62 protein-coding genes, 1 tRNA gene and 1 other RNA gene are annotated in these 57671 nt (G+C 31.5%); 23 read left to right on the forward strand and 41 right to left on the reverse strand.

What is annotated here, in order from left to right:
* Positions 1-54: 54 nt before the first annotated feature.
* A complete protein-coding gene (locus Q0C16_RS06035; protein ID WP_292320444.1) occupies positions 55-2202 on the reverse strand; it encodes a CDC48 family AAA ATPase in 2148 nt (715 codons plus the stop codon).
* A 296-nt stretch (positions 2203-2498) separates the two neighbouring features.
* Between Q0C16_RS06035 and Q0C16_RS06040 the strand changes: the two genes are divergently transcribed.
* The 4 genes from Q0C16_RS06040 to Q0C16_RS06055 all read left to right on the forward strand — a co-directional run bounded on the left by Q0C16_RS06040 (position 2499) and on the right by Q0C16_RS06055 (position 6108).
* Positions 2499-2753, forward strand: a complete 255-nt coding sequence (locus Q0C16_RS06040; protein ID WP_292320446.1) for a hypothetical protein — start codon at positions 2499-2501, stop codon at positions 2751-2753.
* Positions 2754-2758: 5 nt separating this feature from the next.
* Complete coding sequence (locus Q0C16_RS06045; protein WP_292320448.1) at positions 2759-4318, forward strand: radical SAM protein; 1560 nt, start codon at positions 2759-2761, stop codon at positions 4316-4318.
* Positions 4319-4390: 72 nt separating this feature from the next.
* The gene (locus Q0C16_RS06050; RefSeq protein WP_292320450.1) at positions 4391-5299 is read left to right on the forward strand and encodes a lysylphosphatidylglycerol synthase transmembrane domain-containing protein; all 909 of its coding nucleotides are present in this window, start codon (positions 4391-4393) and stop codon (positions 5297-5299) included.
* 113 nt (positions 5300-5412) lie between these two features.
* Complete coding sequence (locus Q0C16_RS06055) at positions 5413-6108, forward strand: DUF1614 domain-containing protein (protein WP_292320452.1); 696 nt, start codon at positions 5413-5415, stop codon at positions 6106-6108.
* Here the strand turns inward: Q0C16_RS06055 and Q0C16_RS06060 are convergent, their stop codons facing one another.
* Complete coding sequence (locus Q0C16_RS06060; RefSeq protein WP_292320454.1) at positions 6109-7089, reverse strand: class I SAM-dependent methyltransferase family protein; 981 nt, start codon at positions 7087-7089, stop codon at positions 6109-6111. It lies immediately after the preceding gene.
* Between the two features lie 89 nt (positions 7090-7178).
* On the opposite strand from Q0C16_RS06060, the gene rnpB reads away from it, so the two are divergent.
* From rnpB to Q0C16_RS06075, 3 genes are all read left to right on the forward strand, one after another.
* An RNA gene (gene rnpB / locus Q0C16_RS06065) (RNase P RNA component) lies at positions 7179-7486 on the forward strand.
* A gap of 130 nt (positions 7487-7616) precedes the next feature.
* On the forward strand, positions 7617-8474 hold the full coding sequence (locus Q0C16_RS06070; protein WP_292320719.1) for an NAD(+)/NADH kinase: 858 nt from the start codon (positions 7617-7619) through the stop codon (positions 8472-8474).
* Positions 8437-8868 (forward strand): hypothetical protein, encoded by a 432-nt coding sequence (locus tag Q0C16_RS06075; RefSeq protein ID WP_292320456.1) that lies wholly within the window; start codon positions 8437-8439, stop codon positions 8866-8868. The genes Q0C16_RS06070 and Q0C16_RS06075 overlap by 38 nt, the downstream gene beginning before the upstream one ends.
* A gap of 27 nt (positions 8869-8895) precedes the next feature.
* Here Q0C16_RS06075 and Q0C16_RS06080 read toward each other — a convergent pair whose 3' ends face one another.
* The 3 genes from Q0C16_RS06080 to Q0C16_RS06090 all read right to left on the reverse strand — a co-directional run bounded on the left by Q0C16_RS06080 (position 8896) and on the right by Q0C16_RS06090 (position 12800).
* The gene (locus tag Q0C16_RS06080) at positions 8896-10233 is read right to left on the reverse strand and encodes a tRNA (N(6)-L-threonylcarbamoyladenosine(37)-C(2))-methylthiotransferase (RefSeq protein WP_292320457.1); all 1338 of its coding nucleotides are present in this window, start codon (positions 10231-10233) and stop codon (positions 8896-8898) included.
* A gap of 355 nt (positions 10234-10588) precedes the next feature.
* A complete protein-coding gene (gene dcd / locus Q0C16_RS06085; RefSeq protein ID WP_292320458.1) occupies positions 10589-11119 on the reverse strand; it encodes a dCTP deaminase in 531 nt (176 codons plus the stop codon).
* A 79-nt stretch (positions 11120-11198) separates the two neighbouring features.
* Positions 11199-12800, reverse strand: a complete 1602-nt coding sequence (locus Q0C16_RS06090; protein WP_292320460.1) for a CTP synthase — start codon at positions 12798-12800, stop codon at positions 11199-11201.
* Between the two features lie 83 nt (positions 12801-12883).
* Between Q0C16_RS06090 and Q0C16_RS06095 the strand changes: the two genes are divergently transcribed.
* Both Q0C16_RS06095 and Q0C16_RS06100 read left to right on the forward strand, forming a co-directional pair.
* Positions 12884-13339, forward strand: a complete 456-nt coding sequence (locus Q0C16_RS06095) for a Holliday junction resolvase-like protein (RefSeq protein WP_292320721.1) — start codon at positions 12884-12886, stop codon at positions 13337-13339.
* Positions 13340-13430: 91 nt separating this feature from the next.
* Positions 13431-14168 (forward strand): TatD family hydrolase, encoded by a 738-nt coding sequence (locus tag Q0C16_RS06100; RefSeq protein WP_292320462.1) that lies wholly within the window; start codon positions 13431-13433, stop codon positions 14166-14168.
* A gap of 10 nt (positions 14169-14178) precedes the next feature.
* Here Q0C16_RS06100 and Q0C16_RS06105 read toward each other — a convergent pair whose 3' ends face one another.
* Both Q0C16_RS06105 and asnS read right to left on the reverse strand, forming a co-directional pair.
* Complete coding sequence (locus tag Q0C16_RS06105; protein ID WP_292320464.1) at positions 14179-14898, reverse strand: diphthine--ammonia ligase; 720 nt, start codon at positions 14896-14898, stop codon at positions 14179-14181.
* Positions 14899-14928: 30 nt separating this feature from the next.
* Positions 14929-16239, reverse strand: a complete 1311-nt coding sequence (asnS, locus tag Q0C16_RS06110; RefSeq protein ID WP_292320466.1) for an asparagine--tRNA ligase — start codon at positions 16237-16239, stop codon at positions 14929-14931.
* Positions 16240-16403: 164 nt separating this feature from the next.
* On the opposite strand from asnS, the gene Q0C16_RS06115 reads away from it, so the two are divergent.
* Positions 16404-16477: transfer RNA gene (locus Q0C16_RS06115), tRNA-Val, on the forward strand.
* A gap of 47 nt (positions 16478-16524) precedes the next feature.
* Positions 16525-17571, forward strand: a complete 1047-nt coding sequence (locus tag Q0C16_RS06120) for a hypothetical protein (RefSeq protein WP_292320468.1) — start codon at positions 16525-16527, stop codon at positions 17569-17571.
* Here Q0C16_RS06120 and Q0C16_RS06125 read toward each other — a convergent pair.
* The 4 genes from Q0C16_RS06125 to Q0C16_RS06140 form a co-directional block, all read right to left on the reverse strand.
* The gene (locus Q0C16_RS06125) at positions 17561-18322 is read right to left on the reverse strand and encodes a DNA polymerase sliding clamp (protein WP_292320470.1); all 762 of its coding nucleotides are present in this window, start codon (positions 18320-18322) and stop codon (positions 17561-17563) included. The two genes, Q0C16_RS06120 and Q0C16_RS06125, sit on opposite strands and share 11 nt — an antisense overlap.
* An 89-nt stretch (positions 18323-18411) precedes the next feature.
* Entirely contained in the window at positions 18412-19569 is a 1158-nt protein-coding gene (locus tag Q0C16_RS06130; protein ID WP_292320472.1) for a DNA topoisomerase IV subunit A, read from the reverse strand.
* 13 nt (positions 19570-19582) lie between these two features.
* Complete coding sequence (locus tag Q0C16_RS06135; RefSeq protein ID WP_367117923.1) at positions 19583-21229, reverse strand: DNA topoisomerase VI subunit B; 1647 nt, start codon at positions 21227-21229, stop codon at positions 19583-19585.
* A 132-nt stretch (positions 21230-21361) separates the two neighbouring features.
* Entirely contained in the window at positions 21362-22294 is a 933-nt protein-coding gene (locus Q0C16_RS06140; RefSeq protein WP_292320476.1) for a deoxyhypusine synthase, read from the reverse strand.
* A gap of 141 nt (positions 22295-22435) precedes the next feature.
* Here Q0C16_RS06140 and Q0C16_RS06145 point away from each other — a divergent pair, with 141 nt between their 5' ends.
* The 3 genes from Q0C16_RS06145 to Q0C16_RS06155 are packed head-to-tail and all read left to right on the forward strand — an operon-like array spanning position 22436 to position 25673.
* Positions 22436-22873 carry a hypothetical protein gene (locus Q0C16_RS06145; RefSeq protein WP_292320478.1) on the forward strand — a complete coding sequence of 146 codons (438 nt, stop codon included), beginning with the start codon at positions 22436-22438 and terminating at the stop codon, positions 22871-22873.
* Positions 22870-24294 carry a type II/IV secretion system ATPase subunit gene (locus tag Q0C16_RS06150; protein WP_292320481.1) on the forward strand — a complete coding sequence of 475 codons (1425 nt, stop codon included), beginning with the start codon at positions 22870-22872 and terminating at the stop codon, positions 24292-24294. Before Q0C16_RS06145 ends, Q0C16_RS06150 begins: the two co-directional genes overlap by 4 nt.
* A complete protein-coding gene (locus Q0C16_RS06155) occupies positions 24291-25673 on the forward strand; it encodes a hypothetical protein (RefSeq protein WP_292320483.1) in 1383 nt (460 codons plus the stop codon). Before Q0C16_RS06150 ends, Q0C16_RS06155 begins: the two co-directional genes overlap by 4 nt.
* Here the strand turns inward: Q0C16_RS06155 and Q0C16_RS06160 are convergent.
* Both Q0C16_RS06160 and Q0C16_RS06165 read right to left on the reverse strand, forming a co-directional pair.
* The gene (locus Q0C16_RS06160; protein ID WP_292320485.1) at positions 25662-26168 is read right to left on the reverse strand and encodes a hypothetical protein; all 507 of its coding nucleotides are present in this window, start codon (positions 26166-26168) and stop codon (positions 25662-25664) included. The genes Q0C16_RS06155 and Q0C16_RS06160 overlap by 12 nt on opposite strands.
* Before the next feature lies 1 nt (position 26169).
* Positions 26170-27303 carry a DUF373 family protein gene (locus Q0C16_RS06165; protein WP_292320488.1) on the reverse strand — a complete coding sequence of 378 codons (1134 nt, stop codon included), beginning with the start codon at positions 27301-27303 and terminating at the stop codon, positions 26170-26172.
* 146 nt (positions 27304-27449) lie between these two features.
* Here Q0C16_RS06165 and Q0C16_RS06170 point away from each other — a divergent pair, with 146 nt between their 5' ends.
* Positions 27450-28187 carry a thioredoxin family protein gene (locus tag Q0C16_RS06170; protein ID WP_292320490.1) on the forward strand — a complete coding sequence of 246 codons (738 nt, stop codon included), beginning with the start codon at positions 27450-27452 and terminating at the stop codon, positions 28185-28187.
* Here the strand turns inward: Q0C16_RS06170 and Q0C16_RS06175 are convergent.
* The 21 genes from Q0C16_RS06175 to map form a co-directional block, all read right to left on the reverse strand.
* Positions 28184-29353, reverse strand: coding sequence for a hypothetical protein (locus tag Q0C16_RS06175; RefSeq protein ID WP_292320492.1), 1170 nt, complete (start codon positions 29351-29353; stop codon positions 28184-28186). The two genes, Q0C16_RS06170 and Q0C16_RS06175, sit on opposite strands and share 4 nt — an antisense overlap.
* A gap of 71 nt (positions 29354-29424) precedes the next feature.
* Positions 29425-29820, reverse strand: a complete 396-nt coding sequence (locus tag Q0C16_RS06180) for a 30S ribosomal protein S8 (protein WP_292320494.1) — start codon at positions 29818-29820, stop codon at positions 29425-29427.
* A gap of 11 nt (positions 29821-29831) precedes the next feature.
* A complete protein-coding gene (locus Q0C16_RS06185; RefSeq protein WP_292320496.1) occupies positions 29832-29996 on the reverse strand; it encodes a 30S ribosomal protein S14 in 165 nt (54 codons plus the stop codon).
* A 10-nt stretch (positions 29997-30006) separates the two neighbouring features.
* Positions 30007-30567: a 50S ribosomal protein L5 gene (locus Q0C16_RS06190; RefSeq protein WP_292320497.1), complete on the reverse strand. Its 561-nt coding sequence runs from the start codon at positions 30565-30567 to the stop codon at positions 30007-30009.
* On the reverse strand, positions 30564-31322 hold the full coding sequence (locus tag Q0C16_RS06195; RefSeq protein WP_292320499.1) for a 30S ribosomal protein S4e: 759 nt from the start codon (positions 31320-31322) through the stop codon (positions 30564-30566). Before Q0C16_RS06195 ends, Q0C16_RS06190 begins: the two co-directional genes overlap by 4 nt.
* Positions 31322-31765, reverse strand: a complete 444-nt coding sequence (gene rplX / locus Q0C16_RS06200) for a 50S ribosomal protein L24 (RefSeq protein WP_292320501.1) — start codon at positions 31763-31765, stop codon at positions 31322-31324. The genes Q0C16_RS06195 and rplX overlap by 1 nt, the downstream gene beginning before the upstream one ends.
* A 10-nt stretch (positions 31766-31775) precedes the next feature.
* Positions 31776-32198, reverse strand: coding sequence for a 50S ribosomal protein L14 (locus Q0C16_RS06205; RefSeq protein WP_292320503.1), 423 nt, complete (start codon positions 32196-32198; stop codon positions 31776-31778).
* A gap of 14 nt (positions 32199-32212) precedes the next feature.
* Positions 32213-32554: a 30S ribosomal protein S17 gene (locus Q0C16_RS06210; protein WP_292320505.1), complete on the reverse strand. Its 342-nt coding sequence runs from the start codon at positions 32552-32554 to the stop codon at positions 32213-32215.
* 214 nt (positions 32555-32768) lie between these two features.
* Positions 32769-33365 carry a GNAT family protein gene (locus Q0C16_RS06215; RefSeq protein WP_292320507.1) on the reverse strand — a complete coding sequence of 199 codons (597 nt, stop codon included), beginning with the start codon at positions 33363-33365 and terminating at the stop codon, positions 32769-32771.
* A gap of 224 nt (positions 33366-33589) precedes the next feature.
* Entirely contained in the window at positions 33590-33862 is a 273-nt protein-coding gene (locus Q0C16_RS06220; protein ID WP_292320509.1) for a ribonuclease P protein subunit, read from the reverse strand.
* Between the two features lie 12 nt (positions 33863-33874).
* A complete protein-coding gene (gene rpmC / locus Q0C16_RS06225) occupies positions 33875-34069 on the reverse strand; it encodes a 50S ribosomal protein L29 (RefSeq protein WP_292320511.1) in 195 nt (64 codons plus the stop codon).
* Positions 34062-34808 carry a 30S ribosomal protein S3 gene (locus Q0C16_RS06230; protein WP_292320513.1) on the reverse strand — a complete coding sequence of 249 codons (747 nt, stop codon included), beginning with the start codon at positions 34806-34808 and terminating at the stop codon, positions 34062-34064. Before Q0C16_RS06230 ends, rpmC begins: the two co-directional genes overlap by 8 nt.
* A gap of 4 nt (positions 34809-34812) precedes the next feature.
* Complete coding sequence (gene rplV, locus Q0C16_RS06235) at positions 34813-35286, reverse strand: 50S ribosomal protein L22 (protein WP_292320515.1); 474 nt, start codon at positions 35284-35286, stop codon at positions 34813-34815.
* 10 nt (positions 35287-35296) lie between these two features.
* The gene (locus Q0C16_RS06240) at positions 35297-35734 is read right to left on the reverse strand and encodes a 30S ribosomal protein S19 (RefSeq protein ID WP_292320517.1); all 438 of its coding nucleotides are present in this window, start codon (positions 35732-35734) and stop codon (positions 35297-35299) included.
* Between the two features lie 128 nt (positions 35735-35862).
* A complete protein-coding gene (locus Q0C16_RS06245) occupies positions 35863-36291 on the reverse strand; it encodes an AbrB/MazE/SpoVT family DNA-binding domain-containing protein (protein WP_292320518.1) in 429 nt (142 codons plus the stop codon).
* A 251-nt stretch (positions 36292-36542) separates the two neighbouring features.
* Entirely contained in the window at positions 36543-38276 is a 1734-nt protein-coding gene (gene metG / locus Q0C16_RS06250) for a methionine--tRNA ligase (protein WP_292320520.1), read from the reverse strand.
* A gap of 94 nt (positions 38277-38370) precedes the next feature.
* Positions 38371-38721 carry a transcription factor S gene (locus tag Q0C16_RS06255; RefSeq protein ID WP_367117924.1) on the reverse strand — a complete coding sequence of 117 codons (351 nt, stop codon included), beginning with the start codon at positions 38719-38721 and terminating at the stop codon, positions 38371-38373.
* Positions 38722-38771: 50 nt separating this feature from the next.
* Entirely contained in the window at positions 38772-39038 is a 267-nt protein-coding gene (locus tag Q0C16_RS06260) for a hypothetical protein (RefSeq protein ID WP_292320524.1), read from the reverse strand.
* Between the two features lie 279 nt (positions 39039-39317).
* Complete coding sequence (locus tag Q0C16_RS06265; RefSeq protein ID WP_292320526.1) at positions 39318-39623, reverse strand: hypothetical protein; 306 nt, start codon at positions 39621-39623, stop codon at positions 39318-39320.
* Complete coding sequence (locus tag Q0C16_RS06270; protein WP_292320528.1) at positions 39620-40735, reverse strand: DUF1512 domain-containing protein; 1116 nt, start codon at positions 40733-40735, stop codon at positions 39620-39622. The genes Q0C16_RS06265 and Q0C16_RS06270 overlap by 4 nt, the downstream gene beginning before the upstream one ends.
* Before the next feature lie 230 nt (positions 40736-40965).
* Positions 40966-41880 carry a type II methionyl aminopeptidase gene (gene map / locus Q0C16_RS06275; protein WP_292320530.1) on the reverse strand — a complete coding sequence of 305 codons (915 nt, stop codon included), beginning with the start codon at positions 41878-41880 and terminating at the stop codon, positions 40966-40968.
* Positions 41881-41954: 74 nt separating this feature from the next.
* Between map and Q0C16_RS06280 the strand changes: the two genes are divergently transcribed.
* Positions 41955-42641: a metal-dependent hydrolase gene (locus tag Q0C16_RS06280; protein ID WP_292320532.1), complete on the forward strand. Its 687-nt coding sequence runs from the start codon at positions 41955-41957 to the stop codon at positions 42639-42641.
* Between the two features lie 66 nt (positions 42642-42707).
* Positions 42708-44519, forward strand: coding sequence for a ribosome biogenesis/translation initiation ATPase RLI (locus Q0C16_RS06285; protein WP_292320534.1), 1812 nt, complete (start codon positions 42708-42710; stop codon positions 44517-44519).
* Positions 44520-44559: 40 nt separating this feature from the next.
* Here Q0C16_RS06285 and Q0C16_RS06290 read toward each other — a convergent pair whose 3' ends face one another.
* The gene (locus tag Q0C16_RS06290) at positions 44560-45267 is read right to left on the reverse strand and encodes an RNA methyltransferase (protein WP_292320536.1); all 708 of its coding nucleotides are present in this window, start codon (positions 45265-45267) and stop codon (positions 44560-44562) included.
* 303 nt (positions 45268-45570) lie between these two features.
* Between Q0C16_RS06290 and hxlB the strand changes: the two genes are divergently transcribed.
* Both hxlB and Q0C16_RS06300 read left to right on the forward strand, forming a co-directional pair.
* On the forward strand, positions 45571-46152 hold the full coding sequence (hxlB, locus tag Q0C16_RS06295) for a 6-phospho-3-hexuloisomerase (RefSeq protein ID WP_367117925.1): 582 nt from the start codon (positions 45571-45573) through the stop codon (positions 46150-46152).
* A gap of 86 nt (positions 46153-46238) precedes the next feature.
* Positions 46239-46577, forward strand: coding sequence for a hypothetical protein (locus tag Q0C16_RS06300; RefSeq protein WP_292320540.1), 339 nt, complete (start codon positions 46239-46241; stop codon positions 46575-46577).
* Positions 46578-46614: 37 nt separating this feature from the next.
* Here the strand turns inward: Q0C16_RS06300 and Q0C16_RS06305 are convergent, their stop codons facing one another.
* The 5 genes from Q0C16_RS06305 to Q0C16_RS06325 form a co-directional block, all read right to left on the reverse strand.
* Positions 46615-47790: a glycosyltransferase family 2 protein gene (locus tag Q0C16_RS06305; RefSeq protein WP_292320542.1), complete on the reverse strand. Its 1176-nt coding sequence runs from the start codon at positions 47788-47790 to the stop codon at positions 46615-46617.
* A 113-nt stretch (positions 47791-47903) separates the two neighbouring features.
* Complete coding sequence (locus tag Q0C16_RS06310; protein ID WP_292320544.1) at positions 47904-48818, reverse strand: nucleotidyltransferase domain-containing protein; 915 nt, start codon at positions 48816-48818, stop codon at positions 47904-47906.
* Positions 48793-49653 carry a hypothetical protein gene (locus tag Q0C16_RS06315; protein ID WP_292320545.1) on the reverse strand — a complete coding sequence of 287 codons (861 nt, stop codon included), beginning with the start codon at positions 49651-49653 and terminating at the stop codon, positions 48793-48795. Before Q0C16_RS06315 ends, Q0C16_RS06310 begins: the two co-directional genes overlap by 26 nt.
* 122 nt (positions 49654-49775) lie before the next feature.
* Entirely contained in the window at positions 49776-50549 is a 774-nt protein-coding gene (locus Q0C16_RS06320; protein WP_292320723.1) for a carbon-nitrogen hydrolase family protein, read from the reverse strand.
* Positions 50524-51693 (reverse strand): glycosyltransferase family 39 protein, encoded by a 1170-nt coding sequence (locus Q0C16_RS06325; protein WP_292320547.1) that lies wholly within the window; start codon positions 51691-51693, stop codon positions 50524-50526. Before Q0C16_RS06325 ends, Q0C16_RS06320 begins: the two co-directional genes overlap by 26 nt.
* A 164-nt stretch (positions 51694-51857) precedes the next feature.
* Here Q0C16_RS06325 and Q0C16_RS06330 point away from each other — a divergent pair, with 164 nt between their 5' ends.
* Positions 51858-53393, forward strand: coding sequence for a glycosyltransferase (locus tag Q0C16_RS06330; protein ID WP_292320549.1), 1536 nt, complete (start codon positions 51858-51860; stop codon positions 53391-53393).
* A 127-nt stretch (positions 53394-53520) separates the two neighbouring features.
* Here Q0C16_RS06330 and Q0C16_RS06335 read toward each other — a convergent pair whose 3' ends face one another.
* Positions 53521-54345 (reverse strand): ABC transporter substrate-binding protein, encoded by an 825-nt coding sequence (locus Q0C16_RS06335; protein WP_292320550.1) that lies wholly within the window; start codon positions 54343-54345, stop codon positions 53521-53523.
* A 149-nt stretch (positions 54346-54494) separates the two neighbouring features.
* Between Q0C16_RS06335 and Q0C16_RS06340 the strand changes: the two genes are divergently transcribed.
* The 3 genes from Q0C16_RS06340 to meaB are packed head-to-tail and all read left to right on the forward strand — an operon-like array spanning position 54495 to position 57603.
* Complete coding sequence (locus tag Q0C16_RS06340; protein ID WP_292320552.1) at positions 54495-56195, forward strand: methylmalonyl-CoA mutase family protein; 1701 nt, start codon at positions 54495-54497, stop codon at positions 56193-56195.
* Positions 56173-56604 carry a cobalamin B12-binding domain-containing protein gene (locus Q0C16_RS06345; protein WP_292320554.1) on the forward strand — a complete coding sequence of 144 codons (432 nt, stop codon included), beginning with the start codon at positions 56173-56175 and terminating at the stop codon, positions 56602-56604. Before Q0C16_RS06340 ends, Q0C16_RS06345 begins: the two co-directional genes overlap by 23 nt.
* Positions 56605-56616: 12 nt before the next feature.
* Positions 56617-57603, forward strand: a complete 987-nt coding sequence (meaB, locus tag Q0C16_RS06350) for a methylmalonyl Co-A mutase-associated GTPase MeaB (protein WP_292320556.1) — start codon at positions 56617-56619, stop codon at positions 57601-57603.
* Positions 57604-57671 lie beyond the last annotated feature (68 nt).

The raw sequence follows: 57671 nt of genomic DNA on the forward strand, positions 1-57671 counted from the left end.
GAGAAGAGGTCAACTGAGCCTGAAAGGGCAGTGATGATCCCTATGAGTGCTGATTTACCTGAACATGTGTTCTGGGACCTCTGTGGTCCCCTTCGTTGATTTTGATACTTTTTCAATTGCTTTTGCAAAATCTTTAGGTATCACGTAATCCCTGTTTTCCCTGATCGCATTCATTCCGGCTTCTGTGCAAATTGCTTTTATATCCGCACCTGACATGCCTTGTGTTGTTTCTGCTAAATATTTAAAGTCCACATCCCTTAAGTTCATTTTTTTAGTGTGTATTTTAAATATCTTTTCCCTTGCTTCTTGATTTGGCATTGGAATCTCTATTATCCTGTCAAATCTCCCTGGTCTGATTAATGCTTCATCAAGAATGTCAGGCCTGTTTGTAGCGGCAATAATCTTTACATTTCCAAGTGGATCGAACCCGTCCATTTCAGCTAGCAATTGCATAAGTGTTCTCTGTACTTCCCTGTCCCCGGAAGTTGACATGTCAAGTCTTCTTGAACCTATAGCATCTATTTCATCTATGAACAATATGGATGGAGATTTTTCTCTTGAAAGGTCAAAAAGTTCCCTTACTAGCCTTGCTCCTTCACCGATGTATTTTCTAACAAGTTCCGAGCCTACGGTTCTAATGAATGTTGCATTTGTATTGTGAGCAACAGCCTTAGCAAGAAGGGTCTTACCTGTCCCTGGTGGGCCTACAAGTAAAATACCTTTGGGTGGTTCTATTCCCACCTTTTTGAAAAGCTCAGGATTGAGCAATGGTAGTTCAACTGTTTCCTTTACTTCTCTTATCTGATAATCTAAACCTCCTATATCTTCCCAATGAACTTCTGGTATTTCAACCTGAATCTCTCTTAATCCGCTAGGCGTTATTTCTTTAAACGCGGAGATAAAATCCTCCATAGTAACTACCATTTTTTCTAAAACTTCAACTGGTATTTTCTCCTGCTCTATATCAATCTCTGGGAGATATCTTCTTAGTGCATGCATGGCGGCCTCTTTTACTAATGCTGCCAAATCTGCTCCTGTATATCCTTTTGTAATTTCTGATAGCCTTTCCATATCAACATCGTTATCTAATGGCATATGCCTTGTATGTATCTGCAAGATTTCCAATCTTCCTTGCTTATCAGGTAAAGGTACTTCAATTTCCCTATCAAACCTACCAGGTCTCCTTAATGCTGGATCTACTGCATTTGGCCTATTTGTTGCTCCAATAACTATTACCTGGCCCCTATTTTCAAGCCCATCCATTAGAGCCAATAACTGTGCCACTACCCTTCTTTCCACTTCCCCTACAACTTCGTCTCTCTTAGGAGCTATTGCATCTATTTCATCGATAAATATTATTGCTGGCGCATTTTTCTTGGCCTCTTCAAAAATCTCTCTTAATCTTTGTTCACTTTCTCCGTAAAACTTACTCATGATTTCAGGACCATTTATTGCAACAAAATATGCATCGCTTTCTGTTGCAACTGCTTTTGCTAATAATGTCTTACCAGTTCCTGGAGGACCGAAGAGAAGAACTCCCTTAGGTGGCTCAATTCCGAGTCTCGCAAATAGTTCCGGGTGCCTTAATGGTAACTCAACTAATTCTCTAATTCTAGACACTACTTCCCTTAAACCGCCTATATCCTCGTAAGTCACCTTAGGAACGTTTATTTGTGTCATTGGCTTTTCAAGAATATCAACTGAAGTTTTTTCACTTATTATAACAATTCCTCTTGGTCTTGTATCTATTACTGTCAATTGGACAGCCTGACCTATAACAGGAACGACTATAACATCTCCTTCGATGACAGGAGTTCCAACAAGCTTCTTTTTAACATATTTTTTAAATCCCTCATCAACTGATATCGAATGAACTGTTGGAGCCAACTTTACTTTTGTAGCCTGTTTTGGAATAGCCTTTCTAACAATTACCTTATCTCCAATATTGATGTCTGCGTTTTTTCTCAATATACCATCCATTCTTATTATATCTAGGCCTTGGTCTTCAGGCAATGCTGGCCATACAACAGCAACTGTCTTTTTCTTACCTTCTATTTCTACTATATCTCCTGGTTCAACATTTAGCTGCTTCATTATATCAACATCTATTCTTACTCTTCTTTTCCCAGTATCTCTTGGCCTTGCTTCAGATACTCTCAAAATTATTTCTTTCGAATTGTTAGATTGATTCTCTTCTGACATAATTTTACCCCACCATCTCCACAAAAAAACTATGTTCCAGAGCCTTTAAATTAGCATTTTATATTATTTTTATAAATATTAATATTTTATATTATTTAAAAACTAAATTCACACGCTTTAGATTGAATAAAGTAAGAATTAAACAATAACAACAACTATTACTCATTTGTATAAATAATTTTAGATTCGTACTAAAAATTATTTTATATATTTATTAATAATAGAAATTATAACAATATATGATAAGATTTATTTAACCTACGCATAATATAACATAATGCATAGGGGAGAATGGTTTGCCTGAAACCCAAAATACAATAAACCAAGGTAGAGTTGATGTTTATCATATAAATTGGGATTCTAAATCAGACGCTAGTTACGTAAAAAAGGAACTTGTTAATGCATTTAGGGCTAGGGCAAAAAGAGTTATAATTCATGTTTATAACTCTTCTGATTATTCCTATATGGAAAAGCTTAGAGATTTTTTAGGCGAATTTTTATCTCAAACAATCATAATTGTAAGAGAAAAGACTGATAGCAATTTAAGGTGATAGAAATGGTATTTGATGTAATATTAACTACTGATAGGACAATGATGAGTGATCATCATAAGCATGAGTTCTTAGGATTTATGACTACTGGACCATCTATTGGCCTACCAGAGTCGATCTGGAAATGGATAGCGGCACCTAAGCCAAAAGTAGATAAGCTGGGTAGGCCAGCTATAGCACCTTATGGTATTAGAAAAATAGAAGCCGCTTTAATTGATTCTGGAATAAACGCATCAGTGATTGATCCAGATCACATAAATAAGCACTTAGATACAGTAAAAGTAATAATGATAGGCCATCATGATTATTTTGCATATGGTCCCCCAAGCAGCGAATGGTGGAGTATAACAGGCAAGGAGCCTATTAATAGAGTTTCGTTTAGAAAATTCATGGAAAGCCCTGCTATAAGGAAAGCTAAAGAGAAAGGGGTAAAAATAATTGTTGGCGGCCCTGCTGCTTGGCAGTGGTTATGGTCTCTTGAGGAATGGAAAAAATGGGGGGTTGATACAGTCGTAGATGGGGAAGCAGAAAAAGTTTCCGTTGAACTAGTTAAAAAAGCTCTTAACAATGAAGATTTGCCAGATTATGTTTTTATAGGACCCCTTGACGTTCCGTCATTGGATGAAATACCTAAAATAAAGCATGCAAGCGTAAATGGGCTAGTAGAAATAATGAGAGGATGCCCTAGAGGGTGCAAGTTTTGTAGCGTAACTCTAAGAGCGTGGAGGTCTATACCACCAGAAAAAGTTATAGAAGAAGTAAAATTAAACCTGAGTGAAGGTGTCGATCAAATACTTCTTCATAGTGAAGATAATTTACTTTATTTTGCTGATGGAATTAGGCCCAGGCCAGAGAAACTTTTGAAATTACACACAATGGTAAGAGAAATATCAGATTTACCTATAGCATGGTCTCATGTTAGCTTAGCGGCTGTAAAATATGCAGAAGAAAACTATAAGTTAATATCTAAGCTTACAGATATCATGTATAGCGGGAATCAAGATTTCTTAGGAGTAGAAATAGGCCTAGAAACAGGTAGTGTTAAGCTAGCCAAAAAAATCATGCCAGCTAAATCTGCCCCTTATAGCGCAGATAAGTGGCCCGATGTAGTTGAATCCGCATTCTCAATTTTAATGGATCACAATATTATTCCTGCGGTAACATTAATTGTCGGTCTTCCTGAAGAAGAGCCAGATGATGTAATGGCTACAACAGAGCTCATAGAAAGGTTAAGACCATATAGAAGCTTAATAGTTCCTATGTTCTTTGTCCCAATGGGTCAATTAAAAGAAAGGGATTGGTTTAGAAAGAATTTCTTAACAAGAGAACACATAGACCTACTTAAAGCAACTTTAAACCATAGCACATATTGGGCAAAAGACATAGTTAGTAGATTTTATATTAAAGGATTCAAATATGGCCCTGTAAGGTTTTTACTAAATTACATAACCGACTACATACAGAAGAAGGCTTTGATAGCTGCTGAGATGGTGGAAAAAAGTTGGGAAGAAGATAAATTAAAGAATAAAAGCAAAGAACAAATACCAACAAAAATACAAGTATAAACTATTTTAATTTTGAAGATAACATAATAATTTAATTCTTTTTTAATTACATCATGCTATTGGGAATTAAGTTTGAATAGAAGAAATTTATTAATGATTGCAGTGCTATTAATTATAATGATTGCAGTGTTCTCCATAATTACAGAAAACCCAATTAAAATCATCTATATAATATACAAAGGTAACATTTTATTACTATATTCATTTTTATTAATAACTTTATCGGAAATTATAAAATCGTTCAGGCTCTATTACATATGCAATTCATCAAAAAAATGCAAAATAAATTTTATCGAAGCTATGGAAATTCAATTTAACGGATTCTTTGCAGGAACGATTACCCCAGGAAATTTTGGAGGGGTTCCCACAATTGCTGGATTAATAAGTAAATACTCTCAAACTCCAATGGGAGAAGCATTTGGTATTTCTTCTCTCCAGTCATTTTTTGACGGCATAATACCATCAGTTGTATCATTTGTATTATCATTATATTATCTACCCAAATCTATAGGTATAACTATTTTCTCTTTTTTAACTATAATATTTTGGATTTTAGTTTTTAATGTTAACATAAAAAATTTCTTTATGAAACTTATTAGTAAAATAGGAAAAGATAATATAAAGCAAAGAATAATATATGAGATAGATAGATTCCAAAACTTACTTAGAATTGCTGGAAATAAGAAAATAATAATAAATTCCATAGCTATTACATTAGTTGCATATATAATCCAAGTATTTTCAATAAGTATTTTATTAAAAAATTTAGATATAACTTATTTAAATATCTTTATAGCTCTAATGTTTAACTATTCTATGGCATCATTTCCTACACCAGCTGGAGAAGGAGGGGCTGAATATGGGCTTGCATTATTATTGCCTTTAAATGTTGTTATTTTATGGAGATTAACTTATGTTTTTTCAGGTCTAATATCGGGAGGCTTTTCTTATTTAACTTTTAAGAAGCTAAAAAAATCATAAAAGCATATTTAAATATTTTCACCCTTATTTTATCAAATGATCTGAGGTGAAAAGAAATTTCAATAGAAGAAAATAAAAGAATAGTAATAAGTCCACCAACACATCCAATATTTATGGGATTTTATCTAATGGCAGGAGTTATTATAGCATTAATAGCCTTTAGATTTCCAGTATATATAGCGCAGTCATCTACCTTAAGTTACGCTCTTCCTTTAGGCATACTATCTGCAATACTAATAGTATTGAGTCCAGCTTTGAGTTTTGTAAACCTTATAGTGAAAAGGATCAGAACTGGAATAATAGAAAATGTATTAGAATTACAATACGTTGATTTTTTTGGGATTCCTATACCAGTTCCTAAAATGACTTTTAGAGAAGAAACCATGTCTATTGCCGTTAATATAGGAGGAGCTTTAGTTCCCTTATTTGTGTCAATAACATTATTCATATTAATGATTTATTCCCCATATTCAAAAATATTTTACATGGCTTTTATTGTTTCTCTTCTTATTAATACTTTAACAACATATTTTTTGGCAAAGCCTATAAAAGGTGTTGGAATAGCAGTGCCAGCATTTATACCGCCCATTATATCATCAATTCCAGCAATATTAATCGCTGGAATAAGTCCAGCTGCTGCTTCAGCAGCATATATTAGCGGATCCATGGGCAGCTTGTTGGGAGCAGATATATTGCATTTAGCAAAAGAGCCTGAAAAAATATTTGCTCCTTTAGTAAGCATTGGTGGAGCAGGAATTTTTGATGGAGTATTTATAACAGGTTTAATTGCGTTTGTAATAGCATATTAATCATATTTTTATGTTTATCTCATAGATTGACTGTTTTGGACTATAATCTAATACCCTTCTGACTTGCGATATCTCGAAACTATAATTACAATTTACTTTTAATTGATCCAAAATTATATTTAAATTTTGTTTTTTATTGTCTAATAAAGTATATAGATGTATATTACCTTGATTTTTTATTAGATTGCATGCTGCTCTTAAAAAAGAAAGAGAACCTGTAGGATGATTCATTATTATTCTATCAAATTTAGTTTTAATAATATTGTCAAGGTTCATAGAGTCACTTCTTATAAAAAATGTTTCTCCTTTTAATGTCTTTTTATTAATTTTTGCATTCATAGATGCAAGACTTATAGCATAGGGATTTAAATCAACACCTATAACCCTTGATATTCTTTTCTTAGCAATGTTTAATGCAAAACCTCCTACGCCTGTAAACATATCTAATACAAATTCTCCATCTTTTACCATATCTGCTATCCTATTATGCTCCCCCCCAAGTCTTGGGTTGAAATAAACCTTTTTTATATCAACGTAGAAAATCAAACCATTTTCTTTATACAAAGTTAATGTATTATCCTTTCCATAAAGTAATATGAGTTTTGGTACTCTAAATTCCCCCTCTGTATCTATTTTTGCATATACACTTTCTATATTAGGATTAATCCTAGCAATTTCACTTGCTGCTTTTCTCAATATTTCCAAGTTACCTTTATAATTTATTATTGCTATTTTACCTATTATTAGATAACTAGATATGCCTTCTATAATTGCATTTAATTTCTTTGATTTAAATTTATATTCTTCAAATAATTCATTACAAATTTCAAAAGGAAAAAATTTTCCAATCTCATTTAAAGATTTTTCATTTACTATAGGTATCAATAAATAATTGCCTTCTTTTCTTGGCCTTAAATCCTGATTCAATAAACCCATCTCTTTCAATATATTAATAGCATTATTTCCCAACTCTTTATACACTTTAATGCATTTACTACTTGTTTTGCCAGGCATTACAATTACCTATTTACATCCAATTTATTAATTCTACCTGATCTATATAATTTTGTAGGCCAGGATAGTGGCTGACGGGCCTATTGGCCTGAGGAAACACCGCCCTCTCGGTGGCAGCTGGGCCTCTGGCTGAGGTGATACCTCAGGCAACGGCACAGAAACGAAACGGCCTCCATTATATGATAATGATGCAGCAAGATCTTCTTGGCAACAAGAAGATAGTAATCTGCTGAAGATAATGGAGGATGCGATGAAACGGCCGACCCCAGCGGAGCAAGGTAGAGGGCTATGAGGAGCCACGCAAGCCCTCTAAATCCGCAGAGTCAAATGCCACTAAACAGAAGGCGGGTTATTATCCTGGCCTACAAATATTTACGATAGTTAGAAAAATAGTTTATCTAAAAGCATAAAGGTATCGTAATAAAAGATTTTTATTATAATTATAGATTAAGATGAGGTTTTATAGACTACTTATATCTTATTATACTTGTATGGTGGACAGTTTGTCAACCGAAAAATATGGAATCGTAATAAAACCCAATAGTACAATAGCAAAAGAAATTGCTTTAAAAGTTATAAAAGTTCTTACTAAATACAATAAACAACCAATTTTAGAAAAAGAAAGCAAAGAAAACTATAGCGATATAAACACTATAGACGATTTTAACATTGAAATAAATCCACCTAGCAAAATTATTGTAATTGGAGGCGATGGAACTTTATTAAGAACTGTAATGAGAGAAAAGACAGGAAACTCAATAATAATGGCTATTAGAGCTGGGAAAAGAGGTTTTATGTTGGACGTGGAAGAATATGAAGTAGAAAACAAAGTCTATGAATTTATAAATAACAAGTTCACTTTGGTTGAGTATCCCAGATTACAACCTATATTTAACGGAGAAACTAAAAATTGTGCTATGAATGATATAGTAATTTTTACCTCAGATGGATCGTTAGTTAAGCTTGATGCATATTATAATGGCGATAGAATCTATGGTGTTGATGGAGATGGTATAGTTGTATCAACAACAATTGGCTCAACAGCCTACAGCCTAAGCGCAGGAGGGCCTATAATTGATCCCAGGCTAAATTCTATAATTTTAACCCCATTAAATCCAGTTCAACTTCATATAAGACCTGTAGTACTTCCATATAGTGGATATATTGATATTAATATAAAAGATGATAGCGGAAATTATTTCATAAATATTGATGGACAAGAAAAAATACCAAGCAGGTCTAAGTCTTCTCTTAGAATAACTTTATGCGATAAACCAGCAAAAATAGCAAGATTTAGATGGTGGGAAAACTATTATGAGAGACTATTCTCTAGGTTATTATCATACTGGTAATAATTGCATAATATTAGATACTGGAGCTATATTTTCAGGGTTTGTATTAAGTAATTTGGATAAGAGTATAACTACTTCATCTGTTATACAAGAAGTAAAAGATGAGGCATCCAAAAATATATTAAATATAATTATAAATGCAGATAAGCTATCTATAATAGATCCTGATGCTAAATTTTTATTAAAAATAAAAGAAGAGGCAAAGAAATGGAAACTTTCTAGCAAACTAAGTAAAACTGATCTAGATGTTTTAGCGCTATCTTTACAATACAAAGAAAAATGCGAAGAAGTTTATTTAGCAACAGACGATTATTCGATTCAAAAATTAGCTGTAAAACTTGGAATTAAAATAATAAAAATCAAGTATAAAGGTATTAAAGAATTAAAGAAATAAATACAATATTAAATAATTTTAAATGATTTAATTGCCGTCTGATATAGTATGAATTTTTAGTAAAGATTTTTCATAATTCCTATCTATTACTTCCCCTCTAAGATCGAAATATGTAGCATTACTTATTTTTACTTTTACTCTCTTACCAATTAAATCGCTATCACCTTTAATTGCAATAGGAAAATAATTATTTAATCTTGCCATAACATAATTCTTCTTAAATCCATGAGACGTAACTAATGCTTCGTATTCGTTACCAACGTACTTTTTATATATATCTAAATCTATTTGCTTAATTACTTCATTTAAAATTAGACTTCTTTCCTTTTTTATTGGCTCTGGAACTTGCTCCATATATGCTGCCTTAGTTCTTGGTCTTATACTGTATTGAGCTAAGTAAACTCTTTCAAACCTTAAATCTTTAACAAGTTTGACCGTGTTTTGAAAAGCCTCTTCATCTTCTCCTGGATGTCCAACTATAATATCTGTAGCAAATAAAGAATCTGGATATTTAGATTTTATTTTGTTATGTAATTGCTTATAATCATCTATAGTATAATTTCTATTCATTATTTTTAAAACTTCATCATCTCCTGATTGAACTGGTATGTGGAAGAACTTGAATACCCTTTCATCATTATAATAACTAAGTAAATTATCAATTATTTCAATTGACTTATCTGGTGTCATCATTCCAATTCTTATTCTATAATCTCCTTTTACTTTATCTAATATTGTGTTAATCAAATCATCAAGTCTAAATTTAGGATTAAAATCTAATCCATAAGCGGCTATATCTTGACCAGTTAATCTAATTTCTTTAACACCATTTTTTACTAGCTTCTCAAAGACTTCTATAATAATTCTAGGCTTATATGATCTTAAAGTTTTTCTGGCCAATTTCGTAATGCAAAAACTACAATTATCAACACAGCCTTCTTCTATCATAATTGTTGCAATGCTATCCTCTATAGGAGGTGTTGGAATAAAATCTGTGTTCCTCTCACCATCAATTAATACTATTTTATCTTTATTATTAACAACTTCTAATATCCTAGTTACGTTTTGAGGAGATATTAGGCTTGCATTTTGGACAACTCTATTAATTAGAGATGGTCTAGCTTTAGCTAAACAACCCGAAACTATTAACTTTGAATTGCCGTAGTTTTTCTTAATTTCATTAAGTCTCTTCAATATCTTTGCTTCCGTGTCTAATCTAACAGCACAAGTATTAACTATTATAATATCTGCTTCACTTATCTCTGATGTTTTTTCAAAATTGTTTTGAGATAATATAGAGTCCATAGTTGAGCTATCAAATTCCGAAAGAGCACAGCCAAATGTCTCAATGTAGTATTTTTTCAAGCGTTTCACTCTCAATAGCTATTTGCTACTAATTTATAAAACTTAAATTGTAATAAATTTTTACATTAACATTTATTATACTATATTGAGTGAAAATTTAATCAAAACTTAAAATTATAACTTTACACTTTACTCAAATTTTAAATTCAAATATTTCTATTATAATTTATTATAAAGAAGAAAAATAAGTAAAAATTAAGAATTAGTAAAAAATAATATAGTCTTAATGCTATTAATAAATAAGTGAATATATGAGTAAAAATATTAAAGAAATTTTCTCCAATGTAAAGACTAAAACGATTAATAAATTTTTTAATTTCTTATTTTAAAGTAATATTGACTTTGTATTTTAATTTTATTTATTGTTAAAAAATTTTGGGAGCCTAACTCCGGTTTGCCCTTTATAATTACCCTCATAGGGCTTTTCTGAAGGTGTTTCCATTTTAACTAATATTAAATGCAAAAACCTATCACCAGCATAAAGCTTTACCGGAAATTCACTACCTATAACCTCGATGGTTAATTGACCTTCAAATCCTGCATCTGTAACAGTGCTAGGTATATATATTCCCGTTCTTGCCCATGTACTTCTTAAGTTGACTAAACCAGCAAGATAAGAAGGTAACTTAATATATTCAAGAGTGTGAAGCAAATAATGTCTATGAGATTCTACTACAAAGCTATCCGATGAATTGCACTCGTAAAATTCGTTAGCATTTCCAGGTTTATTCGGATCTAGAATAGTATTTGTTTTTTTAAATGCGCAATATTCTCTTCCAAGCTTTAAATCTACTCCATTTTCCCTTATTGTATCATCACTCAAAGGATCTATCACTAATTCTCCTGATTTTAAAAGAATCTTAATGTCTCTATCGCTCAATATCATATTTTCTCCCAAACCAATAATAATTAGCTTATTATTTATATTTTTTAGATCTTAAGGTTAAACTTTAATTTATATCAAATCAAATTGCAGCTTTTATTAAACCAACATATAATGGATTCGGATTTAGTGGTCTACTTGTGAATTCTGGATGTGGTTGTGTTCCTACAAAAAACTTATGATCTTTTTTAGATAATTCTATAAATTCGACTAATCCTTGATCGCTCCAACCACTCACTTTAATTCCTGCATCAATTAACTTATCTAAGAACTTTAAATTAACCTCATATCTATGTCTATGTCTTTCATAAACAATTTCTTTTCTATATAAATCGTATACCGTGGTATTTTTAACAACATTTATTTTTGACGCCCCAAGTCTCATCGTGCCTCCCATATAATCTATATTCTTTTGGTTTGGTAACAAATCAATAACTGGATAGGGAGTATTTGGATTTATTTCTGTAGAATTTGCATCCTTTAGTCCTAATACATTCCTAGAAAACTCAACTACTGAAAGTTGCATTCCAAAGCAAACTCCTAACATAGGTATGTTATTTTCTCTTAAATATTTAATTGCCTTTATTTTGCCTTCAGTTCCTCTAGCTCCAAATCCTGGTAAAACAACTGCTCCTTTAACATCTTGTAAAACATCTTCAACTTTTATTTGCCCATTTTCAATATCGGTCGCTTCAACCCAAATTAATTTTGGCATAACACTTGTAAAAACTCCTGCACTTTTTAATGCCTCTGTTATACTTATATAGCTATCTTTTAATTTAGTATATTTTCCGATCATAGCTATAGGGACTTGCTTATCTATTGATTTTAGCTTATTAACAAATTCTTCCCATGATGCTAAATCTGCTTCTCTCTCCTCTATATTAAATCTTTTTGTTAAGAATTTACCATATCCTTGGCTTTCTAAAATAAGAGGGACTTCATATGGTGTAAAAGTGTCATGATCGCTAAAAACCGATTCTTTCGGAAGATTTGAAAATAATGCAATCTTATATCTAGATTCTTCTTCTAGAGGTCTTGAACTTCTTACAATAACTGCATTAGGTTGTATTCCAATCCTTCTTAACTCCTGCACGCTGTGTTGAACAGGTTTAGTCTTTTGCTCCCCTGTTGCAGATAATATTGGAGAAATAGCTACATGAATAAATGTTACATTATCCGGCCCTAAATCAACCCACATTTGTCTTGCTGCTTCTAAAAATGGAAGACCTTCTATATCTCCAACCGTACCGCCAATTTCTATAACCATTACATCTACTCCTGTTTCTTTTGACAAAGTGATTATTCTATTTTTTATTTCATCAGTAATATGAGGTATTATTTGAACTGTTTTTCCTAAATATTCTCCTCTTCTTTCTTTAGTTATAACATTAAAATAAACTTGACCTGTTGTTATGTTATGTTTTTTAGTTAAATTTATACCTAAGAATCTTTCATAATGCCCTAAATCTAAGTCTGTTTCTCCTCCATCTTCTGTAACATAAACTTCACCATGAGCATATGGATTCATTGTACCAGCGTCGACATTTAAATACGGATCTACTTTAATAATGCCAACGCTATACCCTCTCGATTTGAGCAATAATCCAGTACTCGCTGAAACTATTCCTTTTCCTATACCTGACATCACTCCTCCTGTGACGAATGCAAACTTTGTACCCATCATTAATGCCTTTTAATAATTTAGTGTCTAACCCTTTTAATGTTTTAATCTCACTAAACTTGTGGGAGATCAGTTTGAGCATAATGATCTATTCATTAATCTTTATAATACTTATTGAATTAGTGGTAATACTTTATCTTTATATATCTAATTGGAGAAAATCAGTTAAGCTTGATAGCATTAGAAGTAGCATACAAGAATTAGCCAATGAAAAGGCTAAAGTTATAGCAATGGAATCGATAGAAAAAGCAAGAAAGGAAGCTATACAGCAAAGCAGAGCTGTTATTTCTGGGAAGGTCTATGAACAATTTGCGCCATATATGCCTAATTTTAAACACAATCCAAAAGAAGCAAGATTTATTGGATCACCCATAGATTATGTGGTATTTGACGGATTAGAGAATAATGAAGTGAAGTCTATATATTTTGTTGAAATAAAAAGTGGAAAATCTAACTTAACTAATAAAGAAGAATCTATAAAAAAAGCTATTGAAAGAAAGGCCGTTTATTTTGAAACAATATATATTAATAATGATTAATTTTAAGCATTTCGCAATTTTAAAATTTTTTGAATGGGTATGTTAGCAAAACTTTTATATAAAAGGATAGGAAAAGATAGATGATGCAAAAATGGAGATCTATGATATGCACTGTCACTTAAACGAATTTCAGGAAAATGAATTAGAAGAAATATTCAAAAGTAACATAAAAGTAGTCGCTGTATCTGAAGACATAAAAAGTTTAAATAAAATAATCGAGCTAAGCTATAGTTATCCTAAAAATGTGATACCATGCGGAGGTTTCCACCCATGGATGATCAAAGAAGGCAAAACGGAAGAAGTAAAAATAATTCTAAAAATAATTGAAAAGAATGGACTTAAATGTATTGGAGAAGTTGGAATAGATAAAAGATTTCTTAGCGAAGATACCTATAAAATGCAAGAAGAAATTTTTCTTTTATTCGTAAACCTAGCAAAAGAATTAAATGCGATGATTAACATACATTCCCCGAACGCATGGAATGAAGTTCTAAATATTCTGAAAAATAAAGAAGTAAAGAAAGCCATGTTCCATTGGTATACTGGCCCTTTAACTTTAATTGATCAAATAATTAGAGAAGATTATGTGATATCATTAAACGCAGCGCTAATGATACAAAAAAAGCATCAAAAAATTATAGAAAATACCCCGCTCAGTAGCGCAGTATTAGAAAGCGATGGACCATACAATTATCATGGAGTAAGACTTTCTCCTCTGATGCTTTATAAATTCATTGACTTTATATCAGGCATTAAAAAAGTAGAAAAGAATACCATAATTTCAACAACTTCTAAAAATGCTATGAAATTGCTAAGTTTGTCTTTCTAACTAAAATGATTTAAGAATTTAAAATTGTTGATTTTGCGTTATCACATAAATATGCATTTTTAAGAAGTAAAGAATACTCAAAATCGCTTATCTTTTTCTTATAAGATTCGATACAAATTCCTTTTCTAAAAAGCGGAGCATTTATTACAAAAGTTTCTGCTTCCCCTCCTTCAAATGCTGCATGGAATCCATATTTTTTCGAAAATTCTATAATTCTATCTATTATTTCTTTATTTATTTCTATTCCTAAATATTCTATTGGTATGCCATATGTAGTTATCTGAGTTATAATAAAATGTATATTATAATCGAGTAAGTCATACATATATTTTTCAGGATTTGTACCCCACTGAGGATCAAAAAGATCTATACTTAGTTTCTCTGCTAATATCTTAAATCTATTTAATTGGTATTGGCTTGCTATACCTCCTATAACTAATGTATTAAAATCGTTTTCTTTTTTTATTCTTGATAATTCATAATAAAGTTCTTCAACCTCCTTTTCCTTTTCACCACTTAAACTTAATATATGATGTACTTTTCTTAATCCCATTGACTCAGTTTGAAGAGAAGTAAGTTCGACCATAGGAAAATGAAACATATAACTATCTTTTCTAATAGGTTTTATGCTAACTATACATGATATTTCGTAACCGAACTCTACTGCTTTGTGCAAAGCATAAGTACTGTCTTTACCTCCTGATAGTAAAGAACAAACTTTCTTAGACATGAATTTTATCCTCTTGTTTTATTTGTCGCTTTATGGATATATTCTCTCTCTAAATCTTGGGAAGGGTATGGAATCTCTTATATGATCTAGTCCAGCTATCCATGTTACCAATCTATCTACACCAAGCCCATAACCGCTATGAGGTACTGTGCCATATTTTCTTAAATCTAAATACCATTGATAATCGCTTGGGTTATAACCTTCTTCAACTATTCTTTTATATAGTTTTTCATAACTATCTTCTCTTTGGCTACCTCCTACTACTTCTCCATATCCTTCTGGGGCTTCTAAATCAAAGCCCAATACAACATCTGGTCTGCTATCATCTATCTTCATATAGAAACTTTTCAGATGCTTTGGAAACATAGTTAGGAAAAATGGCGTATCGAAGTATTCTGTTAGTACTTTCTCTTCATCGGCCCCTATATCATCTCCCCACTTTATGTTAATTCCTTTATTTTTTAATTTCAATATCGCCTCGTCATACGTAATTTCTGGGAAATTTGTTTTTAATGAGTTTTCGAGTATATTTGTGTCTCTTTTAACTATCTCTAAATCCTCCAGCCTATCTTCTAAAACCTTCTTAATGGCACTCTTAATTAATCCTTCTACATGATTCATCATATCTTTCATACCCATCCATGCAGCTTCTCCTTCTAAATGATAGTATTCATAAAGATGTCTCCTAGTCCTACTTTTTTCTGCCCTAAAACTTGGAGTTATTGCCCAAACTTTTTCTAAGCTGAATATCATGACCTCTAAATAAAATTGTGCACTTTGGCTTAAATATGCTTTTTTGTTAAAGAAATTGACCTCAAACAGAGTAGCTCCACCTTCAACAGCACTTTGCGTTAATATTGGAGGATTAACTTCCCACCAGTTGTTTTTCTTAAAGTATTCCCTTAATCCTTCCAAAACTGATTGTCTTATTTTCATTATCGATGTTAATTTTCTAGATCTCAACCATAAGTGTCTTATATCTAATAAGTAGTCTATGCTTTCTCCTCCCTTTATTGGAAAGTCATCCGAAAGCCCTATTATTGATAAATTTTCTATTTGCAATTCTTTACCGCCTGGAGCTCTTTCATCATTTTTAACTATACCTTCTATAACAACTGAAGATTCTATGGTAGATTTTTCTGCTAAAGAAACTAAGTCTTGTGGAGCATTTTTCCTAGGTAAAACTGTTTGAATTATACCTTCAGAATCTCTTACAACTATAAATATATTATCTGCTAGATCTCTTTTTCTGTAAATCCATCCTCTGACCTTGGTTTTCTCTCCTTCATTTAACTTTAATATTTGCTTTGTACTATTAAATCCTTCATTTTGCTCGCCCATAATTTATTCCCCATAATTTATAAAAAACTATAGGTTTAAATTTTATAGGTATTTAAATTAAAGAAATTTAAATTTTGAAAAAAGCTTAGAGATAAAAATTATAAAGGGTAATTTGCATTGGAAAATGGGACCTGAGCCGGGTGTGGTCGCCGAGACCTATATTAGGGCCCGTAGTCTAGGTGGTTAGGACGCCGCCCTTACACGGCGGAGGTCGCCGGTTCGAGCCCGGCCGGGCCCATCTACTTGATTTATAAATTAAAAGCAATGCCGCAAAAAGGTGAAATATTGGACAGAAATTCAATACTGATAACAATAAGCTGGCTTATTTGGGGCGCAGGATTCTACGTTTATTATCCATTTTATTCTATATTGGTAGCCAAATATATTGGAGAAAATAATTTAGGCCAGTTTTTTACTTATTTAGAAATAATTAGTTTGCCTTTCCCAATATTAGGTGCGCTTCTTTTCAGAAAAATTGGAGAAAAAAATACCATTATTTTAGGTATGTTTTTATCCGGCTTAGGAATATTTATCATACCATATGCAAAAAGCTATTTTGATTTGTTGTTTGCATCGATAATATCTTACTTGTTTTATATATCATTGCCTAACTATTATTCTTTAATGAAAAATAAAGAATCTGGAACACTTACTAAAATATGGGCTATATCTGTTTTGCCTGCTGTAATATTCCCTATTCTAGGAGGATCATCTGCACAAGTGATTAGCTTAAAGATTCCATTTATTTTGGGAGGATTATTAACATGCGCATCGGGATTTGTTATTTTTCCTATTAACGATAAAGTTGAAAGAGGATCATTTAGAATATCTATTAAAAAAGATCCGACCCCTTTTTTATCTATAATCCCTATAGCATTGGTTACACCGTTTCTAATGCCAGAATTAGTAAGAGTCTATCATATGAATTATTTTTTGATAGGCCTAATAGATTCGTTATTAGAAACACTAGGCATGATTTCAGGTTTCTTTCTACCTAGGGTTAACAAATTAGGACTTCCAATATCTCTTCTAATTTTTTCATTAATTTCATTTTTTTATTTCTATTGGCCCTTTTCCTTAGTATTCGGAATGAGAGAAGCAATTATACCATTAAGCTTAGATTATTGGAGCAGCCCTAAATCCCCGGAAGGAATATCATTAATAAATACTATGCAATTGCTTGGATGGGTTGTAGGATATGGTATTAGTTGGATTTTAAAAGCACCAAAAAATAGTATTGTATTTTCTTCAATATTTTCATTTACGTTAGGATTATATTTAATTTTTATAATATTATTAGAAAAGAAGAATGGCAATAGAATTATGAACTAACTGGCGCTATATACATAACAAATTCTTCTGGACCTGATATACTAAACTCTATCTTTAGAGGGTAATCTGTAGTAAATTCTAGATTCACACTTTCTGCTATAGTTGTTATTGGTTCAATTGTAGATCTCAATGAACTCAAGCTATAAGATGACGTTGATTCCTCATCAATAGAGACTTCTTGAAGTGGTGAATCTTTTTTCATAATCCATTGATAATATTTTTCTTCTCCACTAACTTCAGCTGTTATCTGATTATCTTTTCCGGTTATTTTAATAACATCACCAACTAACTTTGCATCTTTTACAAGAGTATCTATGTCATTTGCTGATACTATAAAACGAACTGTTGGATTCATCTTAATTTCTTTTACTTCATTTTCTTCAGATTCCCCACTCGACACATCAAATGATCTCTCTACACCTGTTTTTTCATCAACCAAAGTTACTCTCATATAACTATCTCCAGTTGAATATTGGAGAATTATCTTATCATTTCTTGTGGATCTTCTAAGCACCTTGCTCAATTCACTCATGTTAACAGTTAGAGTAATATCAGAATCTACAGAAAGTTCTTCAAAGGCAGTTGATGAAACTTTAAAAATTCCTAAAATTGTTTTGTCTGGGCTGAAAAGCCAAGACGTCAGCCCATCGCTGCTAAAATGAAATAATCCTTCATCGTTAATCCTAGCTAAAGCTTGTACAATTTTTTTAAATTTGCTACCGGAAGTATAAACTGCTTTAATTGAGACCAAACTTAGCACCTAATTTATATAGTTCTATTAAACTAAATATAAATTATTCTATTAATACATGGACTTATGAAAAGGATATCTATATGATTTTATTCAATCCAATCCTGAGTCTGAATTTTTTCAGGAATATATTGAAATGCTAAAAACTTTAATCCTTTGCTTGCCATAGCTTCTATTTCTAGTTTTGCTTTTTTATCCATAAACATATCTATTTCTCTTTTCCAAAGCTTTGAATGGAACCATGAATACTTCATTAACTCTTTAGCCCTTTTTATGTCAACATCTTTAGCCTTTATTATAAAATTCCTTCTTTCTTCGTCGTTCAAATATGCCTTTTTTGTCCCATAACCAAATATGTCGCTCATTGATACTCCCAAAAATTTTGCTTTCGGTGTAGCTAATCTTTCACTTTCATAACTTAACTGTATACTACCTACCTTAAACACGCTATAAATATACCACCCATAAGGATCTGAATCAGTTAATATATATACAGGTAATTTTAGCTCATCGTGAAGCCTTCTAACAAACCTTCTAGTGGCTCTATCAGGCTGACCTGCACCTGTAACTAAGAGAGCCTTATACTTTTGCCAGAAACCTGCCCTATGAAGTTGTTGAAATACTGCATCTTTCTCTACAACTAAAACTAATTCAGCATCATAATCTAAAAACTCTATTAAATCTGGTGTTGATTCTATAGCATAAGCCCCATGACCTAATTTAGATAAATCTATAATATCATTACCGCTCCTTATTCTCATATTTCCTACAACTTTTCCTTTTTCTTTACTTAATATTAGCATATCTTCCCTCAATAATCCTGTCATAACCTCTACGTCTCTTATAGATGCATCGCTTTCTGATTGTTCTTCCCATGTATTTTCTTCTTTGATCTTTCCATTCAAATCCTTAAACAATATTGTGTGCTTGCCTCTATAGTATAGATCTCTTATTGTTGGGTATTCGTTTTCAACCAATGCTTGATAAATAATTGAAGCCATTAATAACGTTTGCATAAATTTCTTTGTTTCATTCATATTTAAGAAGTTCCTCTCTATTTTCCTTATACCAAGCTTCAAAATGCCTTTACTAGGGTCAAAAACGGTGTTAGCTAAAGTTCTCATTGGTATTTCTAATTTAGGTGGACTACCTTTTTCTATACTTTCAGATAATTCACTGAATTTCTTGTGAAATATTTCAGCTACTTTTTTTCTAGCTGCTATATCAATTTTGTCTATATGAGACATTCTTTTTTACACCTCATTGTTCTAATTTAACATTTGCTATAACAGATCTAACTATCTTTTCTGGATCTTCTTCTTTTCCATCAATTTTAGGCAATTCTATAGATTTTGACACTATTTTTACAAGTTTTTCAATAATTTTCTCATTATTATTTTTCCCGTCAGTACCCCATTTATCCGGGGGAATTGATAATATGGATAAGCTTCTTGCAATTTCTGGAATATATTTTGATATAGTTACTATTTTTTCTCTTAATGTACGTTCGCTGTTCTTTTTTGAAATATATAACCTTAAACTCCTTGCAATTTCTTGAACAGCATTTTTAATTTCACTTTCCAACTCTTGAACTTCACTAAGACTTTCTTTACCAACACCTTTATAAGGTACCTTTGTACTGGCAACGTGAACTAAAACAACTAATGGCATAGGCTCTTCAATATTATATAGCTTCCAGTTTATTGAGCTTACTACCTTATATGAAACATCTTCTCTCTCTTCATATAATAATGGAATTTTGTTAGCATATCTTAACAGCACGGGCTCCTCTGTAGGAATTATGTTACCTCCATAAGCAATTCCTGCCTCAACTATAAATGGGTGACCTTCATATGCCCTAGCCTGTCTTGTTATAGCCTTTACCCATTCAGCATTAAATAATCTCTTCAAACCTACTTCAATTAATTCTTCACCTATTGGACTTAGATAATCACTTCTTGGAGGTCTAAAGTTTTTGTACGTCCTTAATCCAGTAGCCACTACTTGCAAAAGTTTTGAGTTTCCTTTTTCAATAAGCATTTTAGGATTCATGTTTGGATCAATACCTATGCTTTCAAGAAACTTTCTTGCAGTTATTTCACCTATACTCTGAAATTCTTCTACCATAAATTCTAGCATTGTTTTTGTTTTTGTAAAAGAAACCATGGCTTTAAGTTGCTCTATATCAATGCCATGAGGGTGTGGCTTTGCTTCACTTGGAGGTTTTGGCATTTTTTTGGTAACCCTTGGAAAATAGTATATTTCATTTTCTGGGGTTTCAAAAATTATCTCAGCATAAGGAGCTATAAGTGCTGTTCTTTTTATGTATTCAATAATTTTTTGTTTTGCTCTTACCCAATCACCTTCTAATGTTAGATAAACTTTTGTACCATGCCAATTACTTCTTTTAAGAAGTTGACCTTCTTCAATTATAACTGGCTCATTTTTCTTAATGTCTATTAGTAATTTTTTATAATAAATATTATCACTTGAATCTGTAGAAGATACAATAAAAACGGGTTGACCTGTTGTCATCTGAGAATACAATATTGCTGCTTTAACACCGAGGCCGTACATACCCCTTGTTTGTCTAATTACATACTTACTACTATACAAAACTTTACCAAAAGCATTTGCTATCTCATTTGGAGGCACTCCAATACCATTATCTTCAACTGCGACCTCGTATTTAGCAGGCTTATCATCTGTAGCTGCCTCTACTTCTTTTATTGATATCTTAACCTCAGGCAATACATTATGACTGTCCGTTGCATCTAAAGAATTTTCTACAAGTTCTCTAACAGTTTGATATATAGCTCTTGTTGGATTTGAAAAGCCCGCTAATTCTTTATTTTTGGCAAAAAACTCAGCTATACTCATCTCTCTATATTTTTCTTGTGCTTTAATTCTTTCTTCCGATTCGGCCTCGGCGCTCATTTTTTCCACCTCTTAAATTCTTTTAACTTACCGGACTTAATACCAGTATAAGGTATATGACTAAGGTTTTAATAATTTAATAAAAAATTTATATTATAATTTTTAAAATACTTTAAGGATAGATGCAGCCAATATAGGTAATGTTATGGTCGCATCTCCATAAACTATAGATTTTTTGGCCTTAGGTTTAATTTTTCCCCAGGTTATTGCTTCTCTTGGCATAGCTCCGCTTAGGCTTCCATCCCATTCTGACGCTGTAGTTAAATAAACAACATAGTCTAATCCATTCCTAAATTGACTCCACCAAATAGCATGATGCTTGCTAATTCCTCCTCCAATAATAAGTGCTGTAGCTTTTTCTTTCTCATCAAAAAATATATCAGAAAGTTTTTTCATATCTATGAAATAGTTTACCTTAAAATCTTTGTATTTTTGCGATTCCATAAACAAATCAGTACCGAAAGCTCCATCAGGCCAGCCAGGTACAAAGACATCTACGCCTGAGTTTCTCGAGGCCCTTAAGAAACTATTTTCATCGCTTATCATGCTTCCTGCCAAATTCAAAAGCTCGTAAACCCCCCACTCATTTTTTATTTTAACTGCTTCTTTAACTAGTTTTTTAACAAACTCTTCTACTCTAAGACCATAATCATCAATTCGTATAAAGACATTTCCTAGCCTATGTATATTGTTTTTATAAAGATTTTCATCATCAGATTCAAAATATCCTTTAAAGTATATGCCTCCATTAGATCTTGCTATATCGTGATCTAATGCGCCACACGTAGTTATGATTACGTTAAATGCTTTCTTTTCTATCAGTTGAGTTATAATACCCCTTAGACCTGTTGATATTAAATTACCAGTAAAAGTCAAAATCCTTACATTTGATTCCTTTAGACCTTCAGCTAATATATTTGCAGATTCGTAAATATGGCCAGCCATAAACCCATAGATGTCTCCATAAATCTCTATCAATTTTTCAACTGGCATGTTTGGATCTATTCTAACATCTTTAACTGGTTTAATTTCCATTTCCATCACATTTTTACTAAATAGTATACATAAATAAAAGCTTAACACAAAAATCTTATTATGGGATTAAGTACTATATAAGCATTTCTATATTGAAATGAAAATAATTTTTAGCATAAAAGATCTATTTGGTGAATGAACTTGAGAAAGAGAAGTCTGTCTAATTTAATTGGCACTGTTATTTTAATTAGCGCAACATTAATTGGAGGTGTTCTTGTTTACAATTATTTCCAAAAATCTTTAACTACAATGGAAAATATGGGACAAGGTGTAAATATAATGGCAAACTCACAGACAATTAGCAGCAATAGCCAAATTATATATATAAAAATTACAAACGATATGCAGAGTCAAATTAAAATAACCGGAATATATGGAATTTATCAAAATGGAACGCAAGAAAACATAACACTATCGTCAAACAATATAGTTCCTGATGTAATAAATAAATATATTAATCCTGGTGAGTCAATATCATTTGTTGTTTATACGTCGTCTAGTTTGCAATCAATATTTCTACAATATAACGATACACAATCAAACACAATTATGTCAACTCAACCAGTTAATCTAAAGTGATTAAATTGAGACTAGGCTTAGAAAAAGCCTTCAAAATAATTAAAAATAATAAAACCGAGGAAAAAGATACAAAAGAAAATTTTTATGAGCAGGAAGATAATCTTTTTAAAAATCCACCAAAATGGTCAGTTATTGCACAATATAAAATAGGCCCAGTTAATTATTATGTATATAGAGGGGAAGATAATCTAGTTCACCTTTACATAAATGAACCAAAAATAGAAATGAATATAGATTTACTGACAGGATTGAAAAAGGATACAAACGAAGAAGAAAGATATCTAATTAACAAATATAAAAGCGGTTATGGAAAAATCTATCCATTAATTATTGACCCTCATATAGATGAAATATCATATAATGGATATACTAATAATATAAGCGCTATACACAAATTAGTTCCATCAAGATGGATCATGGTTGATATAAAATTAGAAAAAGAAGAATCTGATTCCTTAGTTATTGAACTTGCTAGAAAAGCAAATAAAGTGGTTAGTCTTACTACCCCATATATAGAAGGTATAACAGATGATGGCAATAGGATATCTGTTTCGTTCCTTAATGAAATCTCCCATTTTGGCAGTAACTTTGTTCTAAGAAAATATCCAGAAAAGCCATTAACCATGTCTGATTTACTTGCATCCAAAGTGTTAAGCCCCATTATAGCGGCATATATATGGCTTTTGGCTGAGGCGCAGGGATTTTTGATAATATCTGGAAGCATGGGAAGCGGAAAGACGACTTTATTACAATCAATAGCAAGTCTTTTACCACCTTATAGCAAAATAATTACAATAGAAGATACCCCTGAACTAAAGTTAATCTCACCAAATTGGGATTCTTTTATAACAAGGCCAAAACTTCCTGGTAGCGAAGTCGAAGAAATCAATATGGAAGACTTATTAAAATATGCATTAAGAAGAAGAGCAGATTATGTTATAGTAGGAGAAGTTAGAGGAAGAGAAGCAAAGGTGCTTGCGCAGGCTGCTACAAGTGGTTATGGAGCTATGACTACAATTCACTCAGATTCTCCTGAAGGAGTAATATCAAGGCTTACCTTAGAACCAATAAAGTTGCCTTCCCTTTTCATAAAGTCAATTACAGCAATAATCCAAATAAGAACATTACCTTCCTTAGGAGGAAAAGCAATAAGAAGGTTATATGAAATAGACGAAGTTGATGATGAGGAATTATTAAATATATACAAGCTAGGATATCAAACGAATGATATAGATAATATTGTAAGAAAAAGCAAGAAACTAGAGATTGCAAGCAATAGACTTGGGTTCAATTATAATGAAATCTCTGAAGAAATGAAATCTAGAATAGAATTTTTAGAAAATACAATAGGGAAAAGCCCTGAAGATTTCTATGTTTCTTTATCAAGATACTATGTAGAAAAATATGGAGATGTATTATGATAAGCATGTATATTAAAAAGTTTGATTACTTAAAACTAGATATAAAAACCATAATTCTAATTAAAAAAGTAAGTAGACTACTTAAAATGATCTCTTTATTAATGTTTATTATTTTAATTTACCTAATAATAGTCCATAAATTTTTTATTGTTTCTTTGCTAAGTTTAATTTCAATATTATTTTTCTTTTCTGATTTTTGGATTCCAGAGATTTGGCTTAAGATTTTAAATAATGGGATCGAATATGAGTTACCATCTCTTTTAGCATTTCTAATACCATATGCCTCTACAACAAGAAACCTTATAGATTTATTGCTAACTATGCCAGATTCCTTAAAATTAAAGTATATAAAGAAAGAAATTGAAAGACTTAAAATTATTTTGAATTTTACCCAAGATAGTAGAAAGGCATTATCCAAACTGGGTGAAACGACACCTAATTTAAGATTTAAGAGGCTTATTGTAGATTATGTTCAATCAGAATATATGGGAACTTCGAAAAATAAAATTGCAATGCTATTATATAAGTATGCAATTTATGGAATAAGGGATGAATGGAAAAATTATATAGAGCTGGGTAAGGAATTTGTGGAAATCAGCATAGGGATTATTTTATCAATAGGCGTATTGGCAATATTAATATTATTTAATGGATCAAACTTATTATTTATTGTATTAGTCTTCGGATTATTTTTCATTCCTTTAATTTCAATCCTGCTGCTCTTATTGAGACCAAAAATAGGTGAGCCTCAAGATAACTATTTCGTTGAAATTTTATCCATAGTATTCCCATTAATCTCTTCTTTTCTCATATTAAAAAGCATGGTTTACTTTTCATTAATACCGCTTATAATAGGCTCTATAATATTAGAAGTTTATTATAGAGAAACAGAGAAAAAAATTGATATAGCTTTATCAAATTTAAGAACAGCCTCGGAAAAAGCAAAGATTGGAAAAAGGTTTGATGTAGAGTTAAACAGGGCTAAAATATTAGCAAACAATATAATTCAAGCTATTTTGGAATCAGAAAAAATAGCTGGAAAAATAGGAGTTAGCAATGCCATAGAAGGAATTAGACTAATAATTGAAGAATCTAGAAGACTATCAAACTCTATAAAAGCACAGTCAATCTTTATGATGTCGATTGCTATTATTTCTCCACTAATATCAATATTTGCCATTAATATTATTTCTAGTACTTTTCTCAATTCATACCAATTCATACCAATTAACTATAACATGTTTTCTTTTTCAAAAATTATAATAGCATCCCTTTCTCCATTAACCGTTTTACCTATTTCAATATTATATAGAGGTAAAATTCCAACACTTATACCAAGCTTACTATCTACATTGTTAGTTATATTATTACTCAGATAATAAATTAAAATAAAATAACCTTGACTCATAGTATGTTATTTCTCCATTTTTATCAACTATGGCTATAACTGGTATATGAGAATCTGCAACAGCTAAATTACTCCACTCTGCAATCTGAGAAGTAGTTATCGAATTACCTTCCCCTAATACTAAAACCTCAAATTTCTTAAGGTTGGCTGTTTCAGAGATAAGAGTATTATCTCTTGAACCTTCCCAAACCCTTCTTCCTCTTCTCCTTAAATCAAAATAAACTAAAAATATATTTAAAGGTATTTTATAATATTTTATGATTTCTAGTGCTTTTTTCCAACTTGTTTGGCCATTCATATTTGCCCTCTCAATAGCAACTAAATATGAACCTTCTAAACTGCTTATATAATTATTTACCATTAAACCATTTTTTTCTAATTGCTCACAAAAATCTTTGTTATTACAAGCTTTTACTGATATTTTTCCTTTTTCTATTGCTAACTCTAAGTAGTTTTCTTTTGACATTTTATTCCTCTTCCCTCTTCGAACGCCTAAAATATAAATAGTCAGCCAACTCAATTAAAGCTGCAACTCCAGCACCGGCAACACTATATAAAAGAAATCCACTCCCTATAAACAAATTAATTATTTCCGAACCGGTAATTATTCCTACTTTTAATCCATAATTTTCTAATGTTACTCCCAACTGAGCAAATGCGAAGGCTAAAGAAATAATTATTGCTATTGATGCAGTTTCTTTCAATATATTTAAGTTACTTTTTGTTACCTTGTAAAATATTCTAGAAACAACTATATACAATGTAAATCCAGCAAGCAAAATTGGTATTGAATTAGCTATTATGCTACCTGAAAATATTATGAGATTTTCTTTACTTATTGCTGAATAATATCCGGCAAGAACACTAGCCAAAATAGTTACCCCTAATATACCTATACCTGCTATCTGAAAATGACTAGTTTCTCTTAAATATTTGGCAAACCTCGTTAATAGACTATAAGCTCTATCCTCTACATTAAATCCTTTTAATATTAAAAATACTCCTAAAACAGCTAGTATAATTTTTAATGCCAAAAATATGTACCCAAATACAGATAATATACCAAATAAAGCAATTAATATGCCTGGTATACCTAAGAAATATTTTGAATATTTAGGATCATCTATAGCCTTTCTTATATATCTTGCTAGTAAGAAATAGCTTCCTTCTACACCTAGATGCTGTTCAACTATAACCCTTCTCAGACCTGCTATTGGTGCAAGCTCCCTTAATACCTCCGCTACCAAAAGCTCATCAGTACCATCACTTACCAAATAAAATTCCACATCTTTATTGCCAATTTTTTCTAGCAATTGTTTAACCCTATCTTTGATAAGGATTTGAGCTAACATGTTGTTTGTTGCATGACCCCCTACTATAGCTATCTCAGGATCATTGCTCGTTGTTTTTAAATTCTCATATAAATTAAGACCTGCAAATATAGCATTTGTGTCAGAATCTTCTGGCCTCTTTTCTGCAAAATCTATAGCAGCCTTCATAACTTCATCTTTACCAAATATCAGAGACCTACCAGTAACGTTACCTATATCATCATCAATATCTATTATTAATATTATTGGTTTTTTAGTTTTTTCTTCCACTATCCTTTGCCCAAAATATCTATATGAATTCTAAAATAATAATATTTTCTTTCATAATTTTAAGATTTATTATTAAAGCTATTTTATTTAACGCGAGTTTATAATCTCTGGTTTTTAGCTAATAGTATGCTGATAGGGTGAAAAAAGTGTCGGGAAAGTATTATGATTTAGATCTTGACGAATCATTTATAAATGAACTAAGAGAAACTCTTGCATATATGGTAAATCCGGTAACAATTAGCGTATTTGTTGATGAAGAATGTGAAACATGCGAAGATACAATAAAACTAATAAATACTATAGCAGATGCTTCACCTGTAAAAAATGGTAAAAAAATGATTGAAGTTAAAATATATAATAAATCAAATCAAGAAGATCTAAAGGAATTTCAAAAACAAGGAGTTGAAAGAGTTCCAGCAGTAACTCTCATAGGCGGGTTAATAAAGTATAGTGGAATACCTGCAGGAGAAGAAATAAGAGGATTTATTGAGACAATAATGAGGATAAGCGAGAATGACTCAGGATTAGAAAAAGAAACGAGAGAAGAGCTTGCAAAACTAAAAGGTAATGTACATATAGAGACGGTTATAACTCCCTCATGCCCATATTGTCCTTACGCAGTGCTATTATCAAACATGTTTGCATATGAAGCATACAAACAAAATAATCCGAAAATACTATCTGAAACAGTAGAAGCTTATGAAAATATGGATATAGCAGAAAAATACGGAGTAATGAGCGTACCAGCAATAGCATTAAATGGCGTAGTATCTTTTGTGGGAGTTCCCTATGAAGAAGATTTCATAACGTATATAAAAGCAGCTGCAGAAAATAAACTAAAACAAATGGTTCCTAAAGAAGAAGGAGAAGCAACTGGAATCTAACTTTTCAAACTATTCAATAATTTATTTTTAATTGAAGATTCGTGGCTTAAATAGATTTTAGCTTTACAATAGCAACCTGAAGGCGATGGTATTCTATAGATTCCTGCACTATCTAATATATCGTAGCATCCAAGATGTGAACATATTTCCATTTTTTCAGTTCTTATTTTAGGTAAAATTTCAATTATTGAATTATATCCAGATACATTAAATATATCAAATTCTATTGTTTTATTATTAATTTCACTTAATATAACAGAAGAATAACCGCTTCTTATATGATTTATAATTTCATATCCATATGAAAAATTAGTATTAATATCTATTAAAGTATTAAAAGATTTTAAAATTCCACCCTTAACTATATAAAATGGTTTTGAAGAATTTATTTTTAGTTGGCCTGATTCAAATTCTAATTCAAAGCCATAGTTAGATACAAAACCAATTTCTGAATTCAAAACAAAAACATTTGTTCTAAAACTAGATTTTCTTGTATGAAATCTAAAAAACTTAAAAGGATAAAGGATAAAAAATGAAATGTCGTGATATGGTATTTTAAAAATTATTTCGTTTTCATGATTAAATAAAAGTGTTATATCGTTGTTAGTAAAAAGGGTCCCTATGTTAGTTTCATATATATTTATCCTGCCTAGTGAATACCTATCAATAACATTAAATTGTAAAGAACCTATGTTATAATTACTTTTCCCTTCTACTTTTTTTACTTCTAAACATTCCTGAGTCTTTACTTTTGAAAATGGATCTGAATCTCTTACATAAATTTTCTTATTATTGTAGCTAAAACAATTTCCATAATTTAGCTCGTTAAGAATTGGTGCATGAGGAATAAAACCTAATGGATTAATTATGTAACTATCTTGAATTACTGTATTTGGACTATAGCTTTTATAATTAAAAACCAAGTTTTTTATTGGTTTATCAGGAATACTCGACAACAAGCCTCCACCATTAATTTTCAGTTGGTAAGTATTGCAGCACAGCCATGTTAACTTTATATTGGCGCCAATTTTAACATCATAGATACCATTATTGTTAGCAATTGCAGGGAAACTTGGTATATTCAAAATCTCTTCTTTAAATATATCGTCTTTTTTAAAATTTTCAAAAAAATCAAACCACTCTTTAAATATTAAGCTTTTCTCCAATTATTTGACCTCCAACCTAATTTTTATTAATTAATAAAACAAAAATAATTTATACATAAAATAAATCTGCTTTAATAAACATATGCTATTATAATTCCTCCAGTTTTTTTGACTAGAGCGTCTTTATGAGTCATAACGCCTTGATTTGTAGACAAAATTAGATGACCAAGATCTCTACTTGCTAGGAATCTTCTTAAGTTCTCCGGAAGCCTTAATAATTCATTATACTTTATGGAAACCCTTGGCCTAACTGGACCTATTTTATTAATTCTTCCTAATAGCTGTACTTTAAACTTTCCAAATCTACCATCATCAACATATTCGAATTCTCCTATATATCCCTCTTTTTGAAGAACTCTTAGAACAGATGCTGAGAGCTTTGAAGCGGGTAACAATACGACTTCTCTTTCTCCCCTAAGCTCAGAATTCATTATTGAAGATAAATGATAAGCCAAAACATCTACCATTATCTATCACCTTACTTATATTTCTTAAACCCTAATGAGGGAGCTACCTCCCTAAAACATTGTCTGCATAAATAAATTCCATATTTTTGAATAACAGCATCTCTTGTTCCACACCTTTGACACTTCTGAGCTCCACGTCCAATACTTTTTACTTTTGGTGGCTTATATTTTCCCATTACATTCACCTCATATAAATGTGACTCCAAGTTCTTTACTGAGCAGCACTATTGTTTCCTCTGGTTTCACTCTATGCCTTATTGGCATTTTAGATGTTTTAATCTTTCTCTTTTCTATTCTATATCCAGGTTTTTCTACTGTTATTATTACATCCATCCCTACTATACCTATTTCAGGATCATATCTAGCTCCCGGCAATAATATATACTCAGTTATCCCAAATCCCACGTTACCGAACTTATCAATACTACTCTTTTTGATTCTATAGCCAACTGCTTCAAGTGCTTTCTTTAAAAACGCATAAGCCTTTTCTCCTCTTAATGTAACCATGGTTGCTATATTTTCACCTTTTCTTATACCAAAAGGCCTTACAGTTTTTTTAGCCCTTCTTAAAGAAGCCTTTTGACCTGTAAGTTGAGTTAGTAAATCTTGTATTTTAACTAGCTTTTCTCCCGATTGGCCTAACGCAATATTTACAGTTACCTTAACTATTCTTGGTTTAGTCATAGGATTTTCTTCCCATGACTTTAATATCTTATTTACCTCATTATCATCCAAAGCTATGCTCATAACTCGATCTCCTCCGGTAATGTAATAACAGGTTTCTCTTTTCCTACAACTAATACGTATTCAAGAGCTGTTTGTATCTTTTTACCATCTTTTCCTTCTAAGGTTATTGAAGTCCATTTCCAGCCCCATTGTTTATTTATAGATACTAGCTTGCCTAACCTACCTACGTTCTTTCCCCAAACTATTAATGCTGAATCCCCGATTTGGAATGGTATATGATCTTTTATATCTTGATTAGGTAACCCTATTAGTAAAGTATCTAATGTATTATACGGAACTTCCTTCTTCTCTTTTTCATTTAGTTTAATTAATATATTTCTACCTCCGCTAAGGTTTAATTGTATATTACCGCCTTTCACTACTGTTTTATTTTCTATCCTAACAGGTTTAATACTAGCTTCCTCTTTAGATATTTTATGCAACCTAAGATAATCTGTAGGATAGGGAATTACTCTATAATATTCATCATTTTCTGGTATTTCCAATACATCCATAACACTTAAAGGATATTTATAATCCCTTACTACTTTTCCATCAACCTTAATTTTCCCTTCAGCAATTATTTTTATTGCTTCCTTGCCGGATTCGGCATATTTTAATAAATCCCTTAAAACTAACATTAAAGGAAGGCTTTGTTCAACTTTATGTGGACCTGGAGATGGTTTAACAGTCCATGGTCTAACCTTTCTTGGAACAGGCCAAAATACTGGTGCTGTCTTTGCTTTAATAGATCTGCTTCCTCCCATATTGCCCATTACTTTTCACCCTCTTTTTCTTCTGGCTGTTTTTCTTCAACTTTAGCTTCTGAAACACTTTTTTCTTCTTGCGTTACCATTTTTCCTCCTCTCCTCTGCACAATTTTCTTTCTTTCTTCGTCTTTTAAATCTAAATCAGTGATGACTAGATTCCAAGGCCTAAATTTGACAGGTATTTCTGTCCCATCGGCTTTTTTCCTTGTAATACCTTCAATTTTAACAAACAATCTTTTTAGATCTACCTCTGATACCTTACCTGATTTTCCTTTATATGATCCTTTAACAACTTTAACCTTATCGCCTACTCTTAATGGCATGTTTCTAATTCCAAATTTTTCTCTTAATTCTTTACTTAATTGCACTGTTACCAACTTATGTTTCAAATGAAGAGGCATATTAAATAAAAACTTACGCTGTTTCCTAGGACTAGATGATTTCATCATATATAACACCTCATATAATTGAGGTAGCAAGCTTAGCTACCGTAGGCCATCTTTCTGCTACTTCTTTTGGAACTGCACCTCTTATTTCGCTTCCTTTGGGAGTTCCATCAGGATTAACCAAAACTAGTGCATTGTCGTTAAATGATATCCAAGTACCATCAGACCTTTTATAAGGTCTTTTCTGTCTTATAACAACGGCATAACTTATTTGCTTTCTAACTTGAGGAGTTCCTTTCTTAATAGACACTACCACTAAATCACCAACAGTTGCTCTTGCTAATCTCCTAACCCTGGTCTTCACTAATGGAACATCAACAATTAAAGCTTCCTTAGCCCCACTATTATCTGCTACAAATGCTGTTGAACCAACTTGAAGACCTGCACTTAATCCTCTTCTTGAAAGCACTGCTCCATATTTCTTCCTCTTTGGCATTTATTTAGCACCCCTTATGTATGCTTACCTAAGATTACAAACTTTATAGTTTTTGATAATGGTCTAGTTTCACCAATTAATACTTTATCTCCTTCCTTTATATCTAAACATGCAGGAACATGCACGTGCTTTTTAGTTCTCCTCCACTCGTATCTTTTATACTTACGATCATAATACAAATACTCATGCCTTACAACTGCACTTTCCTTTGTTCTTAGCTTTTCAACAACAGCTTCTAATAATACACCTCTAACTTTAAGTGATCCATGCCATGGGCAATATGGATCACTACAGCTTTTTTGGGGCGGAACCACCCCAGGTATCTGCAAATTCTTTATTGTTTTCTGCTCTGGCATTAACCTTACACCTATCGCGATTCCTTATTTTACCGCACATCAAAAAGTAAAAAATGATACTTATAAACTCTATTGGAACTCTTACAATATGAAACCTATATATTCCTAAAAATTAAAAGAGCTAATTTATTTTCTTACAATATTAGATAACAAATGACATTTTTATTATTTTTTTATATATTATTCTAAAAGTAAACATTAATAACCTAATTAATTAGATTATGTGATAATCTTTAATATTTATCCCGACTTGTTTAATCTTTTTTTGAGCTTCACTAAACAACAGGTCTTTATTGCACATATAAAGAAGAAGAGTTTTTAATTGCTTTTTAACGTTATCATAAATAAATTCAGGCAATTCCGCTTTCTTTTCGCACTTTAAGTTTTCTAATATTTTTATAGATCTTATATTCTCAAGATCAACATAAGCCATAATATATTTGACATCAATTTTGGAAACCGCACTAAAAATTTGAGCATAGATAAGACCAGTTCCTCTAAACTCCTCAGATAAACCATAAGCGATTTCTGCTATGTGAGGTTGGAGCATAATGCCAAATTTCGGACCTATAGTAACTATCACATCACCAACAACATAATTATCGCTTATAGCTAAATCGATATTTATTTCTTTGTTTTTAATTCTATTTTCCAGCACATCTGGTTTGCTAAGTTTACCTGTATAATTGAATAGCCTATATGAAGTAAAATCATTAATTAACTTAGACCAAAACGCTATGATCTTTTCTGAATCCTTTGGATTTGCTTCCCTAAGCTCAATTATTCTTCCATCTTTCAAATTAATAAACAATATTATTCGCCTTTATTCTTTGAAACTTAATACTTTTTAATAACTACTCTATATTACAAAATTTAAATATTATTACGTATAAATAAAAACAAATATAGATTTACAAAATCATGTTTAGAGATTTGTAACATGTCTTTTTAATTAGAATAATCATAAATCTAAAGCATTAAGCTAAAAAGTAAAAAATTATCTAAAAAATAATTTGTATTAAACAATAACAAATATCATTTTAATATATTTTTAGCTCTGTCTTCAGGCCTTCCTATCAACTCGTCTCCTAAAATAATTATTTTTTCACTATCGACTCTAAATTCAAGAACTGCCCCTTTTTTTAAAATTTTTAATTTATCTTTATCTGTTTCCAAAACTATAGTATTTTTTGTTTCATAAAATATTCTTCCGCATTTACCTTCTAAAGAAGGATCCAAATGCTTAATGATACAAACTTCTAATCCAATTATTTCATGATATAATAAATTTTTTCTATTTACTTTCAAAAAAGGTCACATTTATTTACTTTGAGTCTTTTTCTTTTCATTAAGTAATGTCAAGATTCTGGCCTTATTTTTTCTAAGCTGTTTTATTCTAGCTGGATTATCAAGTGAACCTGTAGATGCCTTATGTCTTAATACTGTCAAATCAGATATCGTATCATTTAATGTTTTCTTAATTTCTTCATCCTGCATTTTTCTCAGTTCACTCATTTTGAGCTTGTATTTCCCCACCTTCCTCAACCTCCTTTTCTTCACTTATTTCTTCCATCATTTCCTCTAGTTTTTCTTGTCCTTCCTCAGATTTAATTTCTTCTACCTGCTCTCTTAAAGATTGAATAACATTTTTGATTTCATCTTCTCCTTTCTCATATATATGCGGTTGCGATGCCTGTTGCTTAACTATAATAACTCTCACACCATAAACTCCTTGAGGAAGTTTTGCACCTGAAACTGCTTTATCAACATATTGATCCACAATATCCCCAGTTTTGATTACCTTACCCATTTGAAGCTTCTCAAATTTAGCTCTTTCATTCGTTAATTTACCGCTTATTACTATTTCTGCCCCAATAGCACCAGCTTCTATTATTCTCCTTAATGTTGCCATAGCAACCCTTCTAAAATGATAACCCATTTCTAAAGATCTAGCAACTCTAAATGCTTGAACTCTTGCATTAAGCTCCATATTATCTGGTTGACTAACAGTTACTTGAGCGTTTTCTAAACCAAAGACTTTCTGGAACACTCCTTGCAATCTTCTAATTGTTGCTCCTTTCCTACCAATTATAAGTGCAGGTCTTTCCGCATATATGTGAATTCTTGTGCCAAGACCACTTTGAATTATATGAACTCCAGAATATCCCGCTGTATAGAAGTTTTGAGCAAGATATTCATCTATCTTTGCTCTAAGCATTGCCTGATCTAAGAAGTATTTTTTTATTCTAGACATAACTTCATCCCTCCATTCTAACTATCACTTCTACATTTGACCTGAATTTTCTAATTATATCAGCTCTTCCGAAGGCTCTAGGCATAGCTCTTTTTAATGTTAGGCCCTTGCTCACACCTATGTGAGATATAACTAATTTATCTACTTCTAATCCTTTATTTTCTGCATTATTTTCCACATTTTCTAGCAATTTTAAAACATATCTAGAAGCTTTGATGGGATATCTACCAGAAGGTACGCCCCATCTATCGCTTAAACCTCTCTTATGAGAAACCTTTTTGTTAGATCTTCTAAATGGTATTGGCTCTTTCTGTTCAATTACATTTTCTAAGAATTTTTCAGCTTTCTTTAAATTCATACCATTTATTGCCTTTGCTATCTCAACTATTACCTTAGGATGTACAGGAACTTCCCTAATTACTGCTTTTGCAATTTTACTTTCGTCGGGAATTTTAACTGAATAACTCCATTCTGGCAATTAAACCACCTCATACTTTAGCAGCTACATGCAAGCTGCTCTTAGATGCCTTTAATCCAGGCTCTCCATGATGAACAGTTTTTGTTGTATGACTATATTCTCCAAGTCTATGCCCAATCATTTCTGGGGTTATTTTTACCGAAACGTATTCCTTACCGTTATGAACTGCTATTGTTAACCCAATCATTTCTGGCAATATAACTAAATCCCTAACATGAGTTTTGATTACTGTATTTACTTTGCTAGGATCCTGCTGAATAGCCTTCCTAAGAGCTCTGATCTTAGCTAACAATGTTTTCTGAGAAGGCGTAAAACCCCTCGTTAAGCTTCTCCTAGATCTTGATGGAAATAACTTTACTAATTCGTCCATAGGCATATTTAGTAATTCTTCTAAAGTCTTTCCTCTATATTTAAATCGCTTCCATTCTGGTTTCAGTTCAATCGACATTTCTTTCACCTAACTGGCTCGCGCGCTTTCTAGCAATTCCTAGTTATTTATACTCCTTTAAAATCCTTTTATGCTATAATGAAATAAATTTAAATAAATTATTTAGTAAATTTTATTTAAAAACAAGTTTAATATGAAGGAACTTCAAATTGCTTTACTCTTACCTGGGTAACAATATCGATAGATTCTAATGCTGATTTTAGTTTATCAGCATCGATAGAACTCTGACTAATGTCTATAATAAATGTGCACTCTCCTTCCTCTCTCCTTGTTATAGATGTGCATCTATTTGCAATAATGTCTATTTTATACTCTGCAATTTTATCAATAACCTTTGCTAACGATCCCGGTTTATCTACCATATCAATGCTTAACTCTAAGACTTTAGCATTTTCAGATAATATAGGGCTTATTACTATTTCTTTTTTATCACTATCAGCTAATAACGCAACTAGCATTCCTGGTTCTATACCTAAGTTTTCCCTCATGGTTTGAGGTATCGTTATCCTGCCTTTGGAATCTACCTTAACCAATCCAGTAATTCTACTACTTGACACAAAGTACACCCCATTAAATTCTCAACCTATTTTACGTACATCCTTTTTATTATAGATAAGTTAAGAGATATAAAATTTTACTTTTTGTAACAGTTTTCAATTTAAAATAAAAAAATTCAGAAAGTATTAGCGTATTTTACAAACATTTGCGGTCAGAGTGAGACTAGGTATTTCATCCCTCCATCATTGGTTGCCCACGTCATCATACCGCTAATATTTAGTCGGTATCATATGCTTTTATATATTATTTATTAAGATTTAGCTATGTTGATTTCCTTCAACAAATGTGGTCTCTTTGAATTTGCTTCCTCTCTCGCTTTCTTTATTATATTATCTATGTTATCTAAAAAGTTATCTGGTAATTTCTTAAAAATTGGTTCAATTTCATTTAATTTCATTCCAAATTCTACATCATTGTATAGAATTTCATTCCATTTAACTTCATATATATTTGTGCTATAACCCAATTGCTTCCAAATGATATTGGAAGTTGAAGGCATAAATGGATATAAAAGCAACGATATATTCTTTATAATATTAGCAGAAACGTTCATAACCCCCTTTGCAAGTTTAATGTCTTTGCGATATAACTCCCACGGAGCTCTATCGTTAAGATATTTGTTTCCAAGTCTTGCTATTGATAAAATGCTATCTGTTGCTTTTTTAAGCCTAACTTCATCCAAACTTTGTTTATATTCGTTTATATAGGAATAGACGATTTTATTTGTTTCGATATCTATACCTTCTAGTTTTTCTGGTTCAGGTATGACGCCATTAAATCTTGATTTCAATAAAGAAAATACTCTATAAATAAAATTACCAATATCATCATTTAATTCATTGTTTACTATTTTTACAAATTCCTTCCAGGTGAAATTAGAATCTCCTCCTTCAGGCCTAGTTCTAATTAATACCCATCTCCAATATTCTGCCGGTGCTATATTTATAGCCTCATCAAGCCATACACCTATTTTCCTACTCTTACTGAATTTTTGGCCTTCATACATCAGATATTCGGTAGAATTTATTTTCCATGGAAGGATGTAATCTTCCTCTGATGCAATTAACATGGCGGGCAGCACAATAGCGTGAAAAGGTATGTTGTCTTTTCCTATAAAATATATGGATTTGGTTTCTTTGTCTTGCCAATAATCTTTCCATGCATCATTTCCTTTCCCGATTTTCATTAAATATTCTTTAGTTGCACTTAAATAACCTAAAAGAGCGTCAAACCATACATAAATAGTTTTATTTTGAGTATCCGGAAAAGGAGATTCTATACCCCAATTTATATCTCTTGTTATGCTTCTCGGCTTCAATCCATGCTTTACCCATGATATACTATAATTTTTAACATTATCATCCAATTCACTATTATTAATAAGCCAGTTAAGTAATCTCTCTTGAACCTTAGATAAATCTATAAAGTAATTTTTTGTCCTCATCCAAACAGGAGTTGATCCACATAAAGCACACCTAGGGTTTATCAAATCTTTAGGTGATAATAACCTACCGCATTTATCACATTGATCGCCATGAGCTTGATCAAATCCGCAATAAGGGCATGTTCCTACAACATATCTATCTGGCAAAAACATTTTATCATTTAAACAATAAGGAAGCTCCTCTTCCATTGGAAAAATATAACCCTTTTCATAAATTTTCATTAAAAATTCTTTAACGAATTCTTTATGAACCTCACTTTCTGTTCTTGAGAATAAACTGAAATCAAAATTGAACTCTTTAAATAAATTTACCATGTATTCGTGAACTTGATCAGTTAATTCTTTAGGTTTAACTTTTCTTTTCCTTGCTTCTAATTCTATTGGAGTTCCATGCTCATCGCTGCCTGTAACAAATATGACATCATTTCCTAATGCTTTAAGATACCTTGCATATACATCTGCGCTTAATAAATGAAGAACAGTTCCTAAATGTGGAATGAAATCTGAATATGGCCATGCTGATGCAACAATGTATTTCATTTCTCCTCACCTGCTTGGCTCAAAACTACTTAATATACGCTAAATATAAAGCTTTATTAGTAATTACATTTAAGATCTAGGTTTTATTTAACTGTTAAGCATATTCCCTCCAAGTATATCCACATTTTTTACATTTATAAAATCTTGTTGGAGGCTCATCTGCAGCTCTTGTTTGCATCATCCAAGCCAATATTTCATCATTACCGCACTTAGGACATCTTATACTACCCTTTAATACCTGTGCTGTCGGAGGTGGAGAATCGGAGTCAATAACTATGGTCTTATCTTTAGGAGTGTGCTGAATCTTTTCTTTTACCTTTAAAGCATTCGACAAGCTATTTTGATCGGCTTCTATTTTATATCCACATTTTGGGCAAACTAGATACGTTTTGCCTTCTATATGTTTTGGCTTCATTATACTTCCACATTTTGGGCAAAACATCATTGAACTCTGCACCACTTACCTCGCCCCCAATCTATTGTATTTTGCAATTATTAACTCCTTTTTGTATTCTTTAAATATCTATCTATATTCTCTAAGAGCGTTTCATTAATGCCTTTACTATTTTTAATTGTTGACCTTCTTTGATACTTTTTGGCTGTTTTATCTCCGCAATCTATTATATCTGAGAGTAAAGCTTTGCAGTAAGGGCATACTCTTATAAATTCTTTGCTATCTATCCTGCAATTGCTTGTTGCTACCCTTCTTTTACAAATGTCACAATATTCCCAAGATAATGTAATCCTCAAGTTTATCGCCATGATCCTAATCTATACTATTTGAGAGGGGTATTAAATTATTATACCTCTGCAAACATTTTATATCAAGCCTATTAAATAGATCAACCTTACTAAATTATGAAAGAGTTTCCTTTTCCCATGCTCTCGTATACTGTTCTTAATTATGTTTTTATTTAAGTTTTTAATTTTACTGAAAATTTAAATTCTTCCCTTATTCATATATTAATAGTTTGCCCAAAACTGATAGCATAATAATCTAAGGCCTAAGTAATAATTTTAAAGCCTTTTAATAAAAACTAATTACAGAAATCTGGAACCCTTTTTCTGCTTTTCTTCTTTAATAGCATAAATGCCAACTATTTTTCTTATGTTGCCATTGTTATCGCAAGGTCCTTCAATTAATCCTACAAAATCCCCTTGCCTGAAATCCCTAGTTGTTATCATTCCGTTACAATCTTCTACTGTAACAAACTTTGGTCTTTTTTGCATTTCAGCCATTTTTCTTAATTCGTTAGCCTGCCTAAATGTTAATAGAATAACTATTATAAGTACAACTAACAACAATATGGCTTGATAATAAAAACTAGTATTAAAAATGCCGCTCATTGACCTACACCTGCCGTATTACCAATTCCAGCTATAACTACTGTATCTCCTGGTCTTGATTCTTCTTCTATAATTTGCTTTACTCTTTCAACAGCTTTGTCCGTTCCATCCAATATTTTCTTATCCATAGCCATTATTGCTTCATCCATACCCATTTTAACTATAACCGCTCTTAATGGTATATTGTATTCAGCTGCTATTCTTTCAAACATTATTTTTTCAGGGCCTGGGTCCCCAATTGCTGCTCCTACTCCTTCTGCTATAGTACCTGTTTCTTCTCCTTCAAATTTTAATGCAGCATCCACAGTTATTAATAAAGAAACTTTTTCTCCTTTAGCAAGAGATTCCTTAATTACTTTAGCTGTAGCCTCTCCTGGTCTTCCCACCGTAGATCCTGGACCTTTCGCTTTAACAAGCAATATTTTCCTTCCATTATATTCACTTTCTGCCATAACTGTATCTTCATCTATTTCTCTCCATTCTTTCTTATAATTACTTAATTTAAGTGCAACAATAGGACCTGCACCATCACCTACAGGAACCCCCTCAAGAAAATCGTCTAATGCTTTCCTATATATATTGGCAATTTGCATGATTTGAGGCATCATCAATGATAAATACATTATCATATACCAATTTTTAGTTTTGTCGCTGCTCAACAATATATGCTGAACATATTTATATATTAAAAATAGAGCAGAAGAGATCTCTGCAGCCGTGGAAGCAATACTTCTAGCTACATCATTTGCTTCAGGCATTGAAATTTCAAAGGTTTGTTTGAATTTGGTATCTCTGAGATTTATTATATGTCTTAATCTATTTATTATATCTGTGGGCTCAATATTAACTGGATCTATAGCAAAAAAGTCAATAAGCCTATCTAATGTTTTGGAAGCATCTTTAGCTTTATTTTTGTTCATAAACTCTAATGTTTTATTTCTTGCACTATTAGCCATATCATTTAAAACTGCTAATTTGTTTTTTATATCTGCCTTCCACCAATAGACTTGTAGGTAATTTCCGAAACCGAATAGGTATAATACAAATATTAATACCCAAACTATGTTAATCAGCAAGTAAACCCAATTTTCTACTGCAGCAATTCCTACCACTTAGCTCACCGTACCTTTTGCCCCCACAATTTTATTTTTATCCAGAGCTTAAAGATTATAACAAATATTAAAAACATTATAGAGTAAGGAAATCTAAATTTTTACATTGAATAAAGCGGGAGCTCTGAAATCTCAAGAGTTATAATAAAGTTTAAATCTTGATTTTAAATATAAACGAAAGAAATTGTTTATATCCTTAGAAGTTTAATAAAAGCATTTTAATCAAAATGCTATTGTTTCAATAACGTTGTAACAATAACTTTATTATCAAGAATTAGGAAAGTGTGCTCAAATTGTGCCACTAAACCTTTTCCCGCTTCAATAAGTATTGGGTAATTGACTAAGGCTTTTTGCCTTACTAATTCATTTAATAAAGTTTCAACTTTTGAAGCTTCAAATTCAGATGTAAGCCATCTAGCTGCAAATGGAAGCGTGTTGTATTTTTCTTGTATATAATTTAACAATTGTTGAGCATCTTCAGATATAGATTTTGGCTTCCTTCCGGTTAATGAATAAATATACGCCTTAGGTCCATCGACTACAAATCCCTTTCCAAAAGTACCAAAAGGTTCTATAGCTACTTGAGTCCCTGGCCTTAATCTTTTATAAAATGTGCTTCTGTCCGCATAATTAGGTATGCTTTCTCCAGCGTGTAAATTATACCTTGAAATTGTATGACCTGTTAAATTTTTTATAGGTTTAAATCCATTAGTTCTAATTGTAGACTCTATTGCTCTCCCTATTTCATATATAGTTATATTAGGCTCCATTATAGAAACCACATTTTCTAATGCCTTATTAACTGTTAATGCAAGTTCTTTAAATTGCGATCCCAAAACAACAGTAGTTGCAGTATCAGATAGATATCCATCAATACTAGCTCCTACATCTACTTTTATTACTCCAATATCTGGAATCTTCATATCATCATTTATACCTGGCGTATAATGAGCAGCTATTTCATTGATTGACAAATTACATGGAAAAGCAAGCTTTGCACCTTTCTTCATAATAGAGTTTTCAACTTCGTCACATATTTCTCTTGAGCTCGCACCAGGTTTTATCAATGAAGCCCCTAATTCTCTTGCTTCAGCTCCTATTGCACCAGCCTTAATTAATTTTTCTATTTCTTCATTACTAAACATTATCTCCCCCAAGTGCCAATAATAGGTTAAACCTAATATTCTCGCATATTATACAGAATAACAGGTGAGTAGATTTGGGTAGCTTAGTCTATTATGGTCACTCAGCTTTTGAGATAAATTCAGGAGGAAAGAAAATATTGATAGACCCATGGATATCCAATCCTGCTTCAAATACAAAAATCGAAAACATAAAAAATGTTGATGTAATAGTCTTAACCCACGGTCATGATGATCATATTGGTGATACTATAGAAATCGTGAAAAATAATCCTAAATCAAAAGTAGTCGCGATATTTGAACTTGCGAATTATATTGCTAGCAAAATAAATGATGAAAATAGGGTAATAGGAGGAAATATGGGAGGTCCTATGATTGTAGATAATATAAAAGTTGCTTTAGTTCCAGCAAATCATAGCAGTGAAGGTTTTGGATCTCCAACAGGTGCAGTAATTATTACTAATGAAGGTACTATATATCATGCAGGCGATACAGGAATAATGTCCGAGATGGAGCTTATTGGAGAGATTTACAAACCTGATATAGCATTGCTTCCCATAGGGGGTCATTTCACTATGGACCATAACGAAGCGGCAAAAGCTGTAGAAATGATAAGACCAAAAGTTGCTATACCTATGCATTATGGGACTTTTCCAGTATTATATGGAGATCCTAATGAATTTAAGAGAATAGTTATTTCTAAGGGAATAAATACAAATGTAGTTATATTGAAACCTGGAGAAAAGTTTGAGTTCAAGTTTTAAACAACCTGCATAATTTTAAAACCTTTCATTTCTTTTTAAATTGTGCAAAATGACTAGGTGCAAAAAATGACTAGAATTGCAGTAATCGATGATGATAGCTGTAAGCCAAAGAAATGTAACTATGAATGCATTAGTGTCTGTCCAATAAACAAAAGCAAAAAAGGAGTTGCAATAGAGGCTGACACATCTTCCAGAGGAAAGCCGGTAATATATGAAGATGTATGCATTGGCTGTGGGTTATGCATTAAAGTCTGTCCATTTGAAGCTATATCTATAGTTAATTTGCCAGAAGAGCTAGAAGAAGAGTCCGTTCATAGATATGGTGTTAATGGATTTAAATTGTATGGTTTACCTATACCTAAAGCTGGACAAGTTGTCGGCATACTAGGAAAAAATGGTACAGGTAAAACAACTGCAATAAAAATACTTGCTGGAGAGTTAAAACCTAATCTTGGTATACTTGATAAAGAGGTTAGCTACGATGAAATAATAAGAAGGTTTAGAGGAAGTGAGCTCCAAACATATTTTCAAAAAATTGCTAATAAAAAAATCAGAGCTGCCCATAAAATACAGTATATAGATTTAGTTCCTAGACACATAAAGGGTGATGTAAAAACTTTATTACAAAAGGCTGATGAAAGAGGTGTAGCTTTAGAATTAGGAAAACAATTAGGTTTGGATAAAATATTTGATAGAGATGTCAGAAATCTAAGTGGAGGAGAGCTTCAAAAGCTTTTAATAGCAGCTACTTTAAGCAAGGATGCAGACATTTACATATTTGACGAACCTAGCAGCTATCTTGACGTAAAAGAAAGGATAAATATATCTAAACTAATAATGAATGAAGCCAAGAGAAACAAATATTTTATGATAGTAGAGCACGATCTTGCTGTTTTAGACTATCTGAGTGATTATATACATATTATATATGGAGATCCAGGTGTTTACGGAATAGTATCAAAGCCGTATGGAGTTAGAGTAGGAATAAATAACTATTTAGATGGTTATTTACCATCAGAAAATATGAGGATAAGGAAAGATCCAATACAGTTCAGAAAGCTTGCATCTGAATCAATAACAAACACTAATAGTAAAACTTACAAATATTTAGAATGGGATAATGTAAATATTGTTAGAGGTTCTTTCAAGCTTGATGTTGAAGCAGGATATGTAACAAATGGAGAAGTAGTAGGAGTAGTTGGGCCTAATGCTATAGGAAAAACAACTTTTATAAAGTTCTTAGCGGGAGAATTAAAACCTGAAAACGGAAATATTATAGCTTATAGAGAATTAAAAATAAGCTATAAGCCACAATACATAGGTCCAGAAATGTTTCCAGAAGGTTTAAGAGTTGAAGATGTTTTAAAGTTAGCTAACCCTGAAGCCATAATCCCAAATTCTTGGCTTTATTTAGAATTAATACAAAAGTTAAATCTAAATAGAATGTTTGATAGAGAAGCAAGATCATTGAGCGGTGGTGAAATGCAGAAGCTAGCAATTGCAGCAACTTTAAGTTCAAACGCAGATCTATATTTGCTAGACGAGCCTTCAGCCCACTTAGATGTAGAAGAAAGGCTCGCAATAGGAAAGATAATAAGAAGATTAACGGAAATTAGAAAAGTTACAGCATTTGTTGCAGAGCATGATATAATAATCCTAGATTTTATAAGCGATAGAATTATTGTATTTAATGGAGAGCCTGGCATGCATGGACATGCTAATACACCTAAGGAAACAAAGAAAGCAATGAACGAGCTTTTATCTGAACTGAAGATAACTATTAGAAGAGACGCTGAAAGTGGAAGGCCCAGAATAAATAAGGAAGGCTCATACTTAGATAGACTGCAAAAAACAAAAGAAGAGTATTATGCTACATAATCTCACGCAATTATAATAAAAATAAATCACTTATTATATCTTATTCTTTATATTGCAGTTTATCTTTACACCCATATTTTAAGCATATTCTACTTATTAATTTTAATATCCTAGTAGCCTCTCCTTTTTCCGTCTTAGATACAGCTTTTCTAAGAGCTATTAGTATATCTTCTAGTTCGTTTTGCTCAAATGAATCACCAACTAAGGCTCTAGCATAAGCCTCTATCAAATTTACAGTCTTCTTGTCAGCAAGCTCTACTTCTGAAGGCCTATTTTTTATCAAATAAAGCTCGTAAAGCATAATTGCACCGGCGTTTGATACGTTTAACGCTGTATATTTATGAGAAGATGGTATGGTGCATAATAAATCACATTTTTTTAATTCATCCCTAGTTAAACCTACACTCTCTCTACCTAATACTAAGGCTACCCTATTACTTACTTTTTCTGCAAGCTCTGAAGCTTTCTTAGGAGTAATTGGTATCCTAAGAACATCTTTGGCTGAACTTTCGTCAGATGTGCATATAGACAAATCAACTCCTTCTAATGCTTTCTCAATGCTATCAACTATTATTAAATTGTATATTTCATTAGATGCTTTTACTGCCCATTTAGATGCCTCATAAGCACTTGCTGTTGGTGACACTAAATAAATTTCGTCAACATCAAAGTTCTCCGCTAACCTTAACAAGTATCCTAAATTTACTGAGCCTTCTATTCCAACTATTACTAGCCTTAGTAATTTCATTTTAGCTCCTATAATTGTTATTATAGTCTTGGTTTATTTTTCTATTACAAATAATTATTGTCTTTTAGCCATAAAACAATAAGTTCTCTTTTCTAATTTTATATTAAAAAGACTTTATCAAAAATAAAATATATTATTAATTTTAAATTGATTTAATTGATTCGAAATCATTTTTAAACAACTTTCATGGTTTATATTGAATTAAAAAACCTATAAAATATAAAATAAAAACTTATAATCTTGTCTAACTATAATTAATTGGTGACTTCTTTGAATAATGAAAACCATGCTGCATTGCTAGCAATGAAAGAGATAGCCAACTTTGTTATAAAAGCAGCTGAAGTAATTGATGTAAAAGAAATTGATAACCTTGTGAACATGCTTATTGAGGCATATAATAAGAAATCCAAAGTACTTGTTATGGGTGCTGGAAGAAGCGGCTTGGTTGGCAAGGCTTTTGCTATGAGATTACTTCATATGGGCTTTAACTCATATGTTTTAGGAGAAACTATAGTACCAAGTATTACAAAAGGAGATCTTGCTATAGCAATTTCTGGTTCAGGAAGAACACAATTAATTGTTGATGCTGCTGATGCCGCAAAGAAAGTAGGGTCAAAAGTTATTGCATTAACAACTTATCCTGATTCCCCTCTTGGTAGCATTGCTGACATGGTAGTAAAAATACCGGGAAGATCAAAAATAAGCAAAATGGATGACTATTTTGCAAGGCAAATATTGGGATTACATGAACCTCTAGCTCCTTTAGGAACTCTGTTTGAAGACACGACGATGATATTTTTAGATGGAATTGTTTATAGCCTAATGACTAAACTCAACATCAGCGAAGATGAGATGCGCAGTAGACATGCGAACATTGAATTTTAGTATTTTTTAAAAAAATATTTATTTTTTATTAATTAAGGAAAAAATTAATATCCTCACTGGATTCAAATTAATTGAAAGACATATAGGTGCTTAAATTGAGTAGCGAAAGAAGAAGAATGGAATTACCAAAGAAGAAAGAAGATTTGGATAAAATAGTTGAAGAAGTTGAGGAAGAGCACGAACACGAGCACGTTCATGAACATCATCATGAACATGAAAATGTCGAGGACATAGTATCGGTTTTAGAGCTATTGGTTGATTCTCTATCGGCAAATGTTAAAAATATAGATACTACAGTAAAAGCTCAAGGTAATGAAATTATAAACATATATAAGATTCTAGCGTATGTTGTTGAAGCATGTACAAGCAATGACACAAACTCAAAAAATGAAGCTCTTAAAAAAGCTATAGAACTTTTAAAATAACATAATTTTTATTATTGTTTAAAAAATTTTGATTGTGTCAAATAGTTTTATCTATAACTATAAATTCTCTCTTTCCAATTCTTGTTAGTCCATATATTAAGCCAAAACCCTCAAGCAAACCAAATATTGGCAAAGTTATTATATACCTAAATTTCCCAGATTTCTTTACTCCATAAATATAGACAAGCCAGTAAACTAAACTGCTTGGTATTAAAATTAATGCAACAACATAATAATTCACAAAAGGCAATAATATCCATAAACCTATTAATCCCAAAGTTCTAGAAAAAGTTTTAATAGCTATTATTATTCTCATTGTTATTGGAGCGTATCTAGAATCTTCTGTCATACCTGAATACCATCTTGCCCTCTGTTTTATTAAATCCTTTATTGAATTCGGGCTCAAAATGCTGACCTTTGTATTACTTTGCCATGTCTTCCCATTATTTTTAACAACATCTATAGAGAAAAGAAAATCTTCAACTTTACTTGGTTTATTAAAAGCATTTACTTCAAGTAAAAAAGAGCCTTTAACTCCCAAAAGCTCACCGTGTAAACCAACATAAGGCTTTTTAATAAGTCCCGTGAAAAACCTAAAAAATGATATGTCATCAAGATACCTTGCAAAGTCCATAATATAGGCCATGTAGGATTTTCCTTTTCTAGGCAATAATACTGGATTAAACGCAACGTATCCTTTCTTCTCATAATATGGTATTTCATATAGAAAAGTATTGTTCAATATTAAATTATCATCATCAAGAAATACATACCAAAAATCTGGTTTAACAAAATTTTCAACAAAGTATCTTAGGGCACGACCTTTACCGAATAAATCATGCCTAAATGATTTAGGAACAATAACAAGGTTTATATCTTTATTTTTAGAAAGGTCCTCTTGTAGCTCTGCCCCTTCATCTATAACCAAATACATAGGAATCTTTAATTTTTTATGATATGATATATTTTTATATAAAACATTTTTTACTTTCTTGCTTGCTATACTAACAATAACTAAAGCAACATTGTAGGCCCTTTCTTTTTCCTTTTTTGAGCTATATAGCGTTAACGTAATTATTAAAACTATTGCATATGCTGAAATAGCAGTCCAGTCAGCTGCTACAGCATATTTTAAATAAGGCGAAGCTGAAAAGGCGTTATTTGTTGCAACTTCAGTATCCTTGATTACTTGAATAACGTTTTCTATAGTCAAACTTTACACCTTATAAAAATTTATATTTTTCAATAAAAAAGCTTTCTTCCTGATATCTAATATAAAAATTATTGATTTTCGTATTGTTAACCGGGGGGTTAACAATAAATAACTTATGGTTTTGATTTAACAGCACTTATTTTTCCTGGAAATTCTCTTGTACCTATAACTATAGTCTTCTCATCAGAGAGTCCTGAAATATTTATGTAACCTCCATTATATAATAAATAACCAGCATTAAATTCAAATGATATTATATACCTCCCGTTACTATCTTTTACGCATGGAGGATATAAAAGCCCACCAATTTGTCCTTTTGGTATATAAACATTTAAATTTTCTATTTTATATGGTATTGTTATTTTGTTGTAGTTTTTAATTGGATCACAGTGATATGCTATTTCATTAGGAACTCCGGTCCAACTGTATGCCATACCCTTATAAGAACCTCTCCTCCAAGAAGTACATGGGCCTTCAATTATTACTCCTCCGAATTCGTTTTTACATTCTATAATATTCGTATTATTAATGAATTTATTGTAAATTAACTCGACATTTTTTTCTCCATAAATTACCAAATCCATATCAGATTCCTCATACTGCATACCTAATGAATATGAGCCCGTAATGCCTATCTGTGTTATATCAAGATCTTTAATTAATTCAAATAGGGGTAAGCTTTCTACATATCTATAGGAATTAATAAAGTTCTCTATAAAAGCGTCTTTAGGATTATTATAAATCATTATATCTTCTTGTCTAACATATGGCATCATTATTTTATACGCCGGATCATATATCATTTTAATTTTTGAGTTTTTTATAGCATTGCTTATGCCATAAGGGCCATATTCTGAAAGTATTCTACAAAAACTTATTTTTTTTCTTTTCCATTTACTATTTTCACAATTAATATATTTAGGTATAACTGGTATTAGCCCATCAGGCGACTTTATTCCAATTTCTACAGCAACCAATAAATCTTTCGTTATTATAGTAGAGTCATGCCCATATCTTGATTGGATCAATTCTTCCACCTAAATCAGGAACAATAATGAGTTTATTTCTTTTTAGATCCAATTGAATGATTCCTTCTATAATATATTTACCTAAAGGTAATTCAGAATACCTGGTATGCCATGTCATAATTTCAATTTTACCGTAGTTTTCGTTGTACGCTAAATAAATGCTTGGTACCAAATAGTTTTCGTTATTATCATATATCTCTATTTCTCCTTTAAAAATATTCAAAGTCTTATAATTACTTACACACTCCTTATTATAAATCTGCCTTAATATCCTAATAGTGTAAGGTATATTCATATAGCATGAATCCAAAACTTTTAATTCTGATAGAATTTTATAGCTATTATAAGACATTGTATCAGATACCTTATTATATCTATTAATACAATTAGATATAAATTCACTATTCCTTAATTCTATTAGCTTTTCATAAATTTCCCTATTATTACCATAAAGAAGCAAATCAACATCGCTATGCTTTACTTGAAACCCAAATGCATAACTACCTATTAATCCTACATATTCTGGATTAAGATATTTTATAAGATCGTTAATCTTTTCAGGCAAAGAATTCTTTTTGCTAAAATACATCTCCTTTGGATCATAGTAATTCAAGATGTCATCTTTTTTTACAACAGGAACATATCTACCAACGCAATCAAGATATCTATAGTATTCTTTTGGTATATAATTGCTAAATTCATCGGATTTAATTCTATTACCTGATATCCTATATGGTATTGATATAAAACCTTCTTTTGGATGCTCATAACCTTTAACTATCCATATTATTTCTTTGCCATTCTTATTAGTTAGTAAATGCCAACCTTCGAACATTATTACATTCCCTTATATTTTTACAGTGTTACCTAGCTCTCATCCATTATAGACTATTGTGACCTTAAAGAATATAGCTTCATTATTTATACTTTATAAACGTTTTAAAATATTAAGCTATTTTAATTATTTTCCTTGAAAAACGATTTATAAATATTAGAATACTTGTTTATTAAGTCCTCCCTAAAAGCCCAACGCCTGTTAACAAAATCAAAATAATCATAATCTAATGAAACAGTTATTGCTGTATCTTCGCTGCCTAATTCTAAAATCTTATCTCCATGAGGATTAAAAACTACGCTTTCGCCCGCCGTTATTCTTTGATCTGGATACATTGTATTAGTATTATTTACTCCAATAGAATATACCACATTTTCTGCAGCTCTTGTCTGAAGGACTGAATGCCAAAGTTTTACGCTTTCACCAGAAATACTAGCTGGATTATATATTATGTCTGCCATATTTATTGCATGTAACCTAGATATCTCAGGATAGAATATATCAACACATGCTATGCAACCTATTTTCCAATCATATACTTTTATAGGCGCTATATATTTTCCCCCAGCTAATATTTCTCTTTCTCCAACTGCTTTAGATGGATTTATCTTCTCACATATCCTTACCGGTTTTCTATTAATATATGATATTCCAACGCTTTTAATTGAATCGCTTTCATTAACATATTGAATTCCCCCAAGTATATTTGAATCTAGGATATTTCCTATTTTTTCTATATAATAGATATAATCATCTAAATTAATGGCTCTACTGGATAGCCAATTCTCACTAAAAATAATCAAGTCTGATTTTTCATTCTTAGCTAAGGAAATTGCAGTCCATATATTTTCTTCTGCCAAAGGTCTTCTTCTAAACTGAACTAACGTTATTTTCATTTTTTCCAATAAGCCCACCCATAATCATATCAATTGCTTCCACTAATGTAATTGCTGCTGCAGGTGTTAATATTACAGAATAAAAGCTATAAAGAGTGTGATTCCCAGCTAAATAAACAATCCAAAATCCTAAGAATATAGAAATATAAAATACTACGCCTGCCCTATAACAATAATTCCTTTTATAAAGGATGCAACTAATAAAAATGCTTATAGCAGAAACCATAGCAGGGACTTCAATAATAGGAGTTGTATCTGCCTCTAATAAGGGAGAGTATGATAAAACAAAAGGATTAACATTAAATAGCCATCCGCTCGGTGTGCTAGTTGGAGGTCCTGGAGGTCTACTTTGCAAATCCCATTTGTAACCACCAATAGTTTGCTGAATTATATTTAGTACCCCGAAGTGATAAAACAAAGGTATATAAAAAATTAAAATAACAACTATAACAATCAATATTATTTCTGCAATCTTCTTTATTGCTAAAAATTTCTTGCCATAAAGGGAAAATGATAAAATTATAAGAGCCAATACTCCGAATAGACCTGTTTCTTTTGATGCGGAAGCTAATCCTACAAATACTGCAGATAATAAAAGGTTTTTCCTAAATGCAAACACTATTGCTATTGTTAAAAAGAAAGCAGCATATATATCTAATAAGGCAACTGATCCCATTACAATCAATATCTTATCAGATGAAGCAATAAGAGACGCTAATATACCCAAGAAAATCCATTTAATATCATTACCAATAGATAAACCTAGGTAAAGTATTAAGGGAATTAGGGAAGCTAATATCACACTTGGTATTCTCCAATTTATTGGCTTATCTCCTAATATAACCATAGATAAAGCAATTATGTATTTAGCTAAAGGTGGATGTTCAAAGTTGTAATAATTGGACTGAGTTTCACCGCTATATGGATATAACTGGCCTTTATAACCAAACACGTTGACTAAAATTCTTCTTGCGCTATCAACATAGTATATTTCATCGCTTATGTAAGAATTGTTGTAACCGCCGCCACTTGTTGTTAAAGCTATATGATATGCTGAAGAGCCTACCATATATGAGAAACCTAAAACTATGACTAAACCTATTATGAATGATATTTTCTTTATCGTATTTTCATTTAAATTCAACCTAAACCCTATTAGTTTTAGTTCTCTTAAAATTTTAATCTTAATTCTGATAAAAGCAATGAATTAAAAAACGATCTTACTAAAAAGTTTTTCATAAAGCATTTTAAGTGAACAAATATTAATCCGTTAAGAAATATTTTATCTTGTTAAAAGGTGAAATATAATTGATAAACGATGTAATTATATCAGTAACGCCCGAAGTAGCTCTAGATGAAATATATTCTTATGCAGGTGGATTAGGCATATTAGAAGGGGACAAGTTTTATGCTGCCGCATCAAGAAATTTAAAATACTACGTCCTTACTATTTTATATAAAAAAGGCTATGTGGACTATAGCTTTGATGAAAATGATAATCCTATACCTATGCCCCAATCACAACCATTCCCTCTAGAATCCATATTAAAGCCTGAAGCTGAGTTCCAAATAACAATAAAATCAAAAAATGTATTTGTTAGACCATGGATTTATGAGAGAGGAATAAGCAAAGTGGTATTTTTTGAATCTATGTGCCCAGAATTTTTCAGGGGCTTTTGCGATAGGTTGTATATAGAAAATAGCTATGAAGAGAAAATCTATAAATACATATTTTTAGCAAAGTCAGTCGCATATTATATAAAAAATGTGATAGGAATTGAAAGAGTGAAAAATATAGATCTTCAAGAAGCATATACAGCTTTGGTAACTCTCGCTTTACCTGATTTCAAAAATTATAGGTTTACAACGCACACGCCTGGTCCTTGGGGGCACCCTGTTTATCCATCTCCAATATTATCTGAGGAATTTGGATATAAATCTAATGATGAATTTATAACGCTTACAAAAATTGGTTTAGAAAATTCTGTCTTATCTTATACAGTTTCAGCAAAACATGAAGAAATAACAAAAAAAGTTTTTGATGAATATAAAGATAAGATAACACATGTAACAAATGGAGTTAACCTTAATAGATGGGTTAGTGATCATATTAAAAACTTACTTAATTCAAAAGAAATTGAAAAGATAGAAAAAGAAGATATTTGGGAAGCACATATAAAATCCAAAACAGAATTAGGATTCTTACTAAAAAACTATAAGCCTGATATTAAAATATATGATAAACCAGTAGTAATTTGGCTGAGAAGACTTACATCATATAAAAGACCATATTTTATAACAAAATTTATTGAGGAAAGCAGCTTAAGCAAGGAAGCAATATTTGTTATAGGTGGAAAAGCGCATCCCAACGATAAAGAAGGAATGAACTATTTAAAAGAATTCAGAAAACTATCTAAGAAATATAGCAATGTGATTCATGTACACAACTATGATGCTTTAAATGCAAAAACTTTCATATCAGGCAGTGACATACAAACTTTTACACCATTTTCTGGATGGGAAGCTTGCGGAACTTCATATATGAAATCGCTAGCAAACGGAGTTCCCGTTGTTGGTGCAAAAGATGGAGGGGCTCTTGAAGTAATAAAACACGGAGAGAATGGATGGCTATTTGGTCAAGATATCAGAGATTTAATAAACTTCTATACAGATCCAACAGCAAAAGAAATAGATGAAAAAGATTTTGAAGAATTTTCAAATTATTTAGAAAATGCCATAAAAATTTATGGAAAAGAAGAATACAAGCAAATGGAGCTAAATGCTTTAAAAACGTATAAGCTTGTTGATATAAATAATGTTTTAAATAAATTATATTTAGAATAAATTTTGTAGAGCTTTTCTATTAATTTTATTTTTTTTACCAAGTTCATATATATCCTTAGCAAAAATGAAAACAATACCTTTTTTTAAAAAGTGTAAAGAAATACAAAATTAAAAATGAACTATAGAACTATAACTTTAATTCCTTTATTCTATTAGCAAGCCTTATTGCAGCATCAAAGAAGCTAGGACCATAATGTGCTAAGCTATCATATTCCATTATTACTATGTTTTTATTTTTAACCGCATTTATTTCTTTAATATTTCTTTTTTCTAAATTTTGTATAAATTTATCGACTGTGGCATTTTCACCTAACTTTTGTTCATAAATTATTACATCTGGATTGTATTTTATTATAGAACTTGGATCTGGATTTATTACGTATGGAACTCTTTCATTTTCAAATACGTGTGACATACCCATAAATTTAAATGCATCCCCAATATAACTATGAGAACCTACACTAACAGGGCCTCCTAAATCAATTTCATAATAAATCCTAACACCCTTAAGTATATTCTTTATTTCTATTAATTTTTCAGTAAGCTTATATGCTAGTTCTCTTGCATTATCAATCTCGTTTACGACTATTCCTGTAATCATAATATTATCAAGGATCCCATAAATATTTACCGGCAAAGGTATTGGATAAACTTTATAGCCCTTAGATTCAAGTTCTTCAATCCTTTCCCTTTGCGCCCCAGTAGTTACCAATAAAAGTTCTGGATTTAATTTCTCTAATAAATTATAATTAACGTTTAAATATGCACCTACTCTAGGTTTTTTACTTACTTCAGGAGGTTTATTACAGAAAAAACTTACTCCAACAACCCTATCGCCAGCTCCTATCAAATATAAAGTTTCTGTGATAGCTGGAGAGAGGCTAATTATCCTTTGAGGCTTATCAGATATTTCAACTTCTTTGCTTAATATTTCTGAATACAACTTAACCATTAAGTTAAATCCCCCCGCTTTATTTTGATTTTAGAACCTTATTTAATTTTCTTAATGAAATAACTGTATCCCTCTTATGATGCACATATATATTAAGTTCATAAATAATTATAAAACTTTCGTAATACGATTCAAATATGGGGAGAGTAATGGGTAATTTATACGATAAAAAGTCACTAAATGAGATTAAAAACTCTTTAGAGAAATGGGAAAAAGAAACTCTCCAAAATTGGATAAAACAAGTACCAGAGCGTGAAAAGGAGTTTACTAATCTAAGCAATATACCAATAAAGATTTTGTACACGCCTGCAGATTTGGAGGACTTTGATTATAATTCTAAGTTAGGATTTCCGGGAAGTTATCCATTTACAAGAGGAATACATGCAACTATGTATAGAGCGAGACTTTGGACAATGAGAATGTTTAGTGGTTTTGGAGGACCTGAGGAAACCAACAAAAGATTAAAGTTTTTAATAGAGCATGGAGAAACTGGTCTTAGCCTGGCATTTGATTACCCAACATTGATTGGGATAGACCCAGACGATCCAATGGCCGAAGGGGAAGTTGGTATTGTAGGAGTGAGTGTGCCTACAATTGAAGATATGAGGGTAGTATTTGATGGAATAAATATGGGAGAAGTAACAACAAACATGACTATTAATCCCCCAGCTCCTGTATTGTTAAGCTTTTATGTTGGAGTCGCCGAAATGCAAGGAGTTCCCTATGATAAAATTGGTGGAACGACACAAAATGATCCTTTAAAAGAATTTATAGCACAAAAAAGCTATGTATTTCCTCCAGAACCTGCAGTAAGGGTTAGCATGGATCTAATAGAGTGGAGTGTTAAAAATCTACCAAAATGGAATCCTATAAGCGTAAGCGGATATCATATTAGAGAAGCAGGCTCAACAGCTGTTCAGGAACTAGCTTTTACAATAGCAGATGGAATTGAATATGTAAGACAGTTAATTTCAAGGGGATTAGATGTAGATGAATTTGCCCATAGAATAAGCTTCTTCTGGGACTCTCATATAAACTTCTTTGAAGAGATAGCAAAGTTTAGAGCTGCTAGAAGAATGTGGGCAAAAATTATGAAAGAATGGTTCCATGCTAAAAAAGAAAGAAGTATGTGGATGAGATTTCATACTCAGACAGCCGGCGTTTCTTTAACAGCACAACAACCTTGGAATAATATAATTAGAACTACAATAGAGGCCATGGCGGCTGTTCTAGGAGGGACTCAAAGCTTGCACACAAATAGCTTTGATGAACCTTTTAGAGTACCAAGTGAATTTGCAGCTAAAATAGCTTTAAGAACTCAACAAATAATTGCCTACGAATCAGGCATAGCAGATACTATAGATCCCCTAGCTGGAAGCTATTATGTAGAATGGCTTACAGACGAGATTGAGGAAAAAGCCTGGAATTATATAGACAGAATAGAAAAACTTGGAGGGATGTTAGAAGCTGTTAAGAAAGGATTTCCACAAAGGGAATTAACTGATGCTAGCTATAATTATCAAAAACAAGTGGAAGAGAAGAAAAAATATATAGTAGGCGTTAACATTTTTGAAGATAATCAAGTAGATGAAATTAGAAATGTGCCATTGCTTGAGTTTGATCAAGCAGAAATAGAGAGAAGACAAAAGAACAGAATAAGTAAAATAAGAAGCGAAAGAAATAAAGAATTGTGGGAAAGATCTTTAAATGAGCTAAGAAAAGCAGCCGAAAAAGATGTAAACCTGATGCCTTATATATTACAAGCAGCAAAAGCTAAAGCAACTTTGGGAGAAATAATTAGTACATTAAAAGAGGTGTTTGGGTCATATGTTGAGCCTCCAATATACTAAATATCAATATAAGGTATTGGTTGCAAAGTTAGGAATTGATGGCCACGATAGAGGGGCTAAAGTCATAGCAAGAGCATTAAAAGATGCTGGATTTGAAGTTATATACACAGGAATAAGGCAAACCCCAGAACAAATAGTTTCAGCAGCATTACAGGAAGATGTTGATGTAATAGGAGTAAGCATCTTAAGCGGAGCTCATGTACATCACATGAACAAACTTATGGAAGAACTTAAAAATGCTGGGGCCGAAGATATACCCGTTGTTGTTGGAGGAACCATACCTATTATAGATGTAGATGAACTAAAGAAAATAGGTGTTAAGGAAGTCTTTTTACCAGGAGAAAGTTTAAACAGGATCGTCGATATTGTAAGGAGATTGGCAGAAGAAAAGAGAAAAGCAGAAAAATAGAGGTTGAACTATTTGTCAGTTTCAGAAATAAATTTAGATGAATTACTATATAAAGCGTCAAAGGGTAATTTAAGATCAATTGGAAAAATACTAAGTTATTTAGAGAACCCTTACACAATGCCAGAAGGTCTTTTAGAAAAACTTGCAAAAATGGCAGGAAAAGCACATGTAATAGGTATTACAGGTATACCAGGCTCAGGAAAAAGCACGCTAATTTCAAGGCTAATAACATCTTTAAGAAAAAGAGGATATAGGGTAGCAGTTATAGCAATAGATCCAAGCAGTCCAATAAGTGGGGGGGCTCTCTTAGGGGACAGGCTAAGAATGCAAGAACATGCAACAGATCCCGGTGTTTTTATTAGAAGCATTTCGTCAAAGGGGCTAAAAGGAGGCTTAAGCTTAGCTGCTTTAACTATGATTGAAGCGTTTGATGCTTTTGGCTACGATAAAATAATTATAGAAACTGTAGGTGTTGGACAATCAGAAGTAGATATTATGAATATTGCAAATACTATAGTAGTTGTAACAATGCCCGGAGCAGGTGACGACATACAAGCCTTGAAAGCAGGAGTTATGGAAATAGGAGACATATACGTATTAAATAAAGACGATAAAGAAGATGCAACTAAAACGTACGAATATCTTTCATTTGCTTTAGAGAAAGGTGATATAGGATCAAGCGATTCAAGCTGGACGCCTAAATTAATTAGGACAAGCGCTGTTATGGGGAAGGGTATAGAGGATCTAACGCAAGCATTAGAAGATCATTTCAATTATATAAAAGAAATTGGGAAAACAAAAGACAAACTTATCTCTAGGAGAATTTCAATGATAGAACTTCTAGCCGAGCAATTTTTATATGAAGGATTAAAACAGGCATCAAAGGAAATAGATGATGAGCTTAGATTATCAGCAGAAGTAGGAAGCCATATATTTAATACTGCGTTAAGATTAGCTAAAAAATCAATAGATTACCTGCCAGAAAGCAAAAAAGAATAAATATATTTTATTTTTAAAAAATTAAAGCTACGTTTATTAAGGGTTCTATTTAATTTAATATAAGGTGA

This window comes from Caldisphaera sp., from assembly GCF_023256325.1.
Classification (GTDB): Archaea; Thermoproteota; Thermoprotei_A; order Sulfolobales; family Acidilobaceae; genus Caldisphaera.

Bases quoted from the DNA above. Each gene is read 5' to 3' on its own strand.
- dcd (WP_292320458.1), bottom strand. From the start codon at position 11,119: ATGATATTGAGCGATAGAGACATTAAGATTCTTTTAAAATCAGGAGAA.
- Q0C16_RS06265 (WP_292320526.1), bottom strand. From the start codon at position 39,623: ATGAGCGGCATTTTTAATACTAGTTTTTATTATCAAGCCATATTGTTG.
- map (WP_292320530.1), bottom strand. From the start codon at position 41,880: ATGTTTAGTAATGAAGAAATAGAAAAATTAATTAAGGCTGGTGCAATA.
- Q0C16_RS06240 (WP_292320517.1), bottom strand. From the start codon at position 35,734: ATGTCGATTGAACTGAAACCAGAATGGAAGCGATTTAAATATAGAGGA.
- Q0C16_RS06195 (WP_292320499.1), bottom strand. From the start codon at position 31,322: ATGGGCAATATGGGAGGAAGCAGATCTATTAAAGCAAAGACAGCACCA.
- Q0C16_RS06290 (WP_292320536.1), bottom strand. From the start codon at position 45,267: ATGAAATTACTAAGGCTAGTAATAGTTGGAATAGAAGGCTCAGTAAAT.
- hxlB (WP_367117925.1), top strand. From the start codon at position 45,571: ATGAAAGAGATAGCCAACTTTGTTATAAAAGCAGCTGAAGTAATTGAT.
- rpmC (WP_292320511.1), bottom strand. From the start codon at position 34,069: ATGAGTGAACTGAGAAAAATGCAGGATGAAGAAATTAAGAAAACATTA.
- Q0C16_RS06140 (WP_292320476.1), bottom strand. From the start codon at position 22,294: ATGGAAATTAAACCAGTTAAAGATGTTAGAATAGATCCAAACATGCCA.
- Q0C16_RS06155 (WP_292320483.1), top strand. From the start codon at position 24,291: ATGATAAGCATGTATATTAAAAAGTTTGATTACTTAAAACTAGATATA.
- Q0C16_RS06315 (WP_292320545.1), bottom strand. From the start codon at position 49,653: ATGTTCGAAGGTTGGCATTTACTAACTAATAAGAATGGCAAAGAAATA.
- Q0C16_RS06340 (WP_292320552.1), top strand. From the start codon at position 54,495: ATGGGTAATTTATACGATAAAAAGTCACTAAATGAGATTAAAAACTCT.
- Q0C16_RS06160 (WP_292320485.1), bottom strand. From the start codon at position 26,168: ATGTCAAAAGAAAACTACTTAGAGTTAGCAATAGAAAAAGGAAAAATA.
- Q0C16_RS06205 (WP_292320503.1), bottom strand. From the start codon at position 32,198: ATGCCAAAGAGGAAGAAATATGGAGCAGTGCTTTCAAGAAGAGGATTA.
- Q0C16_RS06035 (WP_292320444.1), bottom strand. From the start codon at position 2,202: ATGTCAGAAGAGAATCAATCTAACAATTCGAAAGAAATAATTTTGAGA.
- asnS (WP_292320466.1), bottom strand. From the start codon at position 16,239: ATGGGCGAGCAAAATGAAGGATTTAATAGTACAAAGCAAATATTAAAG.
- Q0C16_RS06185 (WP_292320496.1), bottom strand. From the start codon at position 29,996: ATGGGAAAATATAAGCCACCAAAAGTAAAAAGTATTGGACGTGGAGCT.
- Q0C16_RS06100 (WP_292320462.1), top strand. From the start codon at position 13,431: ATGGAGATCTATGATATGCACTGTCACTTAAACGAATTTCAGGAAAAT.
- Q0C16_RS06210 (WP_292320505.1), bottom strand. From the start codon at position 32,554: ATGCCAGAGCAGAAAACAATAAAGAATTTGCAGATACCTGGGGTGGTT.
- Q0C16_RS06320 (WP_292320723.1), bottom strand. From the start codon at position 50,549: ATGAAAATAACGTTAGTTCAGTTTAGAAGAAGACCTTTGGCAGAAGAA.
- Q0C16_RS06285 (WP_292320534.1), top strand. From the start codon at position 42,708: ATGACTAGAATTGCAGTAATCGATGATGATAGCTGTAAGCCAAAGAAA.
- Q0C16_RS06255 (WP_367117924.1), bottom strand. From the start codon at position 38,721: ATGATGTTTTGCCCAAAATGTGGAAGTATAATGAAGCCAAAACATATA.
- Q0C16_RS06345 (WP_292320554.1), top strand. From the start codon at position 56,173: ATGTTGAGCCTCCAATATACTAAATATCAATATAAGGTATTGGTTGCA.
- Q0C16_RS06260 (WP_292320524.1), bottom strand. From the start codon at position 39,038: ATGGCGATAAACTTGAGGATTACATTATCTTGGGAATATTGTGACATT.
- Q0C16_RS06075 (WP_292320456.1), top strand. From the start codon at position 8,437: ATGAGAGACTATTCTCTAGGTTATTATCATACTGGTAATAATTGCATA.
- metG (WP_292320520.1), bottom strand. From the start codon at position 38,276: ATGAAATACATTGTTGCATCAGCATGGCCATATTCAGATTTCATTCCA.
- Q0C16_RS06190 (WP_292320497.1), bottom strand. From the start codon at position 30,567: ATGAGCATAGCTTTGGATGATAATGAGGTAAATAAGATATTAAAGTCA.
- Q0C16_RS06095 (WP_292320721.1), top strand. From the start codon at position 12,884: ATGATCTATTCATTAATCTTTATAATACTTATTGAATTAGTGGTAATA.
- Q0C16_RS06105 (WP_292320464.1), bottom strand. From the start codon at position 14,898: ATGTCTAAGAAAGTTTGTTCTTTACTATCAGGAGGTAAAGACAGTACT.
- Q0C16_RS06090 (WP_292320460.1), bottom strand. From the start codon at position 12,800: ATGGGTACAAAGTTTGCATTCGTCACAGGAGGAGTGATGTCAGGTATA.
- Q0C16_RS06230 (WP_292320513.1), bottom strand. From the start codon at position 34,808: ATGTCTAGAATAAAAAAATACTTCTTAGATCAGGCAATGCTTAGAGCA.
- Q0C16_RS06055 (WP_292320452.1), top strand. From the start codon at position 5,413: ATGGGATTTTATCTAATGGCAGGAGTTATTATAGCATTAATAGCCTTT.
- Q0C16_RS06335 (WP_292320550.1), bottom strand. From the start codon at position 54,345: ATGGTTAAGTTGTATTCAGAAATATTAAGCAAAGAAGTTGAAATATCT.
- rplX (WP_292320501.1), bottom strand. From the start codon at position 31,765: ATGATGAAATCATCTAGTCCTAGGAAACAGCGTAAGTTTTTATTTAAT.
- Q0C16_RS06045 (WP_292320448.1), top strand. From the start codon at position 2,759: ATGGTATTTGATGTAATATTAACTACTGATAGGACAATGATGAGTGAT.
- Q0C16_RS06180 (WP_292320494.1), bottom strand. From the start codon at position 29,820: ATGGTAGATGTTTTGGCTTATCATTTATCTTCAATAATGAATTCTGAG.
- Q0C16_RS06130 (WP_292320472.1), bottom strand. From the start codon at position 19,569: ATGTCTCATATAGACAAAATTGATATAGCAGCTAGAAAAAAAGTAGCT.